The sequence below is a fragment of the Microbacterium arabinogalactanolyticum genome, assembly GCF_030268005.1.
Classification (GTDB): Bacteria; Actinomycetota; Actinomycetes; order Actinomycetales; family Microbacteriaceae; genus Microbacterium; species Microbacterium arabinogalactanolyticum.
Window position 1 is genome coordinate 834,081 of the sequence record NZ_BRZC01000007.1, and the last position, 57,378, is coordinate 891,458.

At 69.1% G+C, this 57,378-nt stretch carries 49 protein-coding genes (1 of these 49 cut by a window edge); 19 read left to right on the forward strand and 30 right to left on the reverse strand.

Annotated features, from left to right (window positions below; genetic code table 11):
• Together MIAR_RS15505 and MIAR_RS15510 are read right to left on the reverse strand one after the other, a co-directional pair.
• Window positions 1-875, reverse strand: partial view of an ABC transporter substrate-binding protein gene (locus MIAR_RS15505; RefSeq protein ID WP_285637774.1) — the 5' portion only. Its footprint begins 829 nt before the window's first position; only the first 875 of its 1,704 coding nucleotides appear in the window; it begins with the start codon at window positions 873-875; its stop codon lies off the left edge, out of view.
• A 157-nt stretch (window positions 876-1,032) separates the two neighbouring features.
• On the reverse strand, window positions 1,033-2,055 hold the full coding sequence (locus MIAR_RS15510) for a LacI family DNA-binding transcriptional regulator (protein WP_285637776.1): 1,023 nt from the start codon (window positions 2,053-2,055) through the stop codon (window positions 1,033-1,035).
• Between the two features lie 106 nt (window positions 2,056-2,161).
• Here MIAR_RS15510 and MIAR_RS15515 point away from each other — a divergent pair, with 106 nt between their 5' ends.
• The 6 genes from MIAR_RS15515 to MIAR_RS15540 all read left to right on the forward strand — a co-directional run bounded on the left by MIAR_RS15515 (window position 2,162) and on the right by MIAR_RS15540 (window position 10,996).
• Window positions 2,162-3,208, forward strand: coding sequence for a LacI family DNA-binding transcriptional regulator (locus tag MIAR_RS15515; RefSeq protein ID WP_285637778.1), 1,047 nt, complete (start codon window positions 2,162-2,164; stop codon window positions 3,206-3,208).
• 82 nt (window positions 3,209-3,290) lie between these two features.
• The gene (locus MIAR_RS15520) at window positions 3,291-4,625 is read left to right on the forward strand and encodes an extracellular solute-binding protein (protein ID WP_285637780.1); all 1,335 of its coding nucleotides are present in this window, start codon (window positions 3,291-3,293) and stop codon (window positions 4,623-4,625) included.
• On the forward strand, window positions 4,625-5,566 hold the full coding sequence (locus MIAR_RS15525) for a carbohydrate ABC transporter permease (RefSeq protein WP_425561609.1): 942 nt from the start codon (window positions 4,625-4,627) through the stop codon (window positions 5,564-5,566). The genes MIAR_RS15520 and MIAR_RS15525 overlap by 1 nt, the downstream gene beginning before the upstream one ends.
• Window positions 5,566-6,483 carry a carbohydrate ABC transporter permease gene (locus MIAR_RS15530; protein ID WP_285637784.1) on the forward strand — a complete coding sequence of 306 codons (918 nt, stop codon included), beginning with the start codon at window positions 5,566-5,568 and terminating at the stop codon, window positions 6,481-6,483. Before MIAR_RS15525 ends, MIAR_RS15530 begins: the two co-directional genes overlap by 1 nt.
• 28 nt (window positions 6,484-6,511) lie before the next feature.
• Window positions 6,512-8,032 (forward strand): arabinosylfuranosidase ArfA, encoded by a 1,521-nt coding sequence (arfA, locus tag MIAR_RS15535; RefSeq protein WP_285637786.1) that lies wholly within the window; start codon window positions 6,512-6,514, stop codon window positions 8,030-8,032.
• A 135-nt stretch (window positions 8,033-8,167) separates the two neighbouring features.
• Window positions 8,168-10,996, forward strand: a complete 2,829-nt coding sequence (locus MIAR_RS15540) for a discoidin domain-containing protein (RefSeq protein WP_285637788.1) — start codon at window positions 8,168-8,170, stop codon at window positions 10,994-10,996.
• Between the two features lie 102 nt (window positions 10,997-11,098).
• Here MIAR_RS15540 and MIAR_RS15545 read toward each other — a convergent pair whose 3' ends face one another.
• The 3 genes from MIAR_RS15545 to MIAR_RS15555 are packed head-to-tail and all read right to left on the reverse strand — an operon-like array spanning window position 11,099 to window position 14,949.
• Window positions 11,099-12,412, reverse strand: a complete 1,314-nt coding sequence (locus MIAR_RS15545; RefSeq protein WP_285637790.1) for a glycoside hydrolase family 27 protein — start codon at window positions 12,410-12,412, stop codon at window positions 11,099-11,101.
• Between the two features lie 44 nt (window positions 12,413-12,456).
• Entirely contained in the window at window positions 12,457-13,467 is a 1,011-nt protein-coding gene (locus MIAR_RS15550) for a LacI family DNA-binding transcriptional regulator (protein WP_285637792.1), read from the reverse strand.
• 36 nt (window positions 13,468-13,503) lie between these two features.
• Entirely contained in the window at window positions 13,504-14,949 is a 1,446-nt protein-coding gene (locus tag MIAR_RS15555; protein WP_285637794.1) for an alpha-N-arabinofuranosidase, read from the reverse strand.
• 55 nt (window positions 14,950-15,004) lie between these two features.
• Between MIAR_RS15555 and MIAR_RS15560 the strand changes: the two genes are divergently transcribed.
• Window positions 15,005-17,209 carry a glycoside hydrolase family 127 protein gene (locus tag MIAR_RS15560; RefSeq protein ID WP_285637796.1) on the forward strand — a complete coding sequence of 735 codons (2,205 nt, stop codon included), beginning with the start codon at window positions 15,005-15,007 and terminating at the stop codon, window positions 17,207-17,209.
• A gap of 28 nt (window positions 17,210-17,237) precedes the next feature.
• Window positions 17,238-18,203 carry a glycoside hydrolase family 43 protein gene (locus MIAR_RS15565; RefSeq protein WP_285637798.1) on the forward strand — a complete coding sequence of 322 codons (966 nt, stop codon included), beginning with the start codon at window positions 17,238-17,240 and terminating at the stop codon, window positions 18,201-18,203.
• A 38-nt stretch (window positions 18,204-18,241) separates the two neighbouring features.
• Here MIAR_RS15565 and MIAR_RS15570 read toward each other — a convergent pair whose 3' ends face one another.
• The 14 genes from MIAR_RS15570 to MIAR_RS15635 form a co-directional block, all read right to left on the reverse strand.
• A complete protein-coding gene (locus tag MIAR_RS15570) occupies window positions 18,242-19,468 on the reverse strand; it encodes an ROK family transcriptional regulator (RefSeq protein ID WP_285637800.1) in 1,227 nt (408 codons plus the stop codon).
• 8 nt (window positions 19,469-19,476) lie between these two features.
• Window positions 19,477-21,843 (reverse strand): glycoside hydrolase family 2 TIM barrel-domain containing protein, encoded by a 2,367-nt coding sequence (locus MIAR_RS15575; protein WP_285637802.1) that lies wholly within the window; start codon window positions 21,841-21,843, stop codon window positions 19,477-19,479.
• Window positions 21,844-21,847: 4 nt separating this feature from the next.
• Window positions 21,848-22,489 carry a YesL family protein gene (locus tag MIAR_RS15580; protein WP_285637804.1) on the reverse strand — a complete coding sequence of 214 codons (642 nt, stop codon included), beginning with the start codon at window positions 22,487-22,489 and terminating at the stop codon, window positions 21,848-21,850.
• A 67-nt stretch (window positions 22,490-22,556) separates the two neighbouring features.
• Complete coding sequence (locus MIAR_RS15585; RefSeq protein WP_285637806.1) at window positions 22,557-24,116, reverse strand: ABC transporter substrate-binding protein; 1,560 nt, start codon at window positions 24,114-24,116, stop codon at window positions 22,557-22,559.
• Window positions 24,117-24,210: 94 nt separating this feature from the next.
• A complete protein-coding gene (locus MIAR_RS15590; RefSeq protein WP_285637808.1) occupies window positions 24,211-25,212 on the reverse strand; it encodes a carbohydrate ABC transporter permease in 1,002 nt (333 codons plus the stop codon).
• Complete coding sequence (locus MIAR_RS15595; protein ID WP_285637810.1) at window positions 25,199-26,077, reverse strand: ABC transporter permease; 879 nt, start codon at window positions 26,075-26,077, stop codon at window positions 25,199-25,201. Before MIAR_RS15595 ends, MIAR_RS15590 begins: the two co-directional genes overlap by 14 nt.
• Window positions 26,078-26,276: 199 nt before the next feature.
• The gene (locus MIAR_RS15600) at window positions 26,277-27,275 is read right to left on the reverse strand and encodes an arabinan endo-1,5-alpha-L-arabinosidase (RefSeq protein WP_285637812.1); all 999 of its coding nucleotides are present in this window, start codon (window positions 27,273-27,275) and stop codon (window positions 26,277-26,279) included.
• Window positions 27,272-28,771, reverse strand: a complete 1,500-nt coding sequence (gene arfA, locus MIAR_RS15605; RefSeq protein ID WP_285637814.1) for an arabinosylfuranosidase ArfA — start codon at window positions 28,769-28,771, stop codon at window positions 27,272-27,274. Before arfA (MIAR_RS15605) ends, MIAR_RS15600 begins: the two co-directional genes overlap by 4 nt.
• Before the next feature lie 26 nt (window positions 28,772-28,797).
• On the reverse strand, window positions 28,798-29,457 hold the full coding sequence (locus MIAR_RS15610; protein ID WP_285637815.1) for a YesL family protein: 660 nt from the start codon (window positions 29,455-29,457) through the stop codon (window positions 28,798-28,800).
• Window positions 29,454-30,740: an arabinan endo-1,5-alpha-L-arabinosidase gene (locus MIAR_RS15615; RefSeq protein WP_285637817.1), complete on the reverse strand. Its 1,287-nt coding sequence runs from the start codon at window positions 30,738-30,740 to the stop codon at window positions 29,454-29,456. The genes MIAR_RS15610 and MIAR_RS15615 overlap by 4 nt, the downstream gene beginning before the upstream one ends.
• A gap of 2 nt (window positions 30,741-30,742) precedes the next feature.
• The gene (locus MIAR_RS15620; RefSeq protein ID WP_285637819.1) at window positions 30,743-31,681 is read right to left on the reverse strand and encodes a carbohydrate ABC transporter permease; all 939 of its coding nucleotides are present in this window, start codon (window positions 31,679-31,681) and stop codon (window positions 30,743-30,745) included.
• Between the two features lie 7 nt (window positions 31,682-31,688).
• A complete protein-coding gene (locus MIAR_RS15625; protein ID WP_285637821.1) occupies window positions 31,689-32,597 on the reverse strand; it encodes a carbohydrate ABC transporter permease in 909 nt (302 codons plus the stop codon).
• Between the two features lie 89 nt (window positions 32,598-32,686).
• Window positions 32,687-34,000, reverse strand: a complete 1,314-nt coding sequence (locus tag MIAR_RS15630) for an ABC transporter substrate-binding protein (protein ID WP_285637823.1) — start codon at window positions 33,998-34,000, stop codon at window positions 32,687-32,689.
• 112 nt (window positions 34,001-34,112) lie between these two features.
• Window positions 34,113-35,123, reverse strand: a complete 1,011-nt coding sequence (locus tag MIAR_RS15635) for a LacI family DNA-binding transcriptional regulator (RefSeq protein ID WP_285637825.1) — start codon at window positions 35,121-35,123, stop codon at window positions 34,113-34,115.
• Window positions 35,124-35,197: 74 nt separating this feature from the next.
• On the opposite strand from MIAR_RS15635, the gene MIAR_RS15640 reads away from it, so the two are divergent.
• Together MIAR_RS15640 and MIAR_RS15645 are read left to right on the forward strand one after the other, a co-directional pair.
• Window positions 35,198-36,043 (forward strand): NAD-dependent epimerase/dehydratase family protein, encoded by an 846-nt coding sequence (locus MIAR_RS15640; RefSeq protein ID WP_285637827.1) that lies wholly within the window; start codon window positions 35,198-35,200, stop codon window positions 36,041-36,043.
• 22 nt (window positions 36,044-36,065) lie between these two features.
• Window positions 36,066-37,130, forward strand: coding sequence for a LacI family DNA-binding transcriptional regulator (locus MIAR_RS15645; protein ID WP_285637829.1), 1,065 nt, complete (start codon window positions 36,066-36,068; stop codon window positions 37,128-37,130).
• Here the strand turns inward: MIAR_RS15645 and lacZ are convergent.
• The 8 genes from lacZ to MIAR_RS15685 all read right to left on the reverse strand — a co-directional run bounded on the left by lacZ (window position 37,127) and on the right by MIAR_RS15685 (window position 47,279).
• Window positions 37,127-40,150 (reverse strand): beta-galactosidase, LacZ type, encoded by a 3,024-nt coding sequence (gene lacZ / locus MIAR_RS15650; protein ID WP_285637831.1) that lies wholly within the window; start codon window positions 40,148-40,150, stop codon window positions 37,127-37,129. The two genes, MIAR_RS15645 and lacZ, sit on opposite strands and share 4 nt — an antisense overlap.
• Before the next feature lie 148 nt (window positions 40,151-40,298).
• Window positions 40,299-41,486, reverse strand: coding sequence for a bifunctional 2-methylcitrate synthase/citrate synthase (locus MIAR_RS15655; RefSeq protein WP_285637833.1), 1,188 nt, complete (start codon window positions 41,484-41,486; stop codon window positions 40,299-40,301).
• 3 nt (window positions 41,487-41,489) lie between these two features.
• Window positions 41,490-42,392 (reverse strand): methylisocitrate lyase, encoded by a 903-nt coding sequence (gene prpB, locus MIAR_RS15660; RefSeq protein ID WP_285637835.1) that lies wholly within the window; start codon window positions 42,390-42,392, stop codon window positions 41,490-41,492.
• Window positions 42,392-43,921 (reverse strand): MmgE/PrpD family protein, encoded by a 1,530-nt coding sequence (locus MIAR_RS15665; protein WP_285637836.1) that lies wholly within the window; start codon window positions 43,919-43,921, stop codon window positions 42,392-42,394. The genes prpB and MIAR_RS15665 overlap by 1 nt, the downstream gene beginning before the upstream one ends.
• Window positions 43,918-44,574: a GntR family transcriptional regulator gene (locus tag MIAR_RS15670; protein ID WP_285637838.1), complete on the reverse strand. Its 657-nt coding sequence runs from the start codon at window positions 44,572-44,574 to the stop codon at window positions 43,918-43,920. The genes MIAR_RS15665 and MIAR_RS15670 overlap by 4 nt, the downstream gene beginning before the upstream one ends.
• Window positions 44,575-44,656: 82 nt before the next feature.
• Window positions 44,657-45,256, reverse strand: a complete 600-nt coding sequence (locus MIAR_RS15675; protein ID WP_285638543.1) for a methionine ABC transporter permease — start codon at window positions 45,254-45,256, stop codon at window positions 44,657-44,659.
• Window positions 45,257-45,324: 68 nt separating this feature from the next.
• The gene (locus MIAR_RS15680) at window positions 45,325-46,374 is read right to left on the reverse strand and encodes a methionine ABC transporter ATP-binding protein (RefSeq protein WP_285637840.1); all 1,050 of its coding nucleotides are present in this window, start codon (window positions 46,372-46,374) and stop codon (window positions 45,325-45,327) included.
• Window positions 46,371-47,279 carry a MetQ/NlpA family ABC transporter substrate-binding protein gene (locus MIAR_RS15685; RefSeq protein ID WP_285637842.1) on the reverse strand — a complete coding sequence of 303 codons (909 nt, stop codon included), beginning with the start codon at window positions 47,277-47,279 and terminating at the stop codon, window positions 46,371-46,373. Before MIAR_RS15685 ends, MIAR_RS15680 begins: the two co-directional genes overlap by 4 nt.
• Window positions 47,280-47,449: 170 nt before the next feature.
• On the opposite strand from MIAR_RS15685, the gene MIAR_RS15690 reads away from it, so the two are divergent.
• From MIAR_RS15690 to MIAR_RS15720, 7 genes are all read left to right on the forward strand, one after another.
• Window positions 47,450-47,806, forward strand: coding sequence for a PadR family transcriptional regulator (locus MIAR_RS15690; protein ID WP_285637844.1), 357 nt, complete (start codon window positions 47,450-47,452; stop codon window positions 47,804-47,806).
• 1 nt (window position 47,807) lies between these two features.
• Window positions 47,808-48,176 carry a DUF1048 domain-containing protein gene (locus MIAR_RS15695; RefSeq protein ID WP_285637846.1) on the forward strand — a complete coding sequence of 123 codons (369 nt, stop codon included), beginning with the start codon at window positions 47,808-47,810 and terminating at the stop codon, window positions 48,174-48,176.
• Complete coding sequence (locus MIAR_RS15700; RefSeq protein WP_285637847.1) at window positions 48,173-48,985, forward strand: ABC transporter ATP-binding protein; 813 nt, start codon at window positions 48,173-48,175, stop codon at window positions 48,983-48,985. The genes MIAR_RS15695 and MIAR_RS15700 overlap by 4 nt, the downstream gene beginning before the upstream one ends.
• On the forward strand, window positions 48,982-49,749 hold the full coding sequence (locus tag MIAR_RS15705; RefSeq protein ID WP_285637849.1) for an ABC transporter permease: 768 nt from the start codon (window positions 48,982-48,984) through the stop codon (window positions 49,747-49,749). Before MIAR_RS15700 ends, MIAR_RS15705 begins: the two co-directional genes overlap by 4 nt.
• Before the next feature lie 163 nt (window positions 49,750-49,912).
• A complete protein-coding gene (locus MIAR_RS15710; protein WP_285637851.1) occupies window positions 49,913-50,602 on the forward strand; it encodes an aspartate/glutamate racemase family protein in 690 nt (229 codons plus the stop codon).
• Between the two features lie 116 nt (window positions 50,603-50,718).
• Window positions 50,719-51,030, forward strand: coding sequence for a hypothetical protein (locus MIAR_RS15715; RefSeq protein WP_285637853.1), 312 nt, complete (start codon window positions 50,719-50,721; stop codon window positions 51,028-51,030).
• A 71-nt stretch (window positions 51,031-51,101) separates the two neighbouring features.
• A complete protein-coding gene (locus tag MIAR_RS15720; RefSeq protein WP_285637855.1) occupies window positions 51,102-52,460 on the forward strand; it encodes an HNH endonuclease signature motif containing protein in 1,359 nt (452 codons plus the stop codon).
• A 142-nt stretch (window positions 52,461-52,602) separates the two neighbouring features.
• On the opposite strand, the gene MIAR_RS15725 is transcribed toward MIAR_RS15720, so the two are convergent.
• From MIAR_RS15725 to MIAR_RS15735, 3 genes are all read right to left on the reverse strand, one after another.
• Entirely contained in the window at window positions 52,603-53,382 is a 780-nt protein-coding gene (locus MIAR_RS15725) for a GNAT family N-acetyltransferase (protein ID WP_285637857.1), read from the reverse strand.
• Between the two features lie 72 nt (window positions 53,383-53,454).
• A complete protein-coding gene (locus tag MIAR_RS15730; protein ID WP_285637859.1) occupies window positions 53,455-54,339 on the reverse strand; it encodes a VOC family protein in 885 nt (294 codons plus the stop codon).
• Between the two features lie 70 nt (window positions 54,340-54,409).
• Window positions 54,410-55,366: an EamA family transporter gene (locus MIAR_RS15735; RefSeq protein WP_285637860.1), complete on the reverse strand. Its 957-nt coding sequence runs from the start codon at window positions 55,364-55,366 to the stop codon at window positions 54,410-54,412.
• A gap of 39 nt (window positions 55,367-55,405) precedes the next feature.
• On the opposite strand from MIAR_RS15735, the gene MIAR_RS15740 reads away from it, so the two are divergent.
• Both MIAR_RS15740 and MIAR_RS15745 read left to right on the forward strand, forming a co-directional pair.
• Window positions 55,406-55,942 carry a CGNR zinc finger domain-containing protein gene (locus MIAR_RS15740; protein ID WP_285637862.1) on the forward strand — a complete coding sequence of 179 codons (537 nt, stop codon included), beginning with the start codon at window positions 55,406-55,408 and terminating at the stop codon, window positions 55,940-55,942.
• A 141-nt stretch (window positions 55,943-56,083) separates the two neighbouring features.
• On the forward strand, window positions 56,084-57,355 hold the full coding sequence (locus MIAR_RS15745; RefSeq protein ID WP_285637864.1) for an ABC transporter substrate-binding protein: 1,272 nt from the start codon (window positions 56,084-56,086) through the stop codon (window positions 57,353-57,355).
• Window positions 57,356-57,378 lie beyond the last annotated feature (23 nt).

Consider the following 57,378-nt stretch of genomic DNA (forward strand, 5'->3'; position numbering starts at 1 on the left):
GCGCTGATCTTGCCGGCGATCGCGTCGGCGTCATCCCCCTGACCGGAGATCATGCGCTCGTCGATGGTCGCGGGGTCGATGCCGAGGTTGACCTGCCAGGCATCCGGATAGGCCTTGCGCACGTCGTCGGTCTTCGAGTCCCAGTACTTGTTGCGCTCGAGCTTGATGACGCTGCCCGGTGTGTACGAGGCGAGGGTGTACGGACCGGAGGCGATCACGTCCTTGATGAAGGAGTCTCCTCCGCCGGAGCCCTTCGGGAAGGGCACCGCGTTCGGCTGGGCGAGAACGTTGTCGAACTCGGGGAACGGCTGCTTCAGGTGGAAGACGATGGTCTTGGCGTCCGGGGTCTCGATGGTCGGGATGTCACCGGAGACGTACGGACCCTGGTAGTCGCCGGGCGCGTCGATGACCGCCTTCAGGTAGGGCGATCCGATGCCGATCTGGGGGTCCCAGGCGCGGGAGATCCCGAACTTGACCTCGGCGGACGTGATCGGGGTGCCGTCGTCGAACTTGAGGTCGTCCTTGAGCTTGTAGGTCCACGTCAGGCCGTCATCCGACGGTGTGCCGAGGGACTCGGCCAGGTCGGGGACGATGGCGTTCGGGTCCTTGGCGTCACCGGCGTTCTGCATGGTCAGGCCGCGGTACAGCAGCCGGTAGAACGCGTTCACGCCACCGTCCCAGCCGCGGGCCGGGTCGAGGTAGGAGAAGTCCGCGTTCTGCAGCATGTACACCGTGCCACCCTTCTTCGGGGTGGCAGCGGACGAACTGCCGGCCTGGTCTGCCGATTCGGGGCCGTTCCCGCTGCATCCGGACAGCAGCAGCACTGCTGTCACACCGACGGCGAGGATGCCTGTGATTCTCTTCCTGGCGGTCATCGGACCGATCCCTTCTCTGCTCCGTTGCATAGATGCCCTAAGGCACAGCGCATGACACTGCAATGTAAAACCTTACTGAGCGATGATGTTAGCGAGAACAGAACGCGAGCGCAACGATCGAGTCGTCACGGACCGCCCCGGATGCTGAGCCCCGCGGTTACCCGAGGACGGCTGAGGTCGACGCTCGGACGACCAGCTCGGGGCGGATCAGCTCCCGGTGACCGGGCTGGCCTCCGTCGATCGCGGTGAGCAGTTCTCGGATGACCAGACGGCCCAACGCCGTGAAGTCCTGGCGCACAGTGGTCAGTGGTGGCGTGTAATGGCGGGCGTCGGGCACATCGTCGAACCCCACCACGCTGACATCGTCGGGCACACGGATGCCCCGCTCCGCAAGGGCGTGCAGCAGACCGAGCGCCATCTGGTCGTTCGCCGCGAACACCGCCGTCGCGCCGTCCAGCCGGAGCGCGCGCCCCACCAGGTACCCGGACTCGGATGACCAGTCCCCCACCACCGGGTCCGGAGCGTCCAGACCGGCATCCTCCAGCGCGTCCCGCCAGGCTGCGGTGCGGGCGCGGGCGTCGAACCAGTCCGGAGGCCCGGCCAGATGGAGTATCCGGCGGTGGCCGAGTTCGATCAGATGCCCGACGGCCAGTCGGGCTCCCGCGCGCTGGTCCACCGACACGGTGTGCAGCAGCGCATCGGCCTCCTCTTTCACGACCAGAGTCGGCAGCGCGGCGGCGTGCTGACGCACAGCCTGCAGCGAGGACTCGCGCGGCGCGATCACGCACAGGGCGTCGACGCCTTCGGTGACCAGATCGAGGATTCCCTCCCGGATGCCCGCCGTCCGCCCCTCCAGTGACAGCGCGCTCACTGCGTACCCGTTCTCTCGGGCAGCGGCCTCGACCGCGCGCAGCGTGCTGCTCGGTCCGTACTGCCCGGGATTGTCCACGATCGCGCCGATGCGCAGGGAGCGGCGGCGCACAAGCGCCCGGGCGATCGAGCTGGGCGCGTAATTGAGCTCGGCGATGGCATCCGTGACGCGACGGCGCGTGGACTCGCGGATGTTGGGATGGTGGTTCAGCACCCGGGACACGGTCATGTGCGAGACACCGGCGCGCTCGGCGACGTCGTAGATGCTCGGCCGCGACGCATCAGCGGATGCCGCTGAACCGCTCCTCACGTGTAGCCTCCTCGCCGTCATGATCGCAGACCATGCCAGGCTACCCGCCTGGAACGCGGCGGCCTCCTCCGAACACACGGCCCCGCCCCGCACTAGGCTGACCCGCATGACGCCGCCGACTCCGCACCGCGCGACGATGAAGGATGTCGCCGCCCTCGCCGGGGTCTCGCCCAAGACGGTCTCGAACGTCGTCACGGGCGCGTTCACGGTCAGCGAGGAGAAGCGCGACAAGGTCGAGCGGGCGATGCGGCAGCTCGACTTCGTACCGAACCTCAGCGCCCGGGGCATGCGCACCGGCCGGTCGGGCACGATCGCGGTCGCCCTTCCGGACCTGGCCACCGCGTACTCGGCCGAGCTGGTGCACAGCCTGGTCGCCGCGGCCCATCAGCGCGGGCTCGCCGTGCAGTTCGAGGAGACGGCGCTCTCCCCCGAGCGCGAGGGCGAGCTGCTCGCACGCGCACGCACGCGCCAGGTGGACGGCCTCATCCTCAACCCGGTGCGACTGGAGGACAGCGCGATCCCCCTGGCGGACGACCTCCCGCCGCTCGTGGTGATCGGCGAGGTGGAGCAGAGCCGGGCGGACCACGTCGGCATCGACAGCCGGCTGGCGGCGGCCGATGCGACCCGGCACGTGATCGCCCAGGGTGCGCGGCGGATCGCCGTGATCGGCGGGGCGACCGGCCAGAGCACCGCCACCGCCACCAGCCGCCTGCGTCTGCAGGGCGTGCACGATGCGCTGCAGGAGGCGGGGATCCCCCGCGATCCTGCGCTCGAGGCGGATCGGCTGCCGTGGTCGATGGTGAGCGGCGCCGACGCGATGCAGGAGCTGCTGGACAGGCGGGTCGTCTTCGACGCCGTGGTCGCCTTCACCGACTCGCTGGCGTTCGGCGCCCTCCACACGCTGGCTGCGCACGGCATCCGCGTTCCAGACGACGTGCTGCTGACCGGCTTCGACGACGTGGAGCTCTCCGCGTTCACCACCCCGTCGCTCACCACGATCGCGTTCGATCGGGACGCGCTGGCGAGCGCAGCGCTCTCGCTGCTGACGGCGCGCATGGACGATCGCACGATGCCTCCCCGGGCCGTGACGCTGCCGCACCGGCTGCACCCCCGGGGCAGCACCGCGGGCAGCCCCGGCGGATACCGTCCCTGACGCCTCCGAGAATCGCGCGCAGAGGCTCTTGCGCATTGATTACCACGATGTAATGATGGTGCCGTTCACGAAGGAGTGATTCATGACACCCCCGCTAGATCTCTCTCGAAGGCAGTTCCTCACCGCCGCCTCCCTCACCGCCGGCGCCGCCCTCCTGGCCGGCTGCGCGCCTGGCACGGCATCCGGCTCCACCACCCAGACGCTGCAGTTCTGGCATCTGCTCTCCGGCGGCGACGGGGTGACCATGTCCCAGCTGCTGGACGGCGTCAACAAGGCGCAGAGCGCCTATCGCATCCGCCCCACCGTGCTCGCCTGGGGCACCCCGTACTACACGAAGCTCGCCATGGCGGGCGCGGGCGGACGCGCCCCCGACGTCGCGATCATGCACGCCACGCGCGTGCCCGGCTGGGCGCCGGGCGGGCTGCTCGACGACTGGGATCTGGACCGCCTGGCCGAGCTCGGCGTGGACGAGTCCACCTTCCCCGAGCCGATCTGGAAGAAGGGCATCGTCGGCGGCAAGCGGTTCAGCATCGCGCTGGACGCCCACCCCTTCGTGCTCATGTACAACACCGACATCTGCGACGCCGCAGGCGAGCTCGACTCCGACGGGCAGCTGAAGAAGACCTCCTCCCCCGAGGAGTTCGTCGATCAGCTGCGCGCGGTCGGCGGTTCGGCGAAGGGTCACGCGCTCTCGTACGGCTACCTCGGCGACGGCGCCCAGATGTGGCGGCTGTTCTACGGGCTCTATGCCCAGCACGGGCTGGCGATCGAGCTGCCGACCGGCGGGCAGATGATCATCGACAAGGATGCCGCGGTCGAGACGCTCGCGTTCATGAGGACCCTGCTCGACGGCGAGATCGCCGCCGCGCAGAACGACTACGGCACCGCGGTCGCCGAGTTCGCGACGGGCAGGAGCGGGATGCTGATGACCGGCGTCTGGGAGCTGCGCACCATGCAGAACGCGAAGCTCCCCTTCGACGCGACGATGATCCCCACCCTCTACGGGACTCCCGCCGCCTACGCGGACTCGCACTCCTTCGTGCTCCCCCATCAGGCGCACGCCGACGAGCACCGCCGCGACCTGACATACCGGTTCGTCTCCGACATGCTCAAGGGCTCGTTCGGCTGGGCCGAGGCGGGCCACATCCCGGCCTACCTGCCCGTCACGGAATCCCCCGACTACGCGAAACTGCTCCCCCAGGCGCACTACGCCGACGCCGCGCAGCACGTGGTGTACGACCCCGAGGCCTGGTTCACCGGATCCGGATCGAACTTCCAGGGCGAGTTCGGGGCGGCCGTGCAGGGCGTGCTGCTCAGCGGCGACGACCCCGGCGCCGCGATCGACCGGTTCATCCGGCGCGTGAACACCCTGCTCGCCCAGCCGAATCCCGCCGACCCCGAAGGGAAGTGGAAGTGATGACCACCACAGCCAGCACCCGCGCGGTCGTCACCGGCCGCAGGAGCTCCGACCCGTTCCGTCCGGCGGGTCCGCGGCGGCGCGAGCAGCTCGTCAGCTGGGCGTTCCTCGCCCCGTTCCTCATCGCGTTCGCACTCTTCCTGGTCTGGCCGATCCTGCACGGCATCTACCTGAGCTTCACCGACCAGTCGCTCACCGGCGCCGGCGGAGACCTGGTGGGCTTCGCCAACTACGCCGAGGCGCTGGGCGACCCGGTCATGTGGCAGTCGCTGTGGAACACCGTGTGGTTCACGCTGCTCTCGACCGTGCCGCTCGTGGCGCTCTCGCTGATCATGGCGGCGCTCGTCGACCGCGGCCTGCCGGGCCAGTGGCTGTGGCGGCTGTCGTTCTTCATGCCGTACCTGCTGGCCTCCACGGTCATCTCGCAGATCTGGGTGTGGATCTTCAACCCGCAGATCGGCGCCGCCAACAACATCCTCAAGGCCCTCGGCCTGCAGCCGCTCGCCTGGCTGCAGAACCCCGACACCAACATGCTCTCGATCGTGATCGCCACGGTCTGGTGGACCGTCGGCTTCAACTTCCTGCTGTACCTGGCCGCGATGCAGAACATCCCGCCGCAGCAGTACGAGGCGGCGTCGCTGGACGGCGCGGGAGCCTGGCGCCAGTTCTGGTCGATCACGCTGCCGCAGCTGGGCCCGGCCACCGTGCTGATCCTGATCCTGCAGATCCTGGCATCCCTGAAGCTGTTCGACCAGGCGTACCAGATGCTCGGCGGCGTCGCGAGCGACACCACCCGCTCGATCGTGCAGTACATCTTCGAGTCCGGTTTCGTGAACTACCGGTTCGGCTACTCGGCCGCCATCTCCTATGTGTTCTTCGCTCTGATCATCATCATCGGCGTCGCCCAGGCCCTCGTGACCCGCCGCAGGAAGGTGCAGTGATGTCCACCGCAACGCTCTCCCCGACCGAGGCCGTCGTCGTCCCGTCGGGACGCTCCGCACGCTCCCGCCGTCCGCGCCTGCCCGGCCAGAAGCCGTTCGCGCCGTTGCGGGTGGTGGCCTTCGTCATCCTCGCGCTGCTCGCGATCGGCTGGCTGCTGCCGTTCCTGTGGGCGGTGGCGACCGGATTCAAGACCGAGACGGATGCCGCCTCCGGCGACCCGTCCTGGATCGGCGCGTCCGGCCCCACCCTCGACGCGTTCGGCGCGATCCTGTCGCAGGGGAACGTGTACCTGTGGGCGTGGAACAGCCTGCTCACCTCGGTGACCATCACCGTGATCACGGTCGCGATCTCGGCACTGGCGGCCTACGCCTTCTCGCGGCTCGACTTCCGCGGCCGGAAGTGGCTGTTCGCCGCCATCATCGCCGCGATCGTCGTGCCGCCGCAGGTGCTGATCATCCCGCTGTTCTACGAGATGCTCGCGTTCAACCTGGTCGACACCTACTGGGGGCTGATCCTGCCGCAGGTGGTCGCGCCGGCGATGGTGTTCATCCTGAAGAAGTTCTTCGACGCCGTGCCGATCGAGCTCGAGGACGCCGCCCGCGTGGACGGTGCGAGCCGGCTGCGCGTGTTCTGGTCGATCATCCTGCCGCTGTCGCGGCCGATCCTGGCATCCGTCGCGATCTTCGTCTTCATCGGCGCGTGGAACAACTTCCTCTGGCCGTTCCTGGTCATCAACGACACCACGCTGATGACCCTTCCGGTCGGGCTTCAGACCGTGATCAGCGCGTACGGCGTGCAGTACGCGCAGGTCATGGCGCAGGCCGTGCTGGCCGCCCTGCCGCTGATCGTCGTCTTCCTCGTCTTCCAGAAGCAGATCGTCAAGGGAGTCGCGACCAGCGGCTTCGGCGGTCAGTAGCATCCACCCACCCCTCACAAGGAGAGCAATGTCTTCGTCCCGCATCACCATCGACCGCGAGTTCACGATCGCCGACGTCCCGCGACGCCTGTTCGGGTCGTTCGTCGAGCACATGGGGCGCTGCGTCTACACGGGCATCTTCGAGCCGGGGCATCCGCAGGCCGACGAACGCGGCTTCCGCCGTGACGTGCTCGAGCTGGTGCGCGAGATGGGACCGACGGTGGTGCGCTACCCCGGCGGCAACTTCGTCTCGGGCTACCGCTGGGAGGACGGAGTCGGACCGGTCGCCGACCGTCCGGTGCGCATCGACGGCGCGTGGCACACGATCGAGACGAACGCCTTCGGCCTGCACGAGTTCGTCGACTGGGCCCGGGACGCGGATGTCGAGGTGATGGAGGCCATCAACCTCGGCACGCGCGGGGTGGAGGAGGCCCGAGCGCTGGTGGAGTACGCCAACCACCCCGGCGGCACGTACTGGTCGGACCTGCGGCGCGCGAACGGCGCCGCCGACCCCTTCGACATCAAGCTGTGGTGCCTGGGCAACGAGCTGGACGGCCCGTGGCAGATCGGCCACAAGACCGCGCACGAGTACGGCCGGCTCGCGCAGGAGACCGCGAAGGCGATGAAGCTCGTCGACGACTCGATCGAGCTCGTCGCCGTGGGCTCGTCGAGCCGCGGGATGCCCACGTTCGGCACCTGGGAGCACACCGTGCTGACGCACGCCTACGACGAGGTGGACTACATCTCGATGCACGCCTACTACCAGGAGCACGACGGCGACGCGGAGTCGTTCCTGGCCGAGGCGGTGGAGATGGATGCCTTCATCGACGGCGTCGTGTCGACGATCGACGCGGTGAAGGCCGCGGGCAAGCACACCAAGCAGGTGGACATCTCGTTCGACGAATGGAACGTCTGGTACCAGTCGGGGCTCGACACCGAGGATCAGCCGCATCAGGTGTCGAAGACGTGGCGCGAGCACCCCCGCCTGATCGAGGACACATACTCCGTGACGGATGCCGTGGTCGTCGGCACCTTCCTGAACAGCCTGCTGCGGCACGGCGACCGCGTGCGGATCGCCAACCAGGCGCAGCTGGTGAACGTGATCGCTCCGATCCGCTCCGAGGAGGGCGGCGCCGCGTGGCGGCAGACCAGCTTCTGGCCGTTCGAGCGCATGGCCCGGCTCGCCCGCGGCCGCATCCTGCGCCTCGCGGTGTCGGCGTCGCAGATCGCGACCAGGCGCTACGGCGATGTCGACTCGGTCGACGCGGCGGCGACCTGGGACGAGGAGTCCGGCCGCGTCGTGGTGTTCGTCGCGAACCGTTCGCTCAGGGACGCGAACGACCTGACCGTGGACCTGCGCGGCTTCGGGGACCTGCGGGTGCTGAAGGCCGAGACGCTCACGATCCCCGACGGCGGTGATCGGCATACGGCGAACCTGGAGGCGACTCCGGATGCCGTGCACATGGTGCCGCTGCAGGCCGATGTCGTCGACGGCGCGGTGCGCGCGGCGCTGCCGGCGCTGTCGTGGTCGGTGATCGAGCTGGGCTGATCCCGCTCGAGTCTTCGAGCACAGAAGCGGGGAGATGCTTGCGCAACTCCCCGCTTCTCTGATTGCATGGTTTTTAACGTCACAATGTTTACGTGAACATTGCAGGCGAAGGCCATGAGTCACGAAGGAGTGCACATGAACAGAACCAAGGGCATCGCCGCGGCGCTGTGCGCCGCCACCGCATTGACCCTCTCCCCCGCCGGCCCCGCCCACGCCGACGTGCCGGTCGGAGACCCGGTCGCGTACACGGCGTATCAGCCGATCCACGACCCCGGCGCGAACGCGCCAGACTACTTCCAGCCTTCCTGGTTCGACGACAACGGCAGGCACATCCAGGCGCACGGCGGCGCGGTCGTCTCGGCGCAGGAGCTGGGCGTCGAGGGCGGCGACGTGGTCGCGGGCTCTGAGCAGGGCCGCACGGTGTACTACTGGTACGGCGAGGACCGCAGCAGCGGCTATTACGGGAGCCCCGGCGTGCACGCCTACAAGTCGTACGACACCCTCAACTGGACCGACGAGGGCATCGTGCTGCGCTCCGTCTCCAGCGCCGCGGAGCTGGAGGACGACTACTTCGACGCCCTGTACGACACCGTCGACGAGTCCGGTCAGCCCCGCACCGACCGCATCGCCGAGCTGAACTACCACCTGAACACGGCGGACGCCGCCGACTACACCACCATCTTCGAGCGGCCCAAGGTGCTCCACAACGAGAGCACCGGCAAGTGGGTGCTCTGGTGGCACTCCGACGGGCAGACCTCGCCCGGCGGCAGCATGTACGCCCGCTCGATGGCGGGTGTCGCCGTGTCGGACAGCCCCACCGGCCCGTTCCGGATGACCGGCGTCTACCGGCTGCCGAACCGCACGGACTACAAGGCCTGCATCTCGGCCGCCGTGCCCGGCCAGGCCCGCGACATGACGCTCTTCCAGGACGCCGACGGCACCGCGTACATCGTCTACTCGTCCGAGGAGAACCGCTCGCTGTACATCGCGCGGCTCGACGCCTCGTACACGAACGTCACTCACACGACCGGCACCGACATGGTGAACGCCCACCAGTACTCGGAGGACGGCCGGTACCCGTATCTGTTCGCCGACGGCACGGCGGATGCGCCGGTGCGCGGCGAGGACTTCCAGATCGTGAAGGAGTGCGGGATGCTCGAGGCGCCCGCACTGTTCACCCACGGCGGCCGCTACTACGCGGTCGCCTCCGGTGCGACCGGCTGGGCGCCGAACCCGCAGACCTACCACACCGCCGACAGCATCCTGGGCACGTGGATCCGCGGCGTCGAGGCCGACGACCCGTTCGAGAACGTGTCCTACAGCTCGGTCCCGGAGGGCGGCGACGGCCTGCTCTCGGTCGGCGACACCCGTCGCTCGACCTTCGGCTCCCAGTCGACGAACGTGCTCGATCTGGGCGGCGGGCGCTTCGTGTACATGGGCGACCGCTGGAACTCCGGCGCGGCGAACTCCACCTACGTGTGGCTGCCGATCACGATCGGCGAGAACGGTCGCGCCGAGATGCGCAACCCGGCCATCGAGGACCCGGCGCGCTGGGGCGGCGGATGGGACGCCTCGTACTTCGACGCGCACGGCCGCGGCACCGAGATCTGGAGCGTGGTCGACGACGGGCTGCCCGAGACCGTGGAGCCCGGCGAGGACTTCTCGGATGCCCTGCCCGCCACCGTCCCCGTGAAGGTCGGAGGCGCGACGGTGGACACCGCCGTGACCTGGAGCGCGACCTCGTTCGCCGAGCGCGGGACGCAGCGGATCGTCGGCACGCTCGCCGCCGACGCGCAGTTCACCGCCGGACGCACGTTCACCCGGACCATCGAGGTGGCCACTCCCGGGATCGTCGACCTCGCCCTCGAGTCGGCCGTGTCAGCATCCAGCCGTCAGAGCCTCGCGGCGACGGTCGCCGACGGCGACGTGAAGGGCAAGGGCTGGGATGACTGGGTGGGCGGGGGCGTGTACCCCAAGTCCAGCTGGCTGTCGTTCACCTGGCCGCTCACCCAGAAGGTCGACGAGGTCGTCGTGCACATGTACAAGGACGGGAACGGAGCGACCTGGCCGTCGAGGATCGTCGCCGAGTACCTGGACGCCTCGGGCGACTGGGTGCCCACCGGCGCCGGTGTCGACGTCGCACAGGATCCGTCCGCATCGGCTCCGGTGGCCGCACTCGATGTGTCCGGCATCCCGCAGACGAGCGGCATCCGGCTGCAGCTGACGACGGCGACGAACACCTGGCAGTCGATCTCGGAGGTGCAGATCTGGGGCGCCGACGGCGTGGAGGACGTCTGCTTCGCCGAGGGGACGACGATCTCCGCCAGCTTCCACCAGACGGAGTGGGAGACGATGCCGCCGCAGAACGCCTGCGACGGCAGGGCGTCGACCTCCTGGTCGACGTGGACCGGCGGGACGCCGAAGGACTCGGCGACGTTCACCGTGCAGCCGAAGACCGCGACCGTGGTCGACCGGGTCGGGTTCACGAACATCGAGGGCACGATCCGCGACGTGAGCGTCGAGTACCGGGACGCGCAGGGCACCTGGCATCCGACCTCGGCGCAGCACGTGGCCCCGAGCGGGAACGGGCGCCCCACGCAGCTCGCCTTCGACCCCGTGCTGGCCTCGGCCGTGCGGCTCGTGTTCAGCACGCCGGGTTCGTATCTGAAGATCCCGACGCTCGCCGTCGGCGCGCGCGACGCCGGGTTCCTGCCCGCGGTGGCGACGCGCTGCGTGGCCGGTGACGTGCAGCTGGTCCTGATGGTGCGCAACGACCGGGATGCCGCGGCGGATGCCACCGTGCGCACGCCGTTCGGCCGGCGCGTGATCGAGGCGGTGGCGCCGGGCGCCACGGGCCAGGCCGTCGTCGCGCTGCATCAGCGCTCCGTGGCAGCAGGCGAGGTCGTCGCGTCATCGGGCGGGGAGTCGGTCACGACCGGCCACCCCGCCGCCAGCTGCGGCTGAGCGAGCCCCGTCGATGCCCGCCCGGGTCAGCACCCGGGCGGGCATCGACGCATCCGCGCCGTCCGGGTCAGCGTGCGCTCGTGCCGCCGGCGTCGCGGGCGCTCATGCCTCGCAGCGGACCAGCGCCGCCCCGTGCGCGGGGACGTCCAGTCGCAGAGCGCGGCTTCCGGGCGCGACACCGCGGGCGGCATCCGACTGCACCTCGACGGGCTCGGCGCGCACGGTGCGTCCCGTCCACAGCTCGGTGACGGCGGACGCACCCTCCGGCAGCGCGAGGGAGCGGGTGTCGAGGACGAGCTCGCGTGCGACGCCCGCCAGGTTGAACACGGCGGCGAAGCGGATGCCGCCGGGACCGTCCGCGCCCCAGATCACCGTGTCACCCTCACGGAACAGCTCCCGCCCTCCCGAGGAGTCGCGCAGCACGGCGAGGACGTCGGCGTTGCGGAACAGAGCGATGGTCTCCGGATCGCTGGAGGGCAGGTCGCCGCCGATCATCAGCGGCGAGCGCGCGATGATCCACAGCGTCAGCAGGCAGACGCGCTCGGCGGGGGTGAGACGGTCGTCACGCGGTTCGCCGCGTTCGGCGCGCAGGCCGATCCTGCCCAGAGGCAGCATGTCGCCGTCCGGCCAGCCGTGCGCGGATGCGTGCGGCGCCCAGCGCGCGAAGCGGGCGAAGTTGGCCTCGACGTCCTGCCACCGGTCCCAGAGGTCGTCGCAGATGCGCCACATGGTGGCGTGCTCGCGCAGGTGCGGAAGATGGGCGAGCGACAGGTCGCGGCCGGGTGACAGGCTCAGCTCGATCGACCGCCCGCTGCGCTCGATGGCGCGGGCGTACGCCTCGACGTCGGCCGCCTGATACGGCCAGAGCATGTCGTCGGCCTTGATGAAGTCCACGCCCCACTGCGCGTACATCGCGAGGGTGCTGTCGTAGTACGCCTGTGCGGCGGGATGCCGGTGGTCGAGACCGACCATGTCGGGATTCCACTCGCACGCGTTCGACGGATCGGCGACGTCGGACGCCCTGGCATCGGTGCCGAGGATCGGAGTGTCGGCGGCGAGCGCCCTGCGCGGGATGCCGCGCATCGTGTGGATCCCGAACCGCAGGCCCAGCGCATGGATCTCCGCGGCGAGCGGGGCGAACCCGCGTCCGCCCGCGGAGCTGGGGAACCGCTCCGGATCGGGCACGAGACGCCCGTGCTCGTCCATGCACAGCGGCGCGCTCTCGTTGTAGCCGTGGCTGCGCGCGGTGGGGTCCGACCAGTCGATGTCGACCACGATCGTGTCCCAGCCGTACTCGAGCAGGTGGGCCGACATGAACCGCGCGTTGGCGAGCACCTCGTCCTCCGTCACCGTCGTGCCGTAGCAGTCCCAGCTGTTCCAGCCCATCGGCGGGCGGGCGGAGATCGGTGTGCGCATGGGCGTCGGGCTCCTTCGTCTGGGCGGATCCGGTGGTGGTGGGTTCAGTCCGCGGTGGATTCGCGGGCGATCAGGCGCACCGGCCCGACCACGGTGCGGTAGTCATCGGCGGCGCGGTGGCCTTCGATGCGGTCGATCAGCATCGTGACGGCGGCGTCCGCCATGGCGGCGTGGTCGGGGGCGATGGTCGTCAGGGACGGGGTGAGGAAGGATGCGAGCGGCACGTCGTCGAAGCCGACGACCTTGACGTCCTGCGGCACGCGGCGCCCGGCGTCGGCCAGGGCCCGCACGGCACCGATGGCGATCAGATCGGTGGAGCAGAACACGCCGTCGACCTCCGGGAACTCGGCGAGGAGCTCGCCCATCGCGGCGCGGCCGCCCTCGAGCGTGAACGGCGTGGAGCGCACCAGGCGGGCGTCGGGTGTGATGCCGTGGGCGGCGAGCGCACTCTCGAAGCCGCGGACGCGCGAGGTGGACACGTCCACCGCTCCGGTGGGGCTGTGATAGCCGCCGAGCATCGCGACGGTGCGGCAGCCGCGCTCGACGAGGTGCGCCGCGGCGAGCGCCGCACCCTCCTCGTTGGCCATGGTGACGTGATCGAGCGGGCCCGTGAATCCCCGCTCGCCCAGGATGACCGTGGGGAAGTCGCCCCGCAGCAGCGTCGCGTCGTCGTCGTGCAGCTCGACCGCGCTGAGGATCAGGCCGTCGTAGTTGCGCAGGCGCGACCGCGAGATGGCGTCCAGCTCACGGTCGCGGCTGGCGGCGGTCTGCTCCACCACCAGCTCGAACCCGCGCGCGGCGGCGCGTTCGATGAGCAGGCTGGCCAGCAGGCCGAAGTAGGGGCGATCGATCTCGGGCACGGCCAGGGCGATGACGCCGGTGCGACCCTGCCGCAGGCTGCGCGCGGAGGTGTTGACGTGGTAGCCGAGCTCGGCGATCGAGGCGATCACCTTCTGACGGGTGCTGTCGCGCACGTGCGGATGATCGTTGATCACGTTCGACACCGTCATCACCGACACCCCCGCGTGCCTGGCCACGTCCTGCATCGTCGTCATGTCGTCTCTTCCTCCGGGCGTCTCGATCCCAGGGAATCAGTCTGCGACAGCGAGACGCACGGTGGCGACCGCGTGCGGCGGCAGAGTCGTCTTCACGGTGCGGCCCTGCACGGCGACGGCCAGCTCGACCGGAGCCACGGCGGACGGCGCGTCGAAGGTGTTGTGCGCCGTGGCGGATGGGCCGCCGAGCACCTGTGCGCGCAGCACCTCGGTGACGGCCGACGGCAGCTCGAACTCCACGTCGATCTCGCGATCCAGCGCGGTGCTCGTGATGCTCACCGTGTACGCGCCGTCCTTGAACGAAGCGGTCGCGTCGACGTCGGCGCCGAACGCCCCCACCGGCACGTCGACGTACTCGGCATCCTGGTGATCCGTGTACAGGTCGAACACGTGATACGTGGGCGTGGTCAGCATCCGCGCGCCGTCGGTGAGGATCATCGCCTGCAGCACGTTGACCATCTGCGCGATGTTGGTCATCCGCACCCGGTCGGCGTGGCGGTGGAAGATGTTCAGCGTGATCGCCGCGACCGCGGCATCCCGCAGCGTGCTCTGCTGGTACAGGAAGCCCGGGTTGGTGCCCTCTTCGACGTCGTACCAGGTGCCCCACTCGTCGACGATCAGCGCGACCCGCTTCGCCGGGTCGTACCGGTCCATGATGCGACTGTGCCGGGTGATCAGCTCGTCCATGCGACGCGCCTGACGCAGCGTCTCGTGCCACTCGAAGTCGGTGAAGTCGAGGGCGGCGCCCTTCCTCTCCCAGTCCGAGGTGGGCAGCGTGTAGTAATGCAGGCTCAGGCCGTTCATGTGCTCGGCGGCGCGAGCCATGAGCACCTCGGTCCACTCGTAGTCGTCGGAGTTCGCGCCGCAGGCGATCTTCGAGATCGGGTGCTCGCCGTACTTGCGCACGTAGGTCTGGAACTGCCGGTACTGGTTCGCGTAGTGCAGCGGGAGCATGTTGCCGCCGCAGCCCCAGCTCTCGTTGCCGACGCCGAAGAACTCCAGCTTCCACGGCTGCTCGCGGCCGTGGCGCTTGCGCAGTTCGGCCATCGGCGCCGTGGAGTCGAGGGTCATGTACTCGATCCAGTCCTGCATCTCGGCCACCGTGCCGCTGCCGACGTTCCCGTTGATGTACGCCTCGGCGTCGAGCTGATCCAGCAGCTCGAAGTACTCGTGGGTGCCGAACTCGTTCGACTCGACGACGCCGCCCCAGTGCGTGTTCACCATCGGCTGACGGTCCGGCCCGACCCCCTTGAGCCAGTGGTACTCGTCGGCGAAGCATCCGCCGGGCCAGCGCACCAGCGGCACCTTGATGTGCCGCAGGGCGTCGATGACGTCGACGCGCAGTCCGTTGCGGTGCGGGATGGCGGAGTCCTCCCCCACCCACACGCCCTCGTAGATGCACCGGCCGAGATGCTCGGCGAACTGGCCGTAGATGCGCCGGTCGATGACGGGTGCGCCTACGGCGCGGGAGAGAGCGATCATGCGCGTCCTCCGAAGAAGTGGGTCGATACGAGAATTGTAACGCTACAGTATTCGCATGAAGTTCCTCCCCCTGGATCGGGTCCGCCTGCTCGAGGGCCCCTTCGCCAGGGCGCTCGAGACCGACCTGGGCTATGCCCTCGCTCTCGATCCTGACCGGCTCCTCGTCCCGTTCCGGAGGGAGGCGGGCCTGCCCGCGAAGGCGCCGGGCTACGGCAACTGGGAGAGCTCGGGGCTGGACGGCCACATCGCCGGGCATCTGCTCTCGGCGCTCGCGTTCCTCTGGGCGGGCACCGGCGACGCCGAGGTCCGACGACGCCTCGACGCGATGGTCGCCGGGCTCGCGGAGTGCCAGGCTGCGAACGGGGGTGGCTACGTCGGGGGCATCCCGGGCGGGCAGGCGCTGTTCGAGGCGCTCACCACCGGCGGGGCCGCCGTCGCCGAGCTCGGCTCCAGCGAGCACTGGGTCCCCTGGTACAACCTGCACAAGACGTTCCAGGGACTCATCGACGCGCACGTCGTGACCGGTGACGAGCAGCCGCTGCGGGTCGTGACCGCGCTGGCGGACTGGTGGCTGCCCATCGCGAATCGGATCGACGACGCCGCGTTCGAGCGGATGCTGGACACCGAGTTCGGCGGGATGAACGACGCCTTCGCCCGGCTGGCGCAGCTGACCGGTCGCGCGGAGTACGCCGCGCAGGCCGAGCGCTTCTCGCATCGCGCGATCCTCGATCCGCTGCTGCGCGGCGAGGACGCCCTGACCGGCCTCCACGCGAACACCCAGATCCCGAAGGCGGTCGGCTACGCGAGCACGGCCGTCGCGACGGGCGACGACTCCTACCGGCGAGCCGCCGAGGCGTTCTGGCGCACCGTGGTCGAGCACCGCACGGTCGCGATCGGCGGCAACAGCGTGCGCGAGCACTTCCACGACGCGCACGACTTCACCCCGATGATCGACGATCGCGAGGGCCCCGAGTTCTGCAACACCTACAACATGCTCGGCCTCACCCGAGCCCTCGCCGAGCGGGAGCTGCGCCCCGAGCTGCTGGACTTCGCCGAGCGCGCGATCTTCAACCATGTGCTCGCCTCGCAGCATCCCGAGCGCGGCGGCTTCGTCTACTTCACGCCGATGCGCCCGCGGCACTACCGGGTGTACTCGCAGGCGCAGCTCGGGTTCTGGTGCTGCGTGGGCACCGGGCTCGAGGCGCAGGCGCGGTCGGCCGCGGAATGGGCGTTCGGCATCGAGGACGGCTCGCCCGCGGTCAACCTGTACCTGCCTGCGGAGGCGTCGATCGAGCTGCCGGATGCCGCTCTCCTCGGCGTCCGCATCCGGGTCGACGCCGATCTGCCGCGCACCGGAGAGGTCGGCGTCAGCGTCGATCCGGATGGCTCACGCGCATTCGCGCTGCGACTGCGCGTGCCGGCATGGGCGGACGGGCTGGCCGACCTGCGCGTCAACGGATCGCCCGCAGCGGCGACGGCCGTGCCCGGCGCGGTGCTGCTGGAACGCAGCTGGGCGCCCGGCGATCACGTGACGTTCCGGCTTCCCATCGGCGTGCGCTCCGAGCGCCTGCCGGACGGCTCGCCCTGGCAGGCGTTCCTCTCCGGGCCCTCGGTGCTCGCCGCGCGCGCGGGAGACGCGCGCCTGGACGGCCTGTTCGCCGATGACAGCCGGATGGGGCACATCGCCCACGGCCCTCTACTGCCCTTCGCCGATCTGCCTGTGCTCCGCCCCGATGAGGTGCCGGAGGGTCTCGAGCCCTTCGCCGGCATCCACGACTCCCGGTACACGGTGTACTGGCCGATCTCCGACGGTGACCCCGCGGCGCGCACCGCGCAGCTTCGCGACCTCGACGACGGCCTCGCCGTGGACGAGGCGACCGTCGATGCGGTGGCGCTGGGCGAGCAGCAGCCGGAATCCGATCACGCGTTCCGCGGCACGGGCGCGGCGGTGCTGACGACCGGCGACCAGCGGTGGCGGACCACCTCCGGGAGCATGGCGGTGCGGATGCGGACGGCGCACGCCCGCGTGCTGCGCGTGCGGTACCGACTGCAGCAGACACCCACCGCCGTGGGCGTGCGCATCGACGACGAGCTCATCGCCGAGGAGCGCTTCGACGCGGCCACCGGGGTCGACGCCGAGGTGCTCGACATCGACTACCCGATCGGCGAGTTCGCGGGCCGGGCTTCGGCACGGGTGGGGTTCACCGCAGTGGACGGACTGCCCACACCGGCGATCGGAACGGTCAGGTCGCTGCGCTGAGGCAGCACGGACGAGAAGGAGCACGAGCATGACTCAGGAACTGGACGACTTCTGGGCGCACGACCCGTTCATCCTGCCGTTCCCGGCAGAACGGCAGTACTACCTGTACACCGCCTCGCGGACGGAGCCGGTTGTGCTGGCCTACCGCAGCTCCGACCTGACGAGCTGGTCGGATGAGCCGGTCGAGGTGTTCCGCGTCCCGGAGGGAACCTGGGCCTCGCCCGCCGAGGCCCCGTGGGCGCCCGAGGTGCACGAGCATCAGGGCCGGTACTACCTGTTCACGACGCTGCACGACTCGTCCCGCGAGCTCGAGATCCCCGGCGGACCGAGGTTCCGCGCCGTCTCCGACCAGACGGGGGCGGACATCGTGCCCACGGCCCGCGGCACGGTCATCGCGGTCGCCGATCATCCCGCTGGACCCTTCGAACTGCTGCGCACGGATGCCCCCGTCGCCCCCGCGGAGTTCATGACGCTCGACGGCACGCTGTTCGTGGACGACGACGGCGCCCCCTGGATGGTCTACGCCCACGAGTGGGTGCAGATCTTCGACGGCACGATCGAGGCGGTCCCCCTCACGGCCGATCTCCGCGCGGCGGCCGGCGATCCGATCCTGCTGTTCCGCGGTTCCGAGGCGCGACTGCTCGCGCAGCTGCCGCCCAGCGCCAGGACGCGCATGCCGTACGTCACCGACGGCCCGCAGCTGCGCAGGCTCCCGGGCGGCGGACTGCTCATGATCTGGGCGACGTACCGTCCCCTCGGCGACGAGGGATCGGAGTACGTCGAGACGATGGCGATCTCGCGCGGAGGAGACCTGACCGGCCCGTGGGAGCAGCTCGACGTGCTCGTCGACGGGAACGCCGGACACGGGATGCTCTTCGAGACGTTCGAGGGGCGCCTGATGCTGGCGCTGCACCGCGGTATGAACACGCCTCGCGTGCGTGCCGAGCTGCACGAGGTCGTCGAGGACGGCGACGGACTCCGGCTCCTCGGCTGAGCGCCCCACGTCAGAGGCCCTGATCAGAGCGCGACGGGTCAGAGCGCGACCGGGATCCGCGTGGTGAGCAGCCCGGCATCCACCATCGAGCGCTCCAGCGCGATCATGGCGATGCCGGTCGCGACGGGGTTGCTGCGCACGGACGAGACCTCGAGATCGACGGCGGCACCCGCCCGCCCGGGCGCCTGGGACCGCATCCGCTCCCGCGCGATCGGAAGCAGCCGGTCGCCGAGGGCCCAGGTCGTCCAACCCGTGAGCGTGACGACCTCGGGGTTGACGACCGCGACCAGATCCGCCAGCGCCGAACCGAGGTAATACGCGGTCTTGGCGATGGTCTCCTGCGCTGCGGCGTCGGGATCGGCGCCGTCGGCCGCCTCGGCCAGCCGCGTGATGAAGTCGCTCTGCAGCTCGACCTCTGCCAGCGGATGCCCGGGGGCCAGTTCCCGCAGGGTCTGGTGGATGCCGGGGACGCCGATGTAGGCCTCGACGCAGCCGCGCCGGCCGCAGCGGCACAGCCTGCCGTCGAGCATGAGCAGCGAGTGCCCCCACTCGCCGGCCGAGTTCGTCGCGCCCCTCAGCACGTGCCCTTCCAGCACGATCCCCGCGCCGACGCCGGTGCCGAGGTTGATCGTGGCCAGGCTCGACGCCGATCGGCCGCGGCCGAGCCACAGCTCGGCGTTGACCATCGCCCTGAGCGGGTTCTCGATCACCAGGGGCAGGCCGATGCGCTCGCGCAGACGCTCCAGTTCCACGCTGTGCCACTGCCAGTGCGGCACGACGACGGCGACGCCGGTGGGCTCGTGCACCAGGCCGGGCAGCGAGATGCCCACCCCGATCACGTCCTCGCGCGCGATGCCCTCGCGCTCCAGCACGCCGTCCAGCTCCGCGCCGATGGCCTCGACGATCGTGTCGGGCTCCAGCACGTGCTCGTCGTGCTGGCTCTCGGCGTAGGCCATCTGGTTCAGCGCCGTGTCGAACACGATCGCGCGGATGTAGGTCTCGGCGACGTCGATGCCGACCACGTACCCGCGTGACGCGTTCATGCCGAACACGGACGTCGGGCGTCCCACGCGGCCGGCCGCGACCTTCGTCTCGGCGAGGACCCCCTCGGCGATCAACTCGCTCACGATCGTGACGACCGTGGCGGCGCTGAGTCCCGTGGAGCGGGCGATGTCGTTGCGCGTGGTCTCGCCCGCCGAGAGCACGGCGTGCAGCACGTCGATCATCGAGTCGCTGCGGATGTCGCGCGACGTCCGCCTCGGCACGACACCTCTCATATCTGCACCGTAACAGCATCGACCCCCGGCGCGCTCAGACGCACGGCGGCGCCCTCCCCGCTGCGTGCGAACACGGCGAGCCGGCCGTCGTACGTGCTCCGCTGCAGGTCGCTGTACGACGTGACGTCGGCCAGGTCCCCGTTCTCCAGGCCGAGGATCCTGCCGCTCGACTCCACGGTCACCGGCAGCTCGCCCTTGACCGGCCGACCGTCCACGTCGACCAGCTCGCACTCGATCTGGGCGACGCCGTCGATCGCGACGCCCGCGGCGCGACAGCGCCGCACGGCATCCGCCGGTGCCCGCCAGATCGAGACGTCGAGACGCGCCGGCTCCCCCGCGCGACGCAGCTCGTCACGCGCGACCACGTCGTCGCCGTCGCGCACCTCCAGCACGAGGACGGCCTCGGATGCCGGGATCACCGCGGTCCAGAATCCGCCGTCGTCGTCGAAGGACAGCGGCACATCCGCCCCGTCACGCGTGAGCCGCGGTTCGCCGCCCGCGGCGAAGCAGGTCACCTCGACCGTCCCGGCATCCGCGTCCTGCCAGTGCCGCGAGACGGGATGCCGCCAGAACTCCTTGCGGTCCGCGGCATCCGGAGTCACGCGCACCGCGAGGTGCGCGACCGGCTCGTCCGCCCACCAGCTGCGTCGGAGATGCCAGCCCGGCTTGGCGAAACCGGCCATCGTGAGCACACCGGCACCGGAGCCATGGACGGGCCAGCCGTGCGCCTCGCCCAGATAGTCGATGCCGGTCCAGAGGAACTGCCCCGCGATGAACGCGTTGTCGGTCACGGCGCGCCACTGCGCGTACCCGTGGCCGTTCTCGCTGCCGAGGAACGGCTTCTCCGGGAAGCGCAGATGATCCTCCTCGTAGAGGTGCTCCTTGTAGTTGTAGCCGACCACGTCGAGGTCATCGAGCAGCCCGGTGCGGCTGCTCAGCTCGGGGAACGCCGCGGCGAGCGTCACCGGCCGGGTCGGATCGGCGTCCCGCACGATCGCGCCGAGTCGCCGCGCGATGGTGGTCAGCCGGCGGATGTCGGGACGGTTGGGGTCGTATCTGCGCTCCTCGGCGGGCTTCGCGGCGTCGTTGTTGCCCGTCATCTCCTCGAACAGCGGGCTGGCGTACGGGTCGTTGGGGTAGTCGATCTCGTTGCCGATGCTCCAGGCGATGATCGACGGATGGTTGCGGTGCGCCTCGATCTGCGCGCGGAGATCCCGCTCGTGCCAGTCGGGGAAGTGCGTGGCGTATCCCTCATGCCGGGGCGGGTAGACGTTGTGCCCCTGCCACCACTTGTTCTTCGGGCTCTCCCACTCGTCGAACGCCTCGTCGATGACGTACAGGCCCAGCGCGTCGCACAGCGCGTGCAGTTCGGCGGCGTGCGGGTTGTGCGCCATGCGCACGGCGTTGCAGCCCATCTCCTTGAGCTTCAGCAGCCGTCGCAGCCAGACCGCGGCGGGCACGGCGACGCCGAAGCATCCGGCGTCCTCGTGCAGGCAGACGCCCTTCAGGATGCGGGGCTCGCCGTTGATCGAGAAGCCGTGATCGGGATCGAAGGCGAAGGTGCGGATGCCGACGGTCTCCTGGCAGGACGCCGAGGCACCGTCCCAGCTCAGCGTGGTGGTCAGCCGGTACAGCTCAGGCGCGGTGTCCGACCACAGGTCCGGATCTGCGATCCGCAGCTCGGAGCGGACATCGGCCGTCCCGCCCGCGGGGAGATCGACCGAGGTCTCGACGGCGTGCACGCGGTCGGATGCCAGCGAGCGCAGCTCATGCCGCACCTGAACCGTCATGGGCTCGTCGAGGGCGCCGTCGATCCGCTGCTCGACGTGCACGGTGGCCTCAGCGGCATTCGCTTCGGCCGTCGAGAAGCCGGTGCTGAGCACTCGCACCGGCCCGTGCACCTCCAGTGCGACCGGCCGCACGAGACCCGCCCCGTTGTACCAGCGCGAGTCGGAGATCTCGGTGCGGTCCACCCGCACGCTGATCACGAGGTCGTCATCCAGAGCGTACGAGAGCAGCTCGGTCAGCTCGAACGAGAACGGGACATGGCCGTTCGGCCGGCCGCCGAGGTGGTAGCCGTTGACCCAGACGTCGGCGTTCTTGTACACACCGCCGAAGGCGAGCTCGACGCGCGAATCGGGGGCCAGGGCGAGCGACGACAGCGCGACGTGCGCGCGGTACCAGCCGATGCCACCCGGCAGGTAACCGGTGCCGCTGGAGTGCTCGGGCGCGAAGTCCTGCTCGATGCTCCAGTCGTGCGGCACCGCGACCGCGCGCCAGGAGGCGTCGTCGAAGCCCTTCATCCAGGCCTCGCGATGATCGGCGAGCGCGAAGCGCCAGTTGTCGACCGTGAACGTCTGCACGCCCTCAGCCCTCCTCGGATGAGTGGATGTACCTGTCGAAGATCCGCGCGAAGAGCGTGCCGTCGACCACGGCGATGCCGCCGAAGCCGATCAGCAGCCAGAGGAGGCCGTAGCCGGTCGCCTGCGGCGAGAACACCGTGACCGTCGCGCAGAGGACGATCACGGTCAGAGCGAAGAGGGTCGTCAGGGGGTGCCGCCAGGAGAGCAGGCGGGCGTTGCGCAGGGTCTCCCGGATGCTGCCCTCGAACTTGGCGAGATACGGGAACACCCACAGCGTCATGACCACGACCAGGAAGACGATGATGTACCAGCCGGCGTACAGGACGAACTGCACGACGGGATCGGTGACGAGAGCCGAGATGACCCCGTACCAGGCGACCAGCACCGCAGCGAGACCGAGCAGGATGCCCCAGATCGCGGTCGCCTGACGGAGGTTGCCGCGGAATGACCGCAGGTAGTCGCCGGTGATCGTCCGGTCGGTCCCCGTCGCGATGCGCATCGCGGTGAAGTTCAGGGCGGTCAGCGCGGCCCCGATCGTGATCACGGGGAGTGCGGTCACGATGAACAGGATGTTGAGGATCATGACGTCGGCGATGCGCGTCAGCGTCCTCATCAGCGGCGAGTCGGCCGCGAAGATGCTTCCCATTCCTGGTCCTCTCGTGGTGGCCGGGTGGGCCCGCGCGGCGGGCCCACCCGGCGGTGGCGTGCAGTGACTACTTGAGCGGGTGGTCCTTCGCCCAGGCGTCGACGTCCTTCTGCAGCGACGCGCGCACATCCTCGTAGCCGGCGTCCTTCAGCTTCTGGCGCATCTCCTTGATGGCCTTGGCCGGGTCGTCGAACTTGCCGTAGTTCAGCTGCGGGATGTACTCGGAGAGCACGGCGCCCATGGCGGCGAGCGTCGGGTCGATGCTGCTCTTGTCGATGATCAGCGTGGAGTACGGGTAGTCGCGGGCGACCTTGTCGAGGGCGCCGTAGATCTTGTCGCGGTCGGGGTCGTCGGTGACCTTGGCCGGCTCGAACTCGTCCATGCGGCCGGCCCAGAAGTTGGAGCCCAGGGAGTCCTTCGACGCGTCGTAGCCCTCGGGATACCCGAGCTTGCCGTCCTTCATCACGTAGTCGGTGCCCTCGATGCCGAAGTTGAGCAGGTCGTAGTCCGCCTTGTCGTTGCGGATCAGGTCGTACACCTGCAGCGCCTTCTCGGGGTGCTTGGAGTTCGCGCTGACGGCCATCGCGCCGTGCGTCTTGATGTCCTTGTAGAGGTTGCCGTTCTCCTGGCCCCAGTAGAACATCTTGGGCTCGGAGCCGGGCTGCTTGGTGGTCATGTTGTTCCAGATCTGCCCGATGAAGGTCTGGGTGTGGTGCTGGTCGGTGCCGGACAGCCCGGAGTAGAACTCCTCGCGGGTGTCGCCGTCGTAGTTCAGCGCGTCCTCGCGCCAGACGCCGAGCCTGTTCCACTCCTTGGCCAGTTCGGCGGCCTTCTCCAGCTCGTCGCCCTCCATGTACCAGGAGGTCACCTCGCCCGGGTCGGATTCCGAGGTGGTGAACGGCGCGTAGTTGCCCGCGCTCACGCCCTGCAGCGGCATCTGGTCGGTGTGCCCCTGCAGGTAGCCGGTGAGCACGGCGTCGTTCCCGCCGGTCGAGGCGACGTCCCACGGGTAGGCCTCGGGCTTGTTCTTCTTGATCCACTGGAAGTACTTCGTGAAGTCCTCGAAGGTGCTGATCGTGCCGTCGGCGAAGCCGGCCTCCTTCGCCCAGTCGCCGCGGTAGAAGAACCCGTGGTTGGTGTACTGGGTGTAGTCGTCCTCGGGGATGAACTGGATCTTCCCGTCGAGCTTGGTGAGGTCCCAGTCGCCGGACTTCTCGACCTGCGCCCAGGTCTTCGGCGCGTTGGCCTTGAGCATGTCCTCGCTGAGCGGGAGGAAGGCGCCCTTCTCGGCGTTCTCCCATCCGAACAGCCAGTCGGTCGCGGTCGTGATCAGGTCGACCTTGTCGTCACCCGAGAGCAGCTGCACGTTGTACTGCGTCTGCCAGTCGGCCCACTCGACGTAGAACAGGTCGAGCGTGGCGTTGGCCTGCTTCTTCAGGTTCGCGTTGAGCTTCTTGAGCATCGCCTCCAGACGCCCGTTGGTCGGCTTGTCGCCGAGCACGAGCATCGTGATCTTGGTCGGCTTGCTCGGGTCGTCCTCGCCGGATGCGGTGCAGCCGGCCAGCATGGTCATTCCGATCCCGAGGGTCGCGATGACCGCTCCGGCTTTGAGGATCCTTCTCTTCATTGCGAGTCTCCTAGTGGTGTTCAGGGTGAGTGATTTCAGGGGTGAGGGGATTGCGGGGTGGCGCCCGCACATGCGGGCAGGGACGTCGGCGGGATCAGCCCTTGACCGCTCCGATCGTGATGCCGCTGACGAAGTACTTCTGGACGAACGGGTAGAAGAGCAGGATCGGGCCGGTGGCGACCACGGCGCTGGCCATCTTCAAGGTGTTGGAGGGCAGGTCGCTGATGCTGACGTTGGCTCCGGCGACGGAGTTCCGCAGCGCGTTGGCCGTATTGATGATGTTGTACAGGTAGTACTGCAGCGGCTTGAACTCGACCGTGCTGCCCAGATAGAGGGACGACAGGTACCACTCGTTCCAGTAGGCCAGGGCGAGGAAGAGTCCGATGGTCGCGAGCGCGGGCTTCATCATCGGCAGCGTCAGCTGCGCGAAGATCCGGAAGTCGCCGGCGCCGTCGATCTTGCCCGACTCGACGATCTCGTAGGGCACCGTGCGCATGAAGTTCTTCATCAGGATGATCAGCCAGGGCGTCATCAGCAGCTGCAGGAACACCGCGAGGTAGCTGCCCCGCAGATGCAGCCCCTGCGTGATCCACAGGAACGTGGGGGCGAGCCCCGCGGAGAACAGCGTCGTGAAGTAGATGAAGAACGAGATGTGGTTCCGGAACGGGAAGTCCTGCCGGTACAGCGCGAACCCCGTCATCGCGATGATGAACAGGCCGATCGCCGTGCCGAGCACGGTCATGGTGACCGTGACGACGTAGGCGCCGATGATCTGCCTGGGCGCCTGGAAGATCAGTTCGTAGGCGGCGAGGCTGAACCCCTTCGGGAGCAGGCCGAACCCGTCCTTGCGGATGGCGGCCTCGCTCGAGAACGAGGCCGAGACGATCAGCACGAACGGCAGCAGGCAGAACAGCGCGAAGAGCGTGATCCACACGTACGAGATGCCGCGCAGCCAGCGGTCGCTCGCCGAGAGCCTGATCGAGCGCGGCCGCGGGGAGCGGGCGAACAGGCTCTTGTCCCGCGTGGGCAGCAGCAGGGTCTTCGTCGCGCCGGTGTCGGTGACGGGCGGGTTCATCGTCAGGTCAGAAGAGGGCATAGTCCTTGTTCATCCTTCGAACGAGCCAGTTCGCCGTCATGACGATGGCGAAGCCGAACAGCGACTGGTACAGCCCCACGGCCGTGGAGGTCGTGAAGTTGTTCTGCGACATGACCATCCGGTACACGGAGGTCTCGATGATGTCGGTGGTGGAGAACAGCGCAGCGTTGTTGCCGACCAGGTTCCAGAACAGACCGAAGTTGCCGCTCATGATCCCGCCCAGCGAGAACAGGAAGAGGATGATGAACGTCGGCTTCAGGCTGGGCAGGATCACGTACCGGATGCGCTGCCAGGCGGATGCCCCGTCGATCTCGGCCGCCTCGAACAGTCCCTTGTCGATGCCCATGATCGCCGCGAAGTAGACGATGGATCCGTAGCCGGTGCTCTGCCACAGGTGCACGATGATGATGATCAGCGGCCAGAGCCCGGCCATGCTGTAGATCTTGATCGGGTCGCCGCCGGTCTGCTTGATCAGCGTGTTCAGCGCTCCGCTGTCGTAGTTGAGCAGGTTGAAGGCGATCACGCCGATGAGCACGACCGAGATGAAGTAGGGCAGGAACATGACGCCCTGCGTGATCTTCTTGAAGAACTTCAGCCGCACCTCGTTGAACATGATCGCGATCGCGATCTGCAGCACGTTGCCGAGCACGATGAACGCGACGTTGTACAGGATCGTGTTGCGCGTGAGATCCCACAGCATCCCGGACTTCACGAGGAACTCGAAGTTCTTGAACCCCACGAAGGGGCTGCCGAAGATGCCGTCGCGGTAGTTGAAGTCGGTGAACGCGATCCAGATGCCGGGCAGCGGCGCGTAGTTGAAGACGAGGAAGAACGCGATGGCGGGGACGCACATCAGGATCAGCATCCTGCTGCTCCTGATCTGCCCCCACAGCGACTTCCGTCGTCGTGGTGCTTGCGTCGGTATCATCCCCCGCCTCTCTGCGCGACCCGGTCGGCGTCGACCGGGTGGAATGAACAGGGATAAAACTAACCCCTGATTAAACTAGGGCCACGGTAGCAGAGGCCGGGTCGGCGAGACAAGGACTTTCTCGCGGCGGGTGCTGTCAGCCCGCAGACGGATGGACCGCCGGCCAGCCGTCCGTCCACTCCAGCGGCAGGATGCCGAGGGTCGGCACGCCCTCGGCGGCGCCGTCGTACCAGTGGAAGGCCAGCATCCCGCCCGAGACCGACTGGCCGCCGGGCCCGATGCGGTCGCCGTCGGTCGTGAGCACGACCGTGCCGCCGTCCTCGAGCAGCCTGCCGCCGTCGGCATCCAGGTAGGGGCCGCGGACGTCCTTCGACCGGCCGACGATGATCTCGTAGGTGCTGTCCACGCCCTTGCAGCAGAAGCCGCGCGAGGCGAACAGGTAGAACCAGCCGTGGTGGGGCACGATGTAGGGCGCTTCGATGGCGTTCTCGACCAGGCCCCGGTCGGCCAGCCGCAGCGGCTCGGCGTCGTCGGCGCGCAGTCCGCTCGGCCACTCGAGCTCCACCATCCGGATGCCGGAGGAGAACGACCCGAACGCCATCCAGGGCGTGCCGTCTGCGTCCTCGACGATGCCCGCGTCGATCGCGTTGAAGTCGGTGCCAGCGCTGCCGATCACCTCCCCGCGGTCGACCCACTCGTAGTCGGGGTCATCGGGGTCGAGAGTCGTGTTCGTCGCCAGCGCGATCACCGACCGATTGCTGCCGAAGGTGGACGCCGCGTAGTACAGGTACCAGGTGCCGTCGTGCCGGTAGAGCTCCGGCGCCCACAGGTTGTCGACGCCGGGGACCGCCTCCTCCAGCCACGCCGGCTTCTGCTGCCACACCTCCCCCGCGTACTCCCAGTCCGCGCCGTCGTCGGAACGGCGGATCTGGATGTTCCCGTCGGCGATGCGGCCGTCGCCGGTGGAGTACACGAAGTCGCCGTCGTCGGTGTGCACGTAGGCGGGGTCGTGCACGAACACGTCGCCGCTCAGCTGCGGCGGTGCGGCGACCGCGGGTGCGCAGCCGGCCAGCGCGGCCGCCGCGGTGATGGCCGCGGCGGCCGCGCCGGCCAGGCGCAGGATCGAACGCCTCACGACAGCGCGAGCGCCGACCATGAGACCGGGGGCAGCGTCACGGTGAGCACGCCGTCGGCGAGCACGGCGCCCTCCAGCGGCTTGAGCCCCACGCGGTTCTGGTCGGCGCGCGTGTTCTTGGCGTACACGTCGTCGTCCCACAGAGTGACCGCCTCGTCGACCGAGGTGACGCCGAGCTCGGCCGCGTCGATCGTGACGGTGATGGCCGAGCTCCGGCTGCGGTTCACCAGGAACACCGCCGAGCCCTCGCCGTCGGTCGTGACCACCGAGTCGACCAGTGGCGCGTCGCCGTAGACCTTCGTCGCGTAGGTGTCCGCCTCGATGCGCGGCCTGATGATCTCGCCCTTGGCCAGGCGCGAGGTCACCGAGAACGGGAAGAACGTGGTCTGGCGCCAGGCGTCGCCACCGGGCTCGGTCATGATCGGGGCGATCACGTTGACCAGCTGCGCCAGCGACGCCGAGGCGACCCGGTCGTGGTTCTTCAGCAGCGTGATGAGCAGGTTGCCGAGCACCACGGCATCCGCCACCGAGTAGACGTCCTCCAGCTGACGCGGAGCGTACCGCCACTCGTCGTTGACCTCGTCGGATGCCTGGTGCTCGTCGAGGTACCAGATGTTCCACTCGTCGAAGGAGAGCTTGATCTTCTTCTTCGACTTCAGCTTGTAGCCGACGTGGTCGGCGCTGGCCACCACCGTCTCGATGAAGTACTGCATGTCCAGCGACGACGCCAGGTACGAGTCCAGGTCACCGCCGCGCTCCTGGTAGTAGGCATGGCAGGAGATGAAGTCCACGTGCTCGTACGCGTGCTCGAGCACCGTGCGCTCCCAGTCGCCGAAGGTCGGCATCGACGAGCCGGACGATCCGCACACCACGAGCTCGAGGGTGCGATCGGCGGCCTTCATGGCCTGCGCGGTGCGCGCGGCGAGCTTGCCGTAGTCGTCGGCGGTCATGTACCCGGTCTGCCAGGGTCCGTCCATCTCGTTGCCCAGGCACCACATCCGGATGTCGTGAGGCTCGGTCGTGCCGTTGGCGATCCGCTGATCGCTCAAGGCCGTGCCGGACGGGTGGTTGCAGTACTCGAGCAGGTCGAGCGCCGCCTCGATGCCGCGGGTGCCGAGGTTCACGGCCATCATCAGCTCGGAGCCGGTGAGCTTCAGCCAGCGGGCGAACTCGTCGACGCCGACCTGGTTGGTCTCCAGCGAGTGCCAGGCCAGGTCGCGGCGCACCGGACGGTTCTCACGCGGGCCGACGGAGTCCTCCCAGCGGAAGCCGGAGACGAAGTTGCCGCCAGGGTAGCGGATCGTGGTCGAGCCGAGCTCGCGCACCAGGTCGACGACGTCCAGGCGGAAGCCGTCCTCGTTGGCGGTCGGGTGGCCGGGCTCGTAGATGCCGTCGTAGACGCAGCGGCCGAGGTGCTCGACGAAGGAGCCGAAGATGCGCCGATCGATCGGGGCGACGACCGCCTCGCGGTCGATGGAGATGCGTGCCTGGGTCACGGTGTTCCTTTTCTGGATGGGTGGGGTCAGTGGTCCGGATGCCCGGGGTCGAGCGTCCTGAGCCGGCGGTCGATGAGCCGTGCGGCGATCCCGAGCGGGAGCGACGCTCCTGCCAGCGGGACGAAGACGGGCAGGACGGCGGCGATGATGCCGCAGGACGCGAGGGCGAGCACCACTCCCGTGGCGGTGAGGGGTGCGGTCAGGGCGATGCCGAGCGCGTAGCGCAGCACCGCCGCCGGGCGGTCGTCGTAACGGGCCAGCAGTGTGACGGCGACGACGCCGGTGAGCACGACGACCACGGCCGCCGCGGCGGTCAGGACGACGAGCGCCGCGGCGGCCGGCCCGCTCAGGTGCGGCAGCACCAGGGCATCCGCCGTCAGCAGCGCAGCCGCGGCCAGGAGCGGGGCGCCGGTGAGATTGGCGCGCCGGAACTCGCGTCGGTAGGTGCGCAGGAAGATCCGTGTGGCACCTCCGTCGCGGTCGATGCCGTCGGTGTCGCGGAGCAGGACGGACACCGCCGCCGTCGCCGCGGGCATGACCCCGAGCACGACGAGCCCGGCGATCGCTCCGGCGAGGAACAGCAGGTTCACGAGCACGAGCGACCAGACCGCACCCAGCATCTGCATGGCGCGGCCGGCCCAGCCGAGGGCGGGCTGCGCGTCACCCCTCAGGGGATGCCCGGTCATGCCGTCACCGTCTTCGAGCCGCTCCACACGACACCGTCCGCGTCGATGCCACTGAACGCGAGCACGCTGCGCCCGGCGACCGGATCCCAGGCGCCGAACACGACGGCGTCCAGGATCGCGCCGCCGACGACGAGCACCCGCACCGCCGGGCTTCCGTCCGACATCCCGTCGGCCGTGATCTCGACGCGCCGCGCGTCGACGAGCGCCGACACCTCGGGCGCGAAGCGCACAGCATCCCACTCCCCCGCGATCGGCTCGGCGACCGGCAGCCGCTCGGTGTCCGCGCCCGCGTAGGGATGCGGTGAGACGACGGGCCAGCCGGATGCCGTCCAGTGCACGCGGCGGACCTGCGCCTCGTGCTGCGCGGGCGCGTCCGCGAGACGAACGTGATGCACCATGAACACGTCACCGCCCACGCGGAAGATCGAGTTGTGCCCGGGCGCGATCAGGCCCACGCCGCCGGGGAACCGCAGACCGCCGAGCACCTTCGTGCCGGTCGCCTGCGCCTCCTCCTCCGAGGGGGACGTCATCTCGCGCCCCCGCTGATCGACGTAGGGTCCGGTGATGGCATCCGAGACGCCGACCCGCACGCTGTACGAGTCCGCGAGGGAGTCGTAGGAGACGAACAGGAAGTAGCGTCCGTCGTGCTCGACGACATAGGCGCCCTCGATCGCGCCGTCCACGCTGCGCGGACGGCGCGCGATCAGCGTGCCCTGCTCCTCGCGCAGCCGCTTGCCGGTCGCGAGGGAGAGCTCCACGGCGTGGATGCCGCCGAAGAACGAGCCGTAGATCATCCACGGGGATCCGGCCCGGTCGAACACCACGGCCGCGTCGATCGCGTTGACCTCGTCGCGGTCATGCCTGGTGGCGATCACGATGCCGCGGTCGGTCCAGGGCCCGGCGGGATCGGATGCCGTGGCCAGCCCGATCGCCGAGGTGCGCGACCCGAAGGTCGACGCCGAGTAGTACATGTGCCAGCGCGGCTCGGCACCCCCTCCGTGCGGTGCGCCGGCGGCATCCGGCCACCGCACGACCTCCGGGGCCCACAGCCCGACGGCGCCCGACCACTCCGCGGCGGGGGCGGGCACACCGGGCAGGGCGGTGCCCCGGAACGTCCACTCCACCAGGTCGGAAGAGGTGCGCACGTGCGCACCCGCCGGGATGCTGTCGACGCCGGCCGCGGCATCGGTCGAGAACATGTACCAGAGCCCGTCGTCACCGCGGACGATCGTGGGGTCGTGCGCGTTGCGGGCTCCCCAGGAGCCGGTGTCGAGGTCGTGCACGATCAGCCCTTCGCCCCGGTCAGCGCGACGGACTCGATGATCTGCTTCTGGAAGATCACGAACACCAGCAGCACCGGGATCAGCGCGATGAACGACGCCGCCATGATGAGCGGGTAGTCGCGCTGCGTCGCATAGGTCGAGTTGAAGGTCGCGATCACGACCTGCAGGGTCTGCTTCGCCGGCGTGTTCAGGTAGATGACCGGTGCGAGGTAGTCGTTCCACACCGCCATGAACCAGAGGATGAACTGCGCGGCGACCGCGGGACGGATCGCGGGGAAGATCAGCGTCGTGAAGATGCGCAGATAACCCGCGCCGTCGAGCTTGGCCGCCTCGATGATCGAGTCCGGCACGGAGTCGAGGAACTGCCGCAGGAAGAAGACCATCACGATGTTCCCGAACAGTCCAGGGAGGATCAGCGGCCACAGGGTGTCCACCAGGCCGAGATTCGCGAACATGATGAACTGCGGGATCATGATCGTCGGGAACGGGATCATGATCGCGGCGAGCAGCGAGAGGAAGATCGCGTTCTTGAAGGGCAGCCGCATCTTCGCGAACGCGAACGCGGCGAGCGCCGAGAACCCGGTGCCGATGACGGTCACGGTCACCGAGACGATGAGGCTGTTCGCGATGCCCGAGGCGAGCGGGCCGGCATCCCACACCCGCACGAAGTTGTCCCATTGGATCGGGTCGGGGATCCACTGCAGAGGGTCGGTCAGTGCGGCCGACTTGGACTTCAGTGCAGTGCTGAGGGTCCACACGAGCGGCGCGATCATCACGATCCCGCCGAGGGAGAGCACGATCGTCAGGATCACGTTCGTCAGGCGGTGACTGCGCGTGCGCGCAGCGGAGCGCACGGGCCGGCCGATGGTGTCGGCGAGGCGTCGCCCACCTCCCGGGGACGGGACGACGGTGGCCACGGTGTCAGGTGCGTCGATGGTCATGGCTGCCTCACTCGATGGAGAACTGGGAACGACGGTTGATCTGGAACTGGATCGCCGTGACGACGAAGACCAGGAGCCCCAGCACGACCGACATCGCCGTCGCATAGCCCATCTGCGAGTAGTTGAACGCCTTCTGCCAGATGTACCAGACGATGGAGGCGGTGGAGAACTCGGGGCCGCCGGTCGGGGTCATGATGTTGATCTCGATGAAGATCTGGGATCCGCCGATGATGCTCGTGATGACCAGGAAGAAGGTCACGGGCCGCAGCATCGGGACGGTGATGTACCGGAACTGGCGGAATGCGCCGGCGCCGTCGATCGCGGCGGCCTCGTACAGATGACGGGGCACGGACTGCAGCGCCGCCAGGTAGAGCAGCATCGAGAAGCCGAGGCCCTTCCAGATGGCCATGATGACGATCGCGGGCTTGGCCCAGACCGGATCCTGCAGCCAGTTGGGTCCGTCGATGCCGACCAGCGCGAGCAGGTGGTTGATCAGTCCGACGTCGCCGTTGTACGCCAGCTGCCACAGGATGGCGACCGCCGCGAGGGACGAGATCACCGGCACGTAGTAGACCGTGCGGAAGAAGGTGGTGCCGCGCATCCTGCGGTTCAGCGCGAGTGCGAGCAGCAGCGAGAGGATCAGCCCGATCGGGATGCCGATCATCATGAAGACGGTGTTGCCCATCGACTGCCAGAAGTACGGGTCGGAGAAGATGTCGATGTAGTTCTGGATGCCGTTGGGCCGGGGTGCGGTGAGGCCGTTCCACTTCGTGAAGGAGACGTACACGGCGAAGAGCATCGGGAACGCGATGAACATGAGGAAGCCGATGACCGGCACGGCGATGAAGGCGAGCGCGGTCAGGTGCTCCCGGCGATGCAGCGTGGAACGACGTGCGGCGTGCGGCAGTGCTGCCACGATCCACCTCCCAGGGTGAGATGCGGTCCGGCCGTGGGCCGGAGAGAGGAGGCGGGGGCGTCCGTCGCGGACGCCCCCGCGGGACGGGATCAACCCAGCTGGGCGTCCTGGATGGCCTTGTCGAGCAGCTTCTGCATCGCAGGCTGCTCCTTCTTCACGTAGTCCGCGGCCGTGACCTTGCCGTCGAGCACCGGCTGGATGTTCTTCCAGAACTCGTCGTACCACTCCCCGCTGTAGGTGTTGTTGGCGGGCAGGGCGCGGCCGTAGTCCTTGACGATGTCCAGGAACTCCTGCTTGTTGGCCGGCGGCAGGTCGGAGCCGGTCACCCAGGCATCGGCCATGCTCTTCAGGTTCGGGATCTGCACACCCGCGTCCACGAGCGACTGCTGCGCGGTCTTGTCCGTGCTGAGGTACAGCGCGAGCTTCGTGGCGAGATCGGGGTTCTTCGTGCTCGCGCTCACGGCGATGCCGAGCGTGCCGATCCAGGTGGCCGGCTCACCCGTCTCACCGACCGGGTAGGGGATCAGATCCCAGTCGAAGTCGAGCTTCTCGTAGGTGGGCACGTCCCACGGTCCCACCGGGAAGAAGCCGATCTCGCCCTTCATCCACCGCTGATAGGTGTCCAGGCTCGCCGACTCGGTCGTGGACGGGCTGACCGACTTCAGATCCGCGAAGTTCTGCAGCGCCTCGGCGAACTCCGGGGTGTCGACGGTGACCTTCGTCTGATCGTCGTTCAGCCAGGATCCGCCGTTCGACCACACCCAGGACTGCAGGTTCCAGGTGACGTTCAGGCCGGTGCCCCAGTGGTCGAGCTTGCCGTCGCCGTCGGTGTCCTGGGTCAGCTTCTTCGCGACCTCGGCGAACTCGGCCCAGGTGTAGGGCTTGTCCTTGTCGGGCAGCGGGATGCCCGCCTTCTCGAACATCGTCTTGTTGTAGCCGAACGAGAACGGGCCGAGGTCCTTGGGCACGGCGTAGATCGAGCCCTTGCCCTGCACCTTGCCGTCGTAGCGGTAGCTGTCGATGCCGTAGTCCCAGATGTCGCCGACGTTCGGCGCGCTCTCGACCTGCTTGGTGATGTCGGTGATGACGCCCGACTTGGCGTAGGACTGCACGTCGCCCGGGCCGATGTAGAACACGTCGGGCACCTTGTGCCCGGTGATCGCGGCCTTGAGCTTGGTGTTGTAGTCGTCGGCGGTGGTCATGATGATCTTGACCTTCGCGTCGTTGTCCTTCTCGAACTGCTTGATCGCAGCGGTGTACGCCGCCTTCTCCGCGTCGTTGCCGCGGAACATGAAGGTGAGCTCGTTGGTGTCGCCGCCCGAGGCGCTCGCGCCTGCGCAGCCGGTGATTGCGGTGCCGGCGAGGGCGATGACGCCCACGGCGGCCAGGATCCGGAACTTCATTGTGCTGGGTCTTCCTCTCGGAGTGAGGTTCTTTACAACGTTGTAGTAAACGTTGTAAATGCATTGTGACCCGAACACGGCGAGCTGTCAATGACGATTACCGGCGGATGCGTCAGACCGTGGGCGCGGACTCCCGCTCGAGGATGCGGAAGTCGCTCAGCAGGGTCTGCGGCGCAGCATCCGCTTCTCCGGCGATCCTCGCGAGCAGCGTGGTGACCGCGGTCTTCGCGATCCAGTCCCGGCCCGGGTCGACCGTGGTCAGCGACGGGATCGAGTACTCGGCCTCGTCGAGGCCGTCGAAGCCCACCACGGCGACGTCGTCGGGCACCCGCCGTCCGGCCTCCTGCAGCACCCGCATCGCACCCAGCGCGAGCGTGTCGTTCAACCCGAAGACCGCGTCGAACTCGGCGCCGCGCGCGAGGAGCTCGCGCATCGAATCGGCGCCGTTGGCGCGGTGCCAGAGGGTGGTGTAGCCGATGATGTCGTCGTCGTAGCGGATGCCGGCCGCATCCAGCGCCTGCCGGTAGCCCTCCATCCGGAGAGCCGCGGAGCCGATCACCTCGCCCTCGTGCGCTCCCACCACGGCGATGCGGCGGCGGCCGAGCGAGAGCAGGTACTCGGTCGCGGCGCGCGCGGCCTCCACGTTGCGCATGGTGACGTGATCGGTGGGCCCGTCGAAGATGCGCTCGCCCAGCAGCACCATCGGATAGGGCACGTCGAGCGCGGCGACGTCCTCCTGGCCCATGCCCAGCGGGCTGAAGATCAGTCCGTCGGTGAGCTTCAGCCGCGGGCTGCGCAGCAGCTCGAGCTCGCGGTCGCGGTCCGCTCCGGTCTGCTCGACCAGCACGACGACGCCGGCCGCCTCGGCCTCGCTGATCACCTGCGCCGCGAGTTCGCCGAAGTACGCGAGGCTGAGATCGGGCAGGGCGAGGGCGATCGCACCGGTCCGGCCCGAGCGCAGGTTGCGGGCGGTGAGATTCGGCGTGTAGCCGAGCTCGGCGATGGCCTTCTCGACCTTCTCGCGCGTGGCCGGGCGGATGTGCGGGTAGTCGTTGATGACGTTCGAGACGGTCTTGATCGAGACGCCCGAGAGCCTCGCCACATCATGCAGCGTCACAGCCATGCGACTTCTCCCCCTGTTCCGGACACAGTCACCATATAACGTTGCAGAACAGGCACCCGACGGAAGGACGACACATGCGCATCGCACTCACCGGGGCATCCGGAAAGCTCGGCGCCGTCGTCGCCCGCGAACTGCGCGCGCACGGCTGGGACGTGATCGGCATGGATGTCCTGGGCACGCGCGCCCCCGACTTCGTGCAGGTCGACCTCACCGACTACGGGCAGGTGGTGGACGCGCTGACCGCCGTCGGCGACCGGCACGACGGCATCGACGCCGTGGTGCACCTGGGCGCGGTCCCCGCGCCCGGCATCCGCACCGACGTCGCGACCTTCCACAACAACATGCCCGCGACGTTCAACGTGTTCTGGGCGGCCGTGCGGCTCGGCATCCGCCGCATCGTCTACGCGTCGAGCGAGACGGTGCTGGGCCTGCCGTTCGATGTGCCGCCGCCCTACATCCCGGTCGACGAGGAGTACCCGGCGCGCCCCGAATCGGTGTACTCGCTGGTGAAGACGCTCGAGGAGCAGCTGGCCAGGGAGCTGGTGCGCTGGCATCCCGACCTGTCGATCACCGCCCTGCGCTTCTCGAACGTGATGGTGCCCGAGGACTATGCGGCCTTCCCCTCGTTCGACGCCGATGCGCTGCAGCGCAAGTGGAACCTGTGGGGCTACATCGATGCCCGCGACGGCGCGCAGGCGGTGGAGCGGGCGCTGCAGGTGGCGAAGCCCGGGTTCGACCGCTTCATCATCGCCGCGGCCGACACCGTGATGTCACGGCCCAACGCCGAGTTGATCGCGGAGGTCTTCCCCGGCGTGCCGGTCACCCGCGAGGTCGGCCCGAACGAGACGCTGCTGTCGATCGATCACGCGCGGGAGGTGCTGGGCTTCGACCCGCAGCACTCCTGGCGCGACCACGTCTGAGACGGCGAGAAGGGGAGCATCGGTGACAGCTCGGGCAGACGACGCACGCGTATGGCGCACCCCGTCGATCATCGACGTCGCGCGCGAGGCCGGGGTGTCCGCGCAGACCGTCTCGCGGGTGGCCAACGGCATGGACATCGTGCGGCCGGCGACGCGCGAGAAGGTGCTGGCCGCGATGGACCGGCTGGGCTACCGACCCAACTCCGCCGCGCGCGCCCTGAAGTCCGGCCGGTTCCGCACCCTCGGCGTGATCATGTCGGGACTGTCCAGCTACGGCAACATGCGCACCCTCGAGGCCATCGCCAACGAGGCGGCGAGGGCGGGCTACTCGCTGGCGCTGACGCCGCTGTGGACCATCGCCCAGGCGGGTTTCGCCGGGGCCTTCGTGCGGCTGGCCGAGCAGGCCGTGGACGGGGTGCTCGTCGTGCTCGAGGCGCACGACCTGCACGACTCCGATCTCGCGCACATCGCCGGCATCCCCGCCGTCGTGGTGACGGCGGGCGGCTCCCAGCCCTATCCGACCGTCGACATCGACCAGGCACAGGGCGCGCGGCTGGCCACGGAGCATCTTCTCGGCCTCGGCCATCGCACGGTGTGGCACATCAGCGGCCCCGAGGACTCGTTCTCCGCTCGTGACCGCGCTGCCTCCTGGGAGGCGACGTTGCGCGCGCACGACCGCGAGGTCCCGCCGGTGCTGCACGGCGACTGGAGCACGGCATCCGGCTTTGCCGCGGGACGCGTGCTGGCCGCCGACCCTTCGGTGACCGCCGTGTTCGCCGCGAACGATGAGATGGCCCTGGGCGCCATGCGTGCCCTGCACGAGGCCGGGCGCGTCGTGCCGGACGACGTGAGCGTGGTCGGCTTCGACGACATGGACATGGCCGCCGACTTCCAGCCGCCGCTGACCACGGTCCACCAGTACTTCGATCGCGTCGGCACCGCCGCCGTGGAGATGCTCGTCGACCGGATCGAGCAGCGCGGGGAGCCTGCGACGGGGCTGGTCCCCACCGAGCTCGTCGTGCGCGCCAGCACCGCGCCGCCCGCCGGTGAGGGCACGGGCGGGGCGACACCGGGACTGACGGGCTAGATCCCCCGGAAGGCGAACCGGAACTCGAGGTCTCCGGTCGGCAGGAGGTGCTCGGCCAGCGGACGCGCACCCCACGAATCGTCGCCGGCGACCCCGCGGCGCATGAGCGCCGGCCGCACGATCGTGCGGTGGATCGGCGGCAGCTCGTTCGGATGCAGTGCGCTCTCGATCTCGGCCGGCGTCCAGCTCAGCGCCGAGAACTCCATGGTCGGATCACCCTCGAAGCGCAGCCCGACGCCCCGGGCATCCGTCACCTCCGCCCAGCGCACGCCCGTGCGGTTCCCCGCCTCCTGAGGGTTCAGGTAGGGCGTGAGCATGTCCGGCACTCGGCGGTCGTAGACGCCGAGCCGGGCGCCGGCGCGGCGATCGACGTAGCACTCCTCCGGCCCCTCGCCGTACCAGCGCACCCGGTCGTAGTCGGCGGGCATGGCCAGCATGGTCGCGAACTCCGGCATCGCGGGCATGCCGTCCGGCACATGCATCCGCTGTGTGACCTCCACCCGGCCGGAGCCGTCGATCAGGTAGCTCAGCTCGCAGTTCGTGGCCGGGGTCGTCGGCAGCTCGTAGCGGTAGCCGATGCGCACGCCGCCCTGCTCCCGCGTCACCGAGATGTCCGCCGGCTCGTGGTATCCGCTGGCCCGCCCGTACCGGCTGGCGAGCAGCCACTGCCCTTCGTCGAACGGCCCGTTCCAGCCGCGCTCGTTCGACGTCGGCGCGTGCCAGAAGTTCGGGGTCACGGTGCCGGCCAGCAGCTCGCGCCCTCCCGTCCGCGACCCGCCGAAGCGGTACGAGCCGAGCCCGTTGAACAGCCGCGAGAAGAGCACGTGGAACCCGGGGCCGTGCACGCCGATGCTCAGAGTGCCCTCCACGACCTGGGGCCGGGCAGCCACGACGGCCGGCGCCGTCCCGCCGACCGCGACCACGTGCTCACCCCAGGCCACCTCGTGCCCGGCCGGCGCCCACGACGTCGCGGCGCGCAGGTGCAGCGACACGACGATCGCGTACTCCCCCGGCATCCGCGGCACCTCCACCCGCAGCGGGTACGAGCCGCTCTCGCCCGGAGCGACGTCGGTGTCGATGACACCGGAGGCCACGACCCTGCCCTCGCGAGCGACCGACACGCGCGCCTCGAAGGCCGACGACGAGGTGAACAGCATCCTGCTCGTGATCGCGACCTCGGCCGGCGAGACCTCGATGACGAAGGGCTGGAACAGCTTCTTCATCTCCTGCGCCTTGGGCGAGAGGGTGCGGTCCGCGAAGAGGATCCCGTTGCCGCTGAAGTCGTGGTCGTGCGGCGCCTCGCCGTTGTCGCCGCCGTAGCCCAGGAACTCGCGCCCGTACCGGTCGCGCATCCGGATGGCCTGATCCGCGAAGTCCCAGATGAACCCGCCCTGGAACAGCTCGTCGCGGTACGCGAGCTCGACGTACTCCGCCACACCGCCGAAGGAGTTGCCCATCGCGTGCGCGAACTCGCACAGGATGAACGGCTTGTCCCGGTGCTCGCTCAGCTGCCGCTCGACGGCGGCGGCCGGGGTGTACATCTGGCTCGTGATGTCAGTCGTCTCGGGATACCGCGGGTCCCAGGTCACACCCTCGTAGTGGACGGGCCGGTCATCCGCCTGGCGGAACCAGTCGGCCACGTCCCGCAGCACGGCGCCGCCGTACGACTCGTTGCCGCACGACCAGCTCACGACGCTCGGGTGGTTGCGATCGCGCTCGAGCATGCTGCGCGCACGGTCCAGCGCCGCGGGCCGCCATTCGTCGTGGTCGCCGGGGATGGAGATGTCCTCCGCCGCGCCGCGCTGGCGGATCTCGGTCCAGCGCCCGTGCGTCTCCATGTTCATCTCGTCGATCACGAGCAGCCCGTACTCGTCGGCCAGTTCGTAGAACGCGGAGTCGTTGGGGTAGTGGCTGGTGCGCACGGCGTTGACGTTGTGGGCCTTCAGCACCCGCATGTCGGCCTCGGTCAGCTCCCTCGACGGCACGCGTCCGGCCAGGGAGAACTCGTGACGGTTGATGCCGTTGAACACGACGCGCGCGCCGTTGAGCGAGAGCACGCCGTTCTCGATGCCGAAGCGGCGGATGCCGACGCGCTGCGGGATCACCTCGGTCACAGCCCCGCCCGCGTCCCGCACCTCGATGACCAGGTCGTGCAGGTGCGGGTCCTCCGGGCTCCACAGGTGCGGATCCTCGACATGCAGCACCAGGGCGCCGTCGCCGCGGGCGGTCAGCTCGCCGAGCCCGTCGATGCGCGCGGATGCCGTTCCTTCGCCTGCGAGATCCACGCGCAGCTCGATGTCGGCGGATGCCAGGTCATCGGCGACCACGGTCCGCACGCGCAGGTGCTCTGCGTGCACGACGGGACGGCGGTACAGCACGACGTCGCGGAAGATGCCGGAGAAGCGGAAGAAGTCCTGGTCCTCGAGCCACGATCCGGCGCTGTAGGTGAAGACCTGAGCGGCCAGACGGTTCTCGCCCTCGACGAGTGCGTCCGTCAGGTCGAACTCCCCGGGGGTGAAGCCGTCGGTGCTGTACCCGATGTACCGCCCGTTCAGCCACACCGCGACCGCGCTCTCCGCGCCGTGGAAGCTCACGCTCAGGCGTTCGCCTGTCTGCAGCGGGGTATCCAGCGTGAACGTGCGGACATAGCATCCGATCGGGTTGTCGCGCTCGGGCACCTGACCGGGGACGATGCCCTCCTGCCCGTCCCACGCGTACCCGACGTTGACGTACTGGGGGCGGTCGTAGCCCTCCAGCTGCAGGTGCGAGGGCACCCGGATCATGTCCCAGGCGGAGACGTCGTATCCCGGGTCGGCGAAGTACGACGGCGCCTCGCGCTGATTGCGTGCGCAGTGGAACGCCCAGCGTCCGTTGAGGGACTGCTCGAAGGAGCTGACGCCGGCGCGCGCCTCGTCGATGTCGCGGAACCAGCGGTGGTCGGAGTGCGCCGGCAGGCGGTTCTCCGAGACGAAGCGCGGGTCGGCGATGCGGTCGATGTCGAAGACGGGATCGAATGTCACGTGGTGGCTCCCCTGCTCGGATGACACCAGAATGATAACGTGAACATTCCTCGGCGTCACCCCCGGACGAGATCGGGCACGAGGTCCGCGCCGTAACGCTGAACCTCGTGCCCGATGCCTCACCGGGAGGCGGAGCCGCGGATGCCGGTCAGCCCGCCGCCTCCTCAGGACGCTCCTGCACCTCGATCGCGGCGGTGTCGGGCGCGTAGCTGTCGATGTGGCGCTCGTCGACGCCGTTGTACGCGGACAGCGGCCTGATCAGCGCGTTGGAGGCCTGCTGCTCGAGGATGTGCGCGGTCCAGCCGGTGATGCGCGCCGCGATGAACAGCGGGGTGAACGTCAGGGTGTCGTAGCCGATCAGGTTGTACGCCGGACCCGACGGGTAGTCGAGGTTCGGGTAGATGCCCTTCCGCTCGACGAACTCGCTCTCGAGCTTCTCGTACAGCTCGGCGACATCGGGGCGGTCGTAGTGCTCGACCAGGGTGTCCAGCGCGGCCTTCATGGTCGGCACGCGCGAGTCGCCTCGCTTGTACACCCGGTGCCCGAAGCCCATGATCTTGCGCTTCTCGGCGAGCGCCCGCTCCAGCCACGGCACCACCTGATCGGCCGAGCCGATCTCGTCGAAGATGTGCATGACGGCCTCGTTGGCGCCGCCGTGCAGCGGCCCCTTCAGCGCGCCGATCGCACCGACCACGGCCGAGTACAGGTCGCTGAGGGTCGAGGTGATCACCCGGGCCGTGAACGTGGAGGCGTTGAAGGAGTGCTCCGCGTACAGGATCATCGAGCGGTTGAAGGCGTCCACGACCACGGCATCCGGCTCCTCCCCGAAGGTGAGCCAGAGGAAGTTCGCGGCGTAGTCCAGGTCGTCGCGCGATTCGATCAGCGCCTGGCCACGGCGGCGCCGCTGACCGTAGGCGACGATCGCAGGAAGCACGGCGAACAGCTGCAGGCTGCGCTGCAGGTTCTGCTCGGGCGTGCCGACCGCATCGAGCACGTTGCCGGTCCCTGCCGTCTCGATCGCGCCGATCACGCTGACGGCGGTGCGCACCTCGTCCATCGGGTGCGCGTCCAGCGGCAGCGCGTCGATGGCGTCCTTCACCCGTGGCGAGAGTGCACGGTGCGCCCGCTCGGTCTCGCGGAACTGCGCCAGCTGCTCGGCATCCGGCAGCTCGCCGTTCCACAGCAGGTAGGCGACGGCCTCGAACGGCTGGGTCGCCGCCAGCTCCTGGACGGGGTACCCGCGGTAGAGCAGGCTGTTCGTCTCGGGGTTGACCTTGCTGATGGCGGTGACGTCGGCGACGACGCCGGCGAGGCCCTTCTTGATGTCCTCGGTCATTGCTCAGCCCTTCGTGACGGTGAAGTTGAAGACGCCGGAGTCGAAGTGGTTGTACGACTCGTAGTCGATGAGGTCATACAGATCGGCGCGGTGCTGCATCTCGCCGAGCTTGGAGGTGAGGTGCCCCTCCTCGTTCAGCGTATCGAGTGCGCGACCCGCCGCGCCCATCGCGATCCGCAGTAGCGACACCGGCCAGATGACGATGTTCACGCCCACGTCGCGCAGCTGGTCGACCGAGAACAGGTCGCTCTTGCCGAACTCGGTCATGTTCGCCAGGATCGGCACGTCCACGGCGTCCCGGATCGCGGCGAACTCCTCCAGCGACCGCATCGCCTCGGGGAAGATCGCGTCGGCGCCGGCATCCACCAGCGCCTTCGCGCGGTCCTTCGCGGCGGACAGTCCCTCCACCGCCGCGATGTCGGTGCGCGCCATGATGAGGAAGTTCTCGTCCCGGCGGGCATCGACGGCGGCCCGGATGCGCTTGAGGGCGGTCTGCTCGTCGACCACGGCCTTGCCGTCGAGGTGGCCGCAGCGCTTCGGGTTGATCTGGTCCTCGATGTGCGCGCCGGCGAGGCCGGCATCCTCCAGCGTCTGGATCGTGCGGGCGACGTTCATCGGCTCGCCGAACCCGGTGTCGGCGTCGATGATGGCCGGGAGGTCGGTCATCCGGGCGATCTGCTGACCGCGGCCGGCCACCTCGGTCAGGGTGGTCAGCCCGATGTCGGGGAGGCCCAGATCGGCCGAGAGCACGGCGCCCGAGATGTACACGCCCTCGAAGCCCTTCTGCTCGATGAGCCGGGCCGACAGCGGATTGAACGCGCCGGGGAAGCGCAGCAGCTCGCCGGTCGCGAGACGCTCGCGGAAGAGACGGCGCTTCTCGTGCGCCGGAGTGTTGGAGTACAGCATCAGAACAACCCCCTCGGGGCCTCAGGGGCGGATGCCAGGACGCCGGCCTTCGCGATGATGGACAGCTCCCCCACCTCGGCGGCGGTCAGCTCGGGCAGGCGCTGCACCAGCTCGAGGAAGCGCTCGATCTCGGAGGCGTCGAGCACCGGGTCGGCCAGGATGCGGAACTTGCGGATGTACTGCTCACGCCCGAACGGACGGGCGCCCAGCGGGTGGGCGTCGGCGACGGCGATCTCGTCGATGACGGTCTCACCGTTCGTGAGCGTGATCTCCACGCGACCGCCGAACGCCTTCTCGGCGGGGTCGATGGAGTGGTAGCGGCGGGTCCACTCCGGGTCCTCGGCCGTGGTGACCTTGTGCCAGAGGGCGACGGTGTCCTCGCGCTGCGCGCGCTCGGGCAGGTAGGAGTCGACGTGGTGCCAGGTGCCGTCCTGCAGTGCGACCGCGAAGATGTACGGCACGGAGTGGTCCAGCGTCTCGCGGGACGCCTTCGGGTCGTACTTCTGCGGGTCGTTGGCACCCGAGCCGATCACGTTGTGGGTGTGATGGCTGGTGTGCAGCACGATGCTCGCGATGTTCGCGGGGTCGCGCAGCTCGGGACGGGCCGTGCCCAGGCGACGGGCGAGGTCGATGATCGCCTGCGCCTGATACTCCGCGGAGTGCTCCTTGGTGTAGGTGTCCAGGATGCCGCGCTTGGCCTCGCCGGCGGCGGGCAGCGGCACGTCGTAGGAGGCGTCCTTGCCGTCCAGCATCCAGGCGATCACGCCGTCCTCGCCCTCGTAGATGGGCGACGGGCTGGTCTGGCCGCGCATCGCACGGTCGACGGCCTCGACGGCCATCTTCCCGGCGAAGGCCGGGGCGTGCGCCTTCCAGGTGGAGATCTCGCCCTTGCGACTCTGCCGCGTGGCGGTGGTGGTGTGCAGCGCCTGGCCGATGGCCTGGTAGATGGTCTCGGCATCCAGGCCCAGCATGGTGCCGATGCCGGCGGCGGCCGAAGGGCCGAGGTGGGCGACGTGGTCGATCTTGTGGGCGTGCAGCGAGATGGCGCGCACCAGGTCGACCTGGATCTCGTAGCCGGTCGCGATGCCGCGCACCAGCGCGCGCCCGTCGCAGCCGGCGTGCTGGGCGACGGCGAGGATCGGCGGGATGTTGTCGCCCGGGTGCGAGTACTCGGCGGCGAGGAACGTGTCGTGGTAGTCGAGCTCGCGCACGGCGACGCCGTTGGCCCACGCGGCCCACTCGGGGCTGGTGCGCTCGTCGAGCTTCGCGCCGAACACGGTCGAGCCCTTGCCGCCGGTGGAGACCGGGTGGCTGAACGCCTGGGCGCGGGCGGCGACGATCGGGCCGCGGGTGAGGGATGCCGCGGCGACGGACGCGTTGTCGATGATCCGGTTGATGATCATCTCGACGACCTCGGGCTCGACCTCGACGGGGTCGACCGCGACCTGTGCGATCTTCCAGGCCAGCTGCTCCTCGCGGGGCAGATCCTCTTCGGAGCGGTAGACGCGGACGTGATGGGTGACGGTCATGGGGTTCCTTCCGGGAGGGTGCTCGGGCTGTCGAGCGAGGTCAGGATGCTGTCGAGGGCGTTGTGCAGGTGCACGTGGGTGGCGTGCGCCGCGAGTTCGGCATCGCGGGAGGCCAGGGCGCGGGCGATGAGCTGATGCTCGGATGCCGATGCCGCCAGGCGCTCGGGCTTGTCGCGCGCCATCCGCCGCACGCGCACGAGGTGGGTGCGCACGGTGCGCAGGGCGGAGGTGAGGTAGTCGTTGCCGTGGGAGGCGTCGACCTGGGCGTCCAGGCGGGCGATCAGCGCATAGTAGGCGTCCCGGCCCTCTGCCCCGTCGAGGTCGACGTGCGCGAACTCCGCGGCGAGCGCGGTGAAAGCCGCCGCGTCGCCGCGCTGGGCGGCGAGTCGTGCGGCGGTCTCCTCGAGCGCGCGACGGATCTCGAAGAGCGAGCGGATGTCGTCGGCATCCAGGTCCGCGACGACCGTGACCCGCGGCGACTGCTGCACGGCCAGACCGTCGGCGGCGAGCCGGCGCAGCGCCTCGCGCAGCGGCGTGCGGCTGACGCCGAGGCGCGCGGCCTGCTCGACCTCGGCGAGCACGGCGCCTGAGGGAAGGGCCCCGGACTGGATCTCGTCGAGGAGCGCAGCATACGCTCGTTCACTGGCTCGCACGCCATTAGTGTATACATAAACGGGTCAGATCATCAATCGAACCCGAATCTCATCCCTATTCGTATACATTCAAACGACAGCCCTACTGACGCAGGATGCGCTGGGCGAGGCGGTTCCCGATGAACTGGCCCACCTGCACGATCACGACGATGATCGCCACGGTGACCCAGGTCGCCCCCTGATCGAACTGCTGGTAGCCGTAGATGATCGCGAAGTTGCCCAGCCCACCGCCCCCGATGTAGCCGGCCATCGCCGACATGTCGACCACGGCGATGAACATGAAGGTGTAGCCGAGGATGAGCGGGGCGAGCGCCTCGGGGATGACCACGCCGAAGAGGATGCTCAGCCGCCTGGCGCCGATCGCACTCGCCGCCTCCACGATCCCGGGATCGACCGCGACCAGGTTCTGCTCGACGACGCGAGCGATGACCACGGTGGCCATCACCACCATCGGCACGATCGCCGCCGTGGTGCCGAGCGTGGTCCCGACCACCGCCTTGGTGAGCGGCCCGACCGCGGTGAGGAAGATGATGAACGGGATCGGCCGGACCAGGTTGATGACGATGTTGAGAGTCTGGAACACGACGGGGTTCGCGAACAGATTCCCGGGCCTGGTGGCGTACAGCACCGCGCCGACGATCAGACCGGCCGCGCCGGCGATCACCAGCGTGACCGCGACCATGAAGACCGTCTCCTGGATGGACTGCAGCAGGACCGGGGTCAGCGAGTCCCAGCTCGCGGCGTCACGGATCACGGGGCCACCGCCGCGTGCGCATCCGCGCCCGTGAAGATCGTCGCCTTCGTCCGCTGCGAGAGCTCGGCGGCGGCGCGCCGCACGGCATCCTGCTCGGCCCTGATCCGGTAGGTCAGCGTGCCCAGCTGGCGCCCGAGGACGTCGGTGACACCGCCGTAGACGACGGTGCCGCGCAGAGCGTGCGCGTCCAGCACGGCGGCGATGTCCTCGGTGGTCACCTCGTTCACGTCCACGCTCAGCAGCACGCCGCCTCCCGAGAGCAGCGCGGTCAGGGTCTCCCCCTCCGGAAGCCCCTGCGTCACCGCCGCGACGAACCTCTCGGTGAGCGCGGCCTCGGGGTGCGCGAACACGCGGTAGGTCTCGCCGCTGTCCACCACCCGGCCGCCGTCCATCACGATCACCTGGTCGCACAGCTCGTGGACGATCGAGATCTGGTGGGTGATCACCACGATCGTCACCCCGAGCTGCCGGTTGATGCGCCTGAGCAGCGCGAGCACCTCGGCGGTCGTCTGCGGGTCCAGCGCACTGGTGGCCTCGTCGGCCAGCAGGATCTCGGGCTCGGTCGCGATCGCCCTGGCGATGCCCACGCGCTGCTTCTGCCCGCCGGAGAGCCTGCGCGGATGCTGCGATGCCTTGTCGCCGATGCCGACGAAGTCGAGCAGCTCGTCGACCCGGCGGTCGATGTCGGCCCGCTTCCAGCCCGCCACCTTCAGCGGGTAGCCGACGTTGCCGCGCACGGTGCGCGCGTTGAACAGATTGAACTGCTGGAAGATCATCCCGATCCGGCCGCGCAGAGCACGGAGCGCCGAGGGCGACGCCGTCCCGACGTCGACCCCCAGCACGTTCACGCTGCCGCTGCTGGGCTTCTCCAGCCCGTTGATCAGGCGCACCAGGGTGGACTTCCCCGCCCCGGAGTATCCGATGACGCCGACGATGGAGCCCGCCTGGACTGCGAGGCTCACATCGTCGACCGCCACCAGCTCGGGGGCGCGTTTCGGGCCGGGGAAGGCCTTGGTCACGCCCTCGAAGCTGATGACCGAGCTCACTTGTGCGCCCGGATGTCGTCCTCGAGCCTGGCCAGCTCGTCCTGCAGCTGAGCGGAGGTCCACTCGGCCTTGAACTTCAGATTGCCCTGATTGAGCTCGGTCACGGACGCCTCGACCTCGGTGGAGTGGTAGGCGTCGATGATCTTCTTCCAGACCTTGTCGTCCTTGCGGTCGGCCTTGACCACGAAGGCGTTGATGTACGGCGCGAGCTTCGGAGCGTCGAGGTCCTCCTTGAAGATGATCCGGTCGTCGCCGAGACCGCCACGCTGCGCCTGCGTGTTGTTCACCACAGCGGCCTGTGCACTGCCGTCCTTGAGCGCGGTCACCGTCTGATTCGAGTCGACGGGCTTCAGCTCGATCTTGGAGGTGACGACATCCGCCGGGGTGGACAGCGCGTTGCCGCCGTCCTTGAGAGTGAGCAGCCCCGCCGTCTGCAGGTTCAGCAGAGCGCGCGCCAGGTTGGTGGGATTGTTGGGCAGCGCCACGGTGGCGCCCTCGGGGAGGTCGTCGACGCTGGAGTACTTCTCGGAGTAGAGCGCCAGCGGGTAGACGGCCGTCGCTCCGATCGGCACGAGGTCCGCCTTGTTGTCGACGTCGTACTGGGCCAGGAAGATCAGATGCTGGAACAGGTTGATGTCGAGGTCGCCGTCCTTCACGCCGTTGTTGAGCTGAACGCCGTCGGTGAAGTTGCGGACCTCGAGCTCGATGCCCTCCTTGGCGAGCTTGTCCTTGAGGATGCCCCAGTGCGCCTCGGTCGCATCATCGGCGCCGAGCACGATCTTCTGAGTGCCGGACGACGAGGACGACGGCTCGGATGCTGCGGGCGCGCAGCCGGCGAACGCCATCATGCCGGCCGCCAGGACGGCGAGTGCGGTCAGGATGCGAGGTGCGCGGTTCTTGGTCATGTCGCCATGCAAACAGGAAGACGGCGCCGCGCGCACTCCGGTCGTCATGGTGCGACACCCCCTGTCACGGAACGTCATGAAAGTCGTCAGTATTCAGTCTTGCTAAGTACCACTACTCAGTGTTACTTTGTACCGGTAGTCATCATCACTGAGTAGCGAAAGGAGCGGCCATGGGAAAGCAGATGACCGAGATGCTCAAGGGCACCCTCGAAGGCATCGTGCTCGCACTCCTGTCGGGCAGACCGGCGTACGGGTACGAGATCACCACCCAGCTGCGAGACCGCGGCTTCGAGGAGATCGCCGAGGGCACCGTGTACGCGCTGCTCGTGCGCATCGAGCAGAAGGGGCTCGTCGACATCGAGAAGGTGCCGAGCGAGAAGGGCCCGCCGCGCAAGGTGTTCACCCTCAACGCCCAGGGCGAGCAGGAGCTCGCCGAGTTCTGGAGGACCTGGAGCTTCCTCGCAGATCGCATCGAACAGCTCCACTCCCCCGCAGCATCCGAGAACCCCTCTGAAGGAGAGAACTGACATGGCCATGAAGTGGATCGAAGCGCTCACCGGATCGCTCGAGCAGAAGAAGCAGTACCGGCAGGACAAGGCACGCATCGACGGGCTCGCCGAGCCGTACGGCAGCGCGGCCAAGGCGATGCACCGCTACCTGCTGAACACCAGCGGCATCGTCGACGGCGACATCATCATCCGCATGCTCACCGACCTCGCCGACCTCTGGGAGACCGCCGCCGTCGACGGCACCCCCGTGCACGACATCGTCGGCGATGACCCGGCCGACTTCGCGGACACGTTCGCGAGGGCGTACGCGGCGAAGGAATGGCAGGACAAGGAGCGCGCACGCTTCGTGAAGGCGCTCGAGGACGCGAAGAAGGAGGAACGATCATGAACGACGCACGCACAGACGCCGGCACGGCGATCTCGGTCCGCGGCATCGAGAAGTCCTTCAAGGACCTGCACGTGCTGCGGGGCGTGGACTTCGAGGTGGGCAAGGGCAGCATCTTCGCCCTGCTCGGCTCCAACGGCGCCGGCAAGACGACGCTCGTGCGCATCCTGTCGACGCTGTCGAAGGCGGATGCCGGCACGGCCATCGTGCACGGCTTCGACGTGGCATCCGAGCCGCTGAAGGTGCGGCAGTCGATCAGCCTGACCGGGCAGTTCGCCGCGGTCGACGAGATCCTCACCGGACGCGAGAACCTCGTGCTGGTCGGCAAGCTGCGGCACCTGCCCGACCCCGGTGCGGTGGCGGATGCGCTGCTCGCCCGGTTCCGGCTCACGGATGCCGGTGGCAGGCGCGCCGGCACGTACTCCGGCGGCATGCGCCGCCGGCTCGACATCGCGATGAGCCTGGTCGGCGAGCCTGAGGTGATCTACCTCGACGAGCCGACCACGGGGCTGGACCCCGAGGCGCGCATCGAGGTGTGGAACGTCGTGAAGGAGCTGGCGGATGCCGGTCGCACGGTGCTGCTGACCACGCAGTACCTCGACGAGGCGGAGCAGCTGGCCGACCGCATCGCGATCCTGCACGAGGGTCGCATCATCGCGAACGGCACGCTCGCCGAGCTGAAGCAGCTGCTGCCCGCGGCGAAGGTCGAGTACGTCGCGAAGCAGCCCACGCTCGAGGAGATCTTCCTCGCGCTGATCGGGCCCGCCCCTTCGACAGGCTCAGGGACCCAGGACAAGGAGATTGCAGCATGAGCACGCACTTCGTGGCGGACACCGCCACACTCACCGGCCGGTCGATGCGCCACATCCTGCGCAGCGCCGACACCATCATCACGACCGCGGTCACCCCGATCGCGCTGATGCTGCTCTTCGTGTTCGTCTTCGGCGGTGCGCTGAAGCAGAGCATCGGAGAGGGGAGCTACGTGAACTACCTGCTCCCCGGCATCCTGCTGATCGCCATCGCATCCGGCATCGCCTACACGGCGTTCCGGCTGTTCACGGATCTGCAGGGCGGCATCTTCGAGCGGTTCCACTCCATGCCGATCTCCCGATCGAGCGTGCTGTGGGCGCACGTGCTGACCTCGCTGGCGGCGAACGGCATCACCCTGGTCATCATCTTCGCGGTCGGGTTCCTGACGGGTTTCCGCACAGGGGCGAGCGTGTGGGCATGGCTGGGCGTGATCGGCATCCTCGCCCTGTTCACCCTGGCGCTGACCTGGCTGGCGGCGATCGCGGGCCTGTCCGCGAAGACGGTCGACGGTGCGAGCGCGTTCAGCTACCCGCTGATCTTCCTGCCGTTCATCAGCTCGGCGTTCGTGCCGACCGAGACCATGCCCGGTCCGGTGCGCTGGTTCGCGGAGAACCAGCCGGTCACCTCGATCGTGAACACCATCCAGGCGCTGTTCGCGGGACAGCCGGTCGGCTCGTCGATCTGGATCGCGCTGGCCTGGTGCGTCGGCATCCTCGTCATCGCGTACGTCTTCGCGATGCGCGCCTACCGGAGGCGGATCGGCTGATATCCGGATGCTGATCGCCGACACCCCGTGTCGCCGCCGAGACCCCGGGTTGCGGACCTCCGCAGCCCGGGGTCTGGGCGGTTCTCCGGGGTCTCGGCGTCACCCTCTGCGCGATCGTGGCGCGTTCTCCCCCACGCCATCCGCCGGCCGATAGCGTGAGGGCATGCAGACGATCGGTGTACTCGGCGGGATGAGCTGGGAGTCCTCCCTGGACTGGTATCGGATCGCCAACGAGAGGGTCAGAGAGGAGCTCGGCGGCTTCCACTCGGCCCCGATCCTGCTGGACTCGCTCGACTTCGCGGAGATCGAGGCGATGCAGACATCCGGCGACTGGGATGCGGCCGGCGAGGTCCTCGCCGCCCACGCGAAGAGGCTGGAAGCCGCAGGCGCCGGGCTCGTCGTGCTGTGCACGAACACCATGCACCTGGTCGCCGACCGGATCACCGACGCGATCGGCATTCCGTTCCTGCACATCGCAGACACCACGGCAGACGCGATCCGCGCGGCGGGCCTGCAGACGGTCGGCCTGCTCGGGACCGCCTTCACGATGGAGCAGACCTTCTACCGGGACCGCCTCGGCTCGCACGGCATCACGGCCCTGATCCCGGATCCCGAGGATCGTGCGACGGTGCACGGCATCATCTACGACGAGCTGGTGCAGGGCATCGTCACCGAGGAGTCGCGGCAGAAGTACCGCGGCGTCATCGAACGGCTCGTCGAAGCGGGAGCCCAGGGCGTCATCCTCGGATGCACGGAGATCGAGCTCCTCGTCACCCAGCAGGACTCCGCGGTGCCGGTGTTCCCGACCACGGCGCTGCACGTGGCGGCCGCTCTGAAGGCGGCGGGGTTCTGAGGGCGCCGGGGGCCGGCGAGCCGATGCCGCGAAGCGGCCGATGCGACGGAGGAGCACTCCGCCGTCCTGCCGGCCTACGGTGGGCCTAGAGAATCCCGATGCCTGAGGAGTCGCCCGTGTCCGACCGTCCCGAGATCGTCTGCATCTGCGGCTCCACCCGATTCGCCGATGAGATGGCCCGGGCGAACCGCGATCTGACCTTCGCGGGCGCGATCGTCCTGGCGCCGGGGGTCTTCCTGCGCACGGATCGCCAGGAGATCACCGATGAGCAGAAGGCTGCGCTGGATGAGCTGCATCTGCGCAAGATCGATCTGGCCGATCGCGTGCTGGTCGTGAACCCCGGCGGATATGTGGGCGAATCCACGACCAGGGAGGTCGCCTACGCGCGCGCGACGGGCAAGCCTGTCGAGTTCGCCGACCCGATGTGAGGAGCCGCGTTCCGCGGCGTTCCTGTTCGTTCAGATATCTGAATGTCGGTGGCCCTTCTCATACTTGAGTCATGAAGATTTCATCGATCCGGCCGTCGGAGCACAGGGATGTGCTGTCGGGCCTGGTCGAGATGGCGCAGAGCATCGAGGCGTCGATCGACGGGCTGCTGGCGGCGCGCGATGGGGTGCTCGCATTGGCGGCACGGGTGGCGTTGTCTCAGGCATCGGATGCGGATGATGCGGACCTGCAGGTGCGGGCCGTGGCGGCTGAACTCGGGGCGGCGCTGCGGGTCAGCGACCGCACGATCCAGCGGCGGATGGTGGCCGCTGAGGTGAAGGTCGACCGCTTCCCGGCGGTGTGGGCGGCGCAGGGTGCGGGGCGGATCAGCGCCGGGCATGCGCGGGTGATCGTGGACGCCGGCGAGCGGATCGAGGACGCGGATGCCCGCGCAGGCTATGCGCAGCGTATGGTCGCGTTCGCGGAGGGCGAGTCGCCGAACCGCACCCGAGTGGTCGCGGAGCGCCTGGCGGAGCAGTGCCAGCCGCGGTCTCTGCAGGAGCGGCACGCGGATGCCCGTGAGCAGCGGAGCGCGTGGGTGAAGGACCACCCGGACGCGATGGCCGAGTTCGGGCTGTACGGTCCGGCGGTGCTGGTGCATGCCGCGTTCGAACGGCTGACCGGCATGGGCGAAGAGGTCAAGAAGCGCACCGCCCCGGAAGCGGGTGGGGAGGGCCCCGATGCGGATCCTCGCACGCTCGGGCAGGTGCGTGCGGACCTCGCGCTGGACCTGCTGCTCACCGGTGCACCCGTCGGGCACGACGCCCCCGACGGAATGCTCGCCGCGGTCACCGGACACGTCGCGGTCACCGTCCCCGTGCTGACGCTGATGGGCGCGGGAGATGAGGCCGGCTCTGCGCCCACCGCGGAGCTGACAGGTCGTTCCCCGATCGACCCCGCCACCGCACGGATGCTGGCGGGGGCCGTATCCGGATGGGATCGGGTCCTGACCGACCCGATCAGCGGGGAACTGCTTGCCGTGGACCGCTACCGGCCCTCCGAACATCTGAAACGCCATCTTCGCGCCCGAGACGGACGCTGCCGATTCCCCGGCTGCGGGACACCCGCACGAGACGCCGATCTCGATCACACGCTCGACGCGGCGCACGGCGGCCCCACAGAGGATGGCAACCTGTCCGCCCTGTGCCGCAGGCACCACCTCCTCAAGCATCACTCCCTGTGGAAGGTGAAACAGATCGGCAGCGGACTGCTCGAATGGACCAGCCCGGCGGGTCGCAGCTATGTCGACCGGCCGCCGCCCCAGAACGCCGTGGTGTTCGCACCGTCCGGGACGGACACAGGTGAGTCCGGCGGCGGGCATCCACCGGACCTCTGGGCAGCGCTTCCGCGGGAGCTCCGCTCACCCTTCTGATGCGGGCGATCGTCGGCGATCCGCGGCACTCACGCCAGGCGGTTGGCATCCTCACGCGAGGCCCAACCGATCACAATCACTTCCGGGGGTCCGCGAGTCCAGCGCGGAGCCCCGGATGCGTCGAACGCAGACGCAACCGGAGTCAGCGGGTCCAGACGTACGGCGTGGTCGTCGACACCCTCACCAGGCCGGAGCGCTCCAGGATCGGGCGGGAGAACTCCGTGGAGTCGGAGTTGATCAGCGTCTTGCCCAGCGCGAGCGCCACCTTCGCACGCCGCGAGGTCAGCGCGCGGTAGATGCCGCGACCCCGCCACTCCGGCAGCGTCGCTCCGCCCCAGATGCCCGCGAAGTCCGTGCCGTCCACCGGCTCCAGCCGCCCGGTCGAGACGACGGCCCCATCGGCCACCGCGATCCACAGCTCCTGCTGCTCGCCGGCCTCCCGGCGGCGCACCGCGTCGTCCGCGCGAGCCCGCCAATCCGGGTCGTCGAAGACGAGGCCCTGCATCTCGTACGACGCCCGGATGTCGTCATCCGACGACGCCCGCCGCACCTCGACGCCCTCCGGCAGCTCGACCTCCGCGATGAGCCCCTCGGCGCGGCCGATCATGATGGACTCCGGCTCCTCCGCGATGAAGCCCCGCTCGCGCAGCGTGCCCTCGAGGCCCGGCGCGGCATCGTGTCCACGGGTCTTCCATTCGACCGCCGTCACCGTGGTGCGCTCGCGGAAGTGCTCGAGCGCGGCATCCGCCAGCTCCGCTATCTCCCGCGCATCGGCCGGCAGCGTCCGGTAGGTGATGAAGCCGCGATCACCGCGGAACTGCGCGAGCCAGAGCGGGCCGAGCCGGTCCACCTCCGCCTCGCCCTGCACCTCCGCGGCACCCCGCAGCTGGTCGTCGTACGCCTGCAGCAGTTCCTCATGCACCCGTCGATCCTCGCAGATCGCGGCCGGCGTGAAGCGGCTCGCCGGGTGCCGGCGTGACCGCGCGGGCCGCGGTCACGCCGCGGTCGTGATGCGGATGCTGTTGGCCCAGGGATCCTCGAAGGCCAGCATCCTGCCGTCGTCGCGGGTGGCGACGCCGAAGTGACGCATCCGCTCCTCGACCTCACCCAGGTCGTCGGAACCCGGGACGACGATGTCGACCCGCCCGAGCCCGAGCGCCGGCGTGCGCACACCCGCTCCGCGGCTGCGCCAGGTGTTCATCGCCATGTGGTGGTGGTATCCGCCGGCGCTGACGAACAGCGCCTGATCGCCGAGGGACGCCGTCGCGTCGAACCCGAGCCTGTCCACGTAGAACTCGCGGGCCGAGGCGACGTCTCCCACGGAGAGATGCACGTGGCCGAGCATCGCGTCGCCGAAGGCGGGCACCGCGAGCGCCTGCTCGGTGAGATTCTCCTGCAGGAAGCGGTTCGGGTCGAGGAAGATCGTGGCCATCTCCACCTGACCGTGCGTCCAGCTCCACGCCGTACGAGCGCGATCCCAGTACAGCTCGACGCCATTGCCCTCCGGGTCATCGAAGTAGAACGCGTTGCTGACCAGGTGATCGGAGCTCCCCGTGAACGAACCCGGGTACTGCTGGGCGACCCGGTAGACCGCGGCGGCCAGCGCCTCTCGCGAGTCGAAGAGCACCGCCGTGTGGAACAGCCCCGCCGCGTGCGGCGAGGCATGCTTCAGCCCCGGGCTGTGCTGCAGCGTCACGATCGGTGTGGCACCGCGCCCCAGCACGACCCGGTCGCCCTGGGCCGACAGCACCTGCAGCGTGACGGCGTCGCGATAGTACGCCGTCATCGCGTCGAGGTCGGCGACGAGCAGCGTCACCGTGCCCATCACCGTCTCGGGGGCCAGGCGGTCGAGGTGCGCGCTGGAGGGCGATGACGTCATGACGGTCACAACCACCCCGCGACGAGCCGCATTCCTCAGCGCCGCCCGCGGTCGGCGCACAGCCGGCACGTCACACCGGCACCGCGAGGGGCTCCCCCTCCTCGGCGACCGCCGGCTCACCGAGCTTGACGACCACGACGCCCGCCAGCACCAGCGCGGCACCGAGCAGCTGGAGCGGCTCGGGCAGCTGCCCCAGCAGCATCCAGCCGAACAGCAGCGCCGCGACGACCTCGGCGAGGGCGACGAAGGATGCCAGTCTCGAGCCGAGCATCCGCGTCGACGCGATGCCGAGCACGTAGGCGAGGGCGGTCGCCAGCACGCCGATCGCGAGCACGGGGACGAACCACGGGACGGTGCCGAAGCGATAGGCGACATCGCCGAAGGTGAAGGCCATCGGCAGGATGCCGGTGAGCCCGGCGACGGTCAGCCCGATCGCACCGAGCAGCAGACCGGACCCGGCGAGCACGATCGGCGGCATGCCGGTGTCCTCGCGGGCGGAGAGCACGAAGTACGTCGCGGCGCCCACCATGGCGCCGAGCGACCACAGGATGCCGGCCGCGTCGACGCGCGCACCGGTGAGGATGTCGAGCATGAGCACGAGGCCCGCGAACGCGATGACCGCGCCCAGGATGCTGCGACGCGTGGGCTTCTCGCCGCGGCGCAGCCACAGCCACAGCACCACCGCGATGGGAGCGGTGTACTCGACCAGCAGCGCGATGCCGACATCCATCACGGCGACCGCCTGGAAGTAGAACAGCTGCGTGGCCGTGACGGCGAGCAGCCCGTAGCCGATCACCATGCCGGCGTTGCGGCGCAGCACCGACCAGCGCCCCCGCAGCGCGAGGATCGTCGGCACCAGCAGCACCAGGGCCGCGACCCACACCCGCGCGGTCACGGCCGCGCCCGGGGTCCATCCCGCATCGATCAGGCCGCGCGCCCACGCGCCGGACATGCCGAACGAGAACGCCGCGCCGAGTGCGACGAGAAGACCCGCGCCCACGCGAGTGTCATGTGCAACATGCCCCATGGGAGATGACACTATTCCTGGGAGATGTAAGGTGTCAACATGATCTTCACCAGTGACACTGCGGAGGCACTCCGCGCCGCCGTCGCGCTGGTGAACTCCGCCGAGCAGCCGGACACCCTCGAGACGCTCGACGACTACGAGGGCTTCCTCGCCGAGTACCCCTACACCGGCCGGCTCGACCGCGACGCCGCCGAACTGGGGAGCCTGCGCGACCTTCGTCCGCGCCTTCGCGGCATGCTCCTCGCCCCTCGCGACGAGATGGTCGCCCAGGTCAACGCCGCCCTCGCAGACGTGACGCTCACGCCGCGCCTGACGCGTCACGACGCCGCCGACTGGCACCTGCACGCCGTCGCCGACGACCATCCGCTGGCCGAGCGGATCCTCGTCGAGACCGCCATGGCACTGATCGACGTCATCCGCGCCGACGAGGGCAGCCGGCTGGACGTCTGCGCGGATGCCGAATGCCAGGCGATCGCACTGGACCTCAGCCGCAACCGATCGAAGCGGTACTGCTCCACCACCTGCGCGAACCGCAACGCCGTGGCCGCCTATCGCGCCCGCCGCGCCTCGCTCTGACACCGGGGCGACCCCGCCTCCGCGCAGCACCCTCTGCCCGGAGAGCGACTCCGGCAATCCTTCGCGCACTCTTCACAAACGATTATCGATTAGTGTAATGTCCCTGGAAGCACCCTCCCCTGCATCCCGAAAGGATCAACGATGATCAAGGCTCGACTCCTCGCCGCAGTCGGCATGACCGCGGTCGCCGCCCTGGCGCTGGCCGGCTGCAGCAGCGCAGCAGACGCCGGCGACGGCGGCACCTCGAACGAGAAGATCACGCTGCGCGTGCTCGTCAACGTCACGCCGAACCTCACCGAGAAGTTCTGGAACGACCTCGTCGCCCCCTTCGAGGCGAAGAACAAGAACATCGACGTCGTCATCCAGAACCCCGGCGCCGAGGGCGTCTCGGCCGCGATCCCGCGCCTCCTCGCCTCCGGCGACGCGCCCGACATCGTGCAGTCCCTCGCCCCGAACGGCAAGCTCGCGCCCGAACTCGTCGACCTGTCCAAGTACGAGTGGGCCAAGAAGGGCCCACTCGCCGAGCAGTACTCCATGGACGGCAAGTACCTGATGGCCGGCATCGGCGTGCAGCTGCAGAGCCTGTTCTTCTACAACAAGACCGCCTTCAAGGAGGCCGGCATCACCGAGGTCCCCACCACGGTCGACGAGCTCACCGAAGACCTCGGCAAGCTGAAGGACGCCGGCTGGACCCCGATCCAGGAGGGCGGCGACTGGATGTCCAGCGCCACCCTGCAGGCCCTCGCCCTGCCGACCATCGTCTCCGAGAACCCGAAGTGGTTCCAGGACGTCTCCTCCGGCAAGGTCGAGTTCGGCAAGACCTACGGGCCCGCCATCGAGACCTTCGCCGACTGGGTCGCCAAGGGCTACGTCCCCAAGGACGCCCTGGGCATCAAGTACCCGGACGCCGAGCAGGCGTTCCTCTCCGGCAAGACCGCGATCTACTCCATGGGCAGCTGGTTCATGGGATCGCAGGCGAAGGCCACCGACTCCGCCGACATCGGCGTGTTCCGCGCTCCCGCGACCAAGGCCGGCGACAAGCCCGCCATGGGCGCCAACATCGCCAGCCCGTACTCGATCCTCAAGGCGAGCAAGAACCAGGAGGCCTCGGCCAAGCTGATCGAGTTCCTGACCACGGACAAGAAGGCGGTCGCCGACCAGCTCGAGGTCGACGGCAACTTCCGCGACGGCTACGAGTACGACATGACGCCCCTCGGCGAGGAGCTGCTCAAGATCGTCGCCGACACACCGGCATCCGACTACACGCCCACCGGCGGCGGCTACGGCGAGCGCACCATGCCCGACGGATTCTCGGGTGAGCTGAACACCCAGACCCAGGCGCTGATGGGCGGGACCCCGGCCGCCGACGTCATCAAGTCCATGGACGCCTGGTTCGCCGCGAACGCAGGCTGATCGCCGCGGCGGGGGGGGGGGGG

What these genes read in the sequence shown, in the direction of transcription:
- MIAR_RS15530 (WP_285637784.1), top strand. Translation starts at nt 5,566, where the DNA reads ATGTCCACCGCAACGCTCTCCCCGACCGAGGCCGTCGTCGTCCCGTCG.
- MIAR_RS15630 (WP_285637823.1), bottom strand. Translation starts at nt 34,000, where the DNA reads ATGAAGTTCCGGATCCTGGCCGCCGTGGGCGTCATCGCCCTCGCCGGC.
- MIAR_RS15705 (WP_285637849.1), top strand. Translation starts at nt 48,982, where the DNA reads ATGAGCACGCACTTCGTGGCGGACACCGCCACACTCACCGGCCGGTCG.
- MIAR_RS15720 (WP_285637855.1), top strand. Translation starts at nt 51,102, where the DNA reads ATGAAGATTTCATCGATCCGGCCGTCGGAGCACAGGGATGTGCTGTCG.
- MIAR_RS15545 (WP_285637790.1), bottom strand. Translation starts at nt 12,412, where the DNA reads ATGCGCACACCGATCTCCGCCCGCCCGCCGATGGGCTGGAACAGCTGG.
- MIAR_RS15665 (WP_285637836.1), bottom strand. Translation starts at nt 43,921, where the DNA reads ATGACCGTCACCCATCACGTCCGCGTCTACCGCTCCGAAGAGGATCTG.
- MIAR_RS15555 (WP_285637794.1), bottom strand. Translation starts at nt 14,949, where the DNA reads ATGATCGCTCTCTCCCGCGCCGTAGGCGCACCCGTCATCGACCGGCGC.
- MIAR_RS15695 (WP_285637846.1), top strand. Translation starts at nt 47,808, where the DNA reads ATGGCCATGAAGTGGATCGAAGCGCTCACCGGATCGCTCGAGCAGAAG.
- MIAR_RS15610 (WP_285637815.1), bottom strand. Translation starts at nt 29,457, where the DNA reads ATGACCGGGCATCCCCTGAGGGGTGACGCGCAGCCCGCCCTCGGCTGG.
- MIAR_RS15520 (WP_285637780.1), top strand. Translation starts at nt 3,291, where the DNA reads ATGACACCCCCGCTAGATCTCTCTCGAAGGCAGTTCCTCACCGCCGCC.
- MIAR_RS15590 (WP_285637808.1), bottom strand. Translation starts at nt 25,212, where the DNA reads ATGCCCTCTTCTGACCTGACGATGAACCCGCCCGTCACCGACACCGGC.
- MIAR_RS15730 (WP_285637859.1), bottom strand. Translation starts at nt 54,339, where the DNA reads ATGACGTCATCGCCCTCCAGCGCGCACCTCGACCGCCTGGCCCCCGAG.
- MIAR_RS15525 (WP_425561609.1), top strand. Translation starts at nt 4,625, where the DNA reads ATGACCACCACAGCCAGCACCCGCGCGGTCGTCACCGGCCGCAGGAGC.
- MIAR_RS15675 (WP_285638543.1), bottom strand. Translation starts at nt 45,256, where the DNA reads ATGGTCGCGGTCACGCTGGTGATCGCCGGCGCGGCCGGTCTGATCGTC.
- MIAR_RS15640 (WP_285637827.1), top strand. Translation starts at nt 35,198, where the DNA reads ATGCGCATCGCACTCACCGGGGCATCCGGAAAGCTCGGCGCCGTCGTC.
- MIAR_RS15595 (WP_285637810.1), bottom strand. Translation starts at nt 26,077, where the DNA reads ATGCTGATCCTGATGTGCGTCCCCGCCATCGCGTTCTTCCTCGTCTTC.
- MIAR_RS15560 (WP_285637796.1), top strand. Translation starts at nt 15,005, where the DNA reads ATGAAGTTCCTCCCCCTGGATCGGGTCCGCCTGCTCGAGGGCCCCTTC.
- MIAR_RS15655 (WP_285637833.1), bottom strand. Translation starts at nt 41,486, where the DNA reads ATGACCGAGGACATCAAGAAGGGCCTCGCCGGCGTCGTCGCCGACGTC.
- MIAR_RS15745 (WP_285637864.1), top strand. Translation starts at nt 56,084, where the DNA reads ATGATCAAGGCTCGACTCCTCGCCGCAGTCGGCATGACCGCGGTCGCC.
- MIAR_RS15690 (WP_285637844.1), top strand. Translation starts at nt 47,450, where the DNA reads ATGGGAAAGCAGATGACCGAGATGCTCAAGGGCACCCTCGAAGGCATC.
- MIAR_RS15635 (WP_285637825.1), bottom strand. Translation starts at nt 35,123, where the DNA reads ATGGCTGTGACGCTGCATGATGTGGCGAGGCTCTCGGGCGTCTCGATC.
- MIAR_RS15580 (WP_285637804.1), bottom strand. Translation starts at nt 22,489, where the DNA reads ATGGGAAGCATCTTCGCGGCCGACTCGCCGCTGATGAGGACGCTGACG.
- MIAR_RS15540 (WP_285637788.1), top strand. Translation starts at nt 8,168, where the DNA reads ATGAACAGAACCAAGGGCATCGCCGCGGCGCTGTGCGCCGCCACCGCA.
- MIAR_RS15740 (WP_285637862.1), top strand. Translation starts at nt 55,406, where the DNA reads ATGATCTTCACCAGTGACACTGCGGAGGCACTCCGCGCCGCCGTCGCG.
- MIAR_RS15710 (WP_285637851.1), top strand. Translation starts at nt 49,913, where the DNA reads ATGCAGACGATCGGTGTACTCGGCGGGATGAGCTGGGAGTCCTCCCTG.
- MIAR_RS15620 (WP_285637819.1), bottom strand. Translation starts at nt 31,681, where the DNA reads ATGACCATCGACGCACCTGACACCGTGGCCACCGTCGTCCCGTCCCCG.
- arfA (WP_285637786.1), top strand. Translation starts at nt 6,512, where the DNA reads ATGTCTTCGTCCCGCATCACCATCGACCGCGAGTTCACGATCGCCGAC.
- MIAR_RS15685 (WP_285637842.1), bottom strand. Translation starts at nt 47,279, where the DNA reads ATGACCAAGAACCGCGCACCTCGCATCCTGACCGCACTCGCCGTCCTG.
- MIAR_RS15515 (WP_285637778.1), top strand. Translation starts at nt 2,162, where the DNA reads ATGACGCCGCCGACTCCGCACCGCGCGACGATGAAGGATGTCGCCGCC.
- MIAR_RS15565 (WP_285637798.1), top strand. Translation starts at nt 17,238, where the DNA reads ATGACTCAGGAACTGGACGACTTCTGGGCGCACGACCCGTTCATCCTG.
- prpB (WP_285637835.1), bottom strand. Translation starts at nt 42,392, where the DNA reads ATGCTGTACTCCAACACTCCGGCGCACGAGAAGCGCCGTCTCTTCCGC.
- MIAR_RS15735 (WP_285637860.1), bottom strand. Translation starts at nt 55,366, where the DNA reads ATGGGGCATGTTGCACATGACACTCGCGTGGGCGCGGGTCTTCTCGTC.
- MIAR_RS15700 (WP_285637847.1), top strand. Translation starts at nt 48,173, where the DNA reads ATGAACGACGCACGCACAGACGCCGGCACGGCGATCTCGGTCCGCGGC.
- MIAR_RS15550 (WP_285637792.1), bottom strand. Translation starts at nt 13,467, where the DNA reads ATGACGACGATGCAGGACGTGGCCAGGCACGCGGGGGTGTCGGTGATG.
- MIAR_RS15585 (WP_285637806.1), bottom strand. Translation starts at nt 24,116, where the DNA reads ATGAAGAGAAGGATCCTCAAAGCCGGAGCGGTCATCGCGACCCTCGGG.